The 55,691-nt window shown below is 67.1% G+C and carries 56 protein-coding genes and 1 pseudogene (2 of these 57 only partly in view); 21 read left to right on the top strand and 36 right to left on the bottom strand.

The annotated features are described in order from the left end of the window. The 4 genes from AC3B6C_RS20685 to AC3B6C_RS20670 all read right to left on the bottom strand — a co-directional run. On the bottom strand, nt 1–485 hold the 5' portion of the coding sequence (locus AC3B6C_RS20685; RefSeq protein WP_488373964.1) for a helix-turn-helix domain-containing protein. Its footprint begins 460 nt before the window's first position; only the first 485 of its 945 coding nucleotides appear in the window; its start codon is at nt 483–485; its stop codon lies off the left edge, out of view. A gap of 71 nt (nt 486–556) precedes the next feature. Then, on the bottom strand, nt 557–2,308 hold the full coding sequence (locus tag AC3B6C_RS20680) for an alpha/beta hydrolase (RefSeq protein ID WP_488373963.1): 1,752 nt from the start codon (nt 2,306–2,308) through the stop codon (nt 557–559). 103 nt (nt 2,309–2,411) lie between these two features. Then, a complete protein-coding gene (locus AC3B6C_RS20675; protein WP_488373960.1) occupies nt 2,412–3,224 on the bottom strand; it encodes an ABC transporter permease in 813 nt (270 codons plus the stop codon). Continuing rightward, nucleotides 3,221–4,144, bottom strand: coding sequence for an ABC transporter ATP-binding protein (locus AC3B6C_RS20670; RefSeq protein ID WP_488357894.1), 924 nt, complete (start codon nt 4,142–4,144; stop codon nt 3,221–3,223). Before AC3B6C_RS20670 ends, AC3B6C_RS20675 begins: the two co-directional genes overlap by 4 nt. 150 nt (nt 4,145–4,294) lie before the next feature. Here AC3B6C_RS20670 and AC3B6C_RS20665 point away from each other — a divergent pair, with 150 nt between their 5' ends. Further along, the gene (locus AC3B6C_RS20665) at nt 4,295–5,428 is read left to right on the top strand and encodes a sensor histidine kinase (RefSeq protein WP_488373959.1); all 1,134 of its coding nucleotides are present in this window, start codon (nt 4,295–4,297) and stop codon (nt 5,426–5,428) included. Beyond that, nucleotides 5,425–6,075, top strand: a complete 651-nt coding sequence (locus AC3B6C_RS20660; RefSeq protein ID WP_014926956.1) for a response regulator — start codon at nt 5,425–5,427, stop codon at nt 6,073–6,075. The genes AC3B6C_RS20665 and AC3B6C_RS20660 overlap by 4 nt, the downstream gene beginning before the upstream one ends. A gap of 77 nt (nt 6,076–6,152) precedes the next feature. Here AC3B6C_RS20660 and AC3B6C_RS20655 read toward each other — a convergent pair whose 3' ends face one another. Further along, nucleotides 6,153–7,238 carry an NAD(P)H-dependent amine dehydrogenase family protein gene (locus AC3B6C_RS20655; RefSeq protein ID WP_488373957.1) on the bottom strand — a complete coding sequence of 362 codons (1,086 nt, stop codon included), beginning with the start codon at nt 7,236–7,238 and terminating at the stop codon, nt 6,153–6,155. 135 nt (nt 7,239–7,373) lie between these two features. Here AC3B6C_RS20655 and AC3B6C_RS20650 point away from each other — a divergent pair, with 135 nt between their 5' ends. Next, a complete protein-coding gene (locus AC3B6C_RS20650; protein ID WP_044506750.1) occupies nt 7,374–8,108 on the top strand; it encodes a glucose 1-dehydrogenase in 735 nt (244 codons plus the stop codon). On the opposite strand, the gene AC3B6C_RS20645 is transcribed toward AC3B6C_RS20650, so the two are convergent. Next, complete coding sequence (locus AC3B6C_RS20645; protein ID WP_488373956.1) at nt 8,083–9,069, bottom strand: arsenic resistance protein; 987 nt, start codon at nt 9,067–9,069, stop codon at nt 8,083–8,085. The genes AC3B6C_RS20650 and AC3B6C_RS20645 overlap by 26 nt on opposite strands. Nucleotides 9,070–9,120: 51 nt before the next feature. On the opposite strand from AC3B6C_RS20645, the gene AC3B6C_RS20640 reads away from it, so the two are divergent. Continuing rightward, entirely contained in the window at nt 9,121–9,831 is a 711-nt protein-coding gene (locus AC3B6C_RS20640) for a CPBP family intramembrane glutamic endopeptidase (RefSeq protein ID WP_488373955.1), read from the top strand. A gap of 27 nt (nt 9,832–9,858) precedes the next feature. Here AC3B6C_RS20640 and upp read toward each other — a convergent pair whose 3' ends face one another. From upp to AC3B6C_RS20615, 5 genes are all read right to left on the bottom strand, one after another. Beyond that, nucleotides 9,859–10,488, bottom strand: a complete 630-nt coding sequence (upp, locus tag AC3B6C_RS20635) for a uracil phosphoribosyltransferase (protein ID WP_010842472.1) — start codon at nt 10,486–10,488, stop codon at nt 9,859–9,861. Nucleotides 10,489–10,552: 64 nt separating this feature from the next. Further along, nucleotides 10,553–11,797: a DUF1688 family protein gene (locus tag AC3B6C_RS20630; protein WP_488373954.1), complete on the bottom strand. Its 1,245-nt coding sequence runs from the start codon at nt 11,795–11,797 to the stop codon at nt 10,553–10,555. Then, on the bottom strand, nt 11,797–13,044 hold the full coding sequence (locus tag AC3B6C_RS20625) for a GTP cyclohydrolase II (protein WP_010842474.1): 1,248 nt from the start codon (nt 13,042–13,044) through the stop codon (nt 11,797–11,799). The genes AC3B6C_RS20630 and AC3B6C_RS20625 overlap by 1 nt, the downstream gene beginning before the upstream one ends. Nucleotides 13,045–13,216: 172 nt before the next feature. Next, nucleotides 13,217–15,460: a catalase/peroxidase HPI gene (gene katG, locus AC3B6C_RS20620; protein WP_488373953.1), complete on the bottom strand. Its 2,244-nt coding sequence runs from the start codon at nt 15,458–15,460 to the stop codon at nt 13,217–13,219. A gap of 82 nt (nt 15,461–15,542) precedes the next feature. Beyond that, the gene (locus AC3B6C_RS20615; RefSeq protein WP_035717319.1) at nt 15,543–15,968 is read right to left on the bottom strand and encodes a Fur family transcriptional regulator; all 426 of its coding nucleotides are present in this window, start codon (nt 15,966–15,968) and stop codon (nt 15,543–15,545) included. 128 nt (nt 15,969–16,096) lie between these two features. On the opposite strand from AC3B6C_RS20615, the gene AC3B6C_RS20610 reads away from it, so the two are divergent. Further along, nucleotides 16,097–16,990 carry a hypothetical protein gene (locus AC3B6C_RS20610; protein ID WP_035717321.1) on the top strand — a complete coding sequence of 298 codons (894 nt, stop codon included), beginning with the start codon at nt 16,097–16,099 and terminating at the stop codon, nt 16,988–16,990. A 38-nt stretch (nt 16,991–17,028) separates the two neighbouring features. Here AC3B6C_RS20610 and AC3B6C_RS20605 read toward each other — a convergent pair whose 3' ends face one another. Then, nucleotides 17,029–17,442, bottom strand: coding sequence for a hypothetical protein (locus tag AC3B6C_RS20605; protein ID WP_488373952.1), 414 nt, complete (start codon nt 17,440–17,442; stop codon nt 17,029–17,031). Between the two features lie 72 nt (nt 17,443–17,514). Then, nucleotides 17,515–18,075, bottom strand: a complete 561-nt coding sequence (locus AC3B6C_RS20600; RefSeq protein ID WP_488373951.1) for a DUF4334 domain-containing protein — start codon at nt 18,073–18,075, stop codon at nt 17,515–17,517. Between the two features lie 121 nt (nt 18,076–18,196). Here AC3B6C_RS20600 and AC3B6C_RS20595 point away from each other — a divergent pair, with 121 nt between their 5' ends. Both AC3B6C_RS20595 and AC3B6C_RS20590 read left to right on the top strand, forming a co-directional pair. Next, entirely contained in the window at nt 18,197–18,628 is a 432-nt protein-coding gene (locus AC3B6C_RS20595; RefSeq protein ID WP_010842479.1) for a PPOX class F420-dependent oxidoreductase, read from the top strand. A 65-nt stretch (nt 18,629–18,693) separates the two neighbouring features. After that, nucleotides 18,694–19,131, top strand: coding sequence for a VOC family protein (locus tag AC3B6C_RS20590; RefSeq protein ID WP_488373950.1), 438 nt, complete (start codon nt 18,694–18,696; stop codon nt 19,129–19,131). Between the two features lie 23 nt (nt 19,132–19,154). On the opposite strand, the gene AC3B6C_RS20585 is transcribed toward AC3B6C_RS20590, so the two are convergent. Then, nucleotides 19,155–20,798 carry an alkaline phosphatase D family protein gene (locus AC3B6C_RS20585; RefSeq protein ID WP_488357889.1) on the bottom strand — a complete coding sequence of 548 codons (1,644 nt, stop codon included), beginning with the start codon at nt 20,796–20,798 and terminating at the stop codon, nt 19,155–19,157. Between the two features lie 158 nt (nt 20,799–20,956). Here AC3B6C_RS20585 and AC3B6C_RS20580 point away from each other — a divergent pair, with 158 nt between their 5' ends. Both AC3B6C_RS20580 and AC3B6C_RS20575 read left to right on the top strand, forming a co-directional pair. Then, nucleotides 20,957–21,256: a putative quinol monooxygenase gene (locus AC3B6C_RS20580; protein WP_488373949.1), complete on the top strand. Its 300-nt coding sequence runs from the start codon at nt 20,957–20,959 to the stop codon at nt 21,254–21,256. A gap of 56 nt (nt 21,257–21,312) precedes the next feature. Further along, entirely contained in the window at nt 21,313–21,996 is a 684-nt protein-coding gene (locus AC3B6C_RS20575) for a DNA alkylation repair protein (protein WP_488373948.1), read from the top strand. Between the two features lie 70 nt (nt 21,997–22,066). On the opposite strand, the gene gdhA is transcribed toward AC3B6C_RS20575, so the two are convergent. The 3 genes from gdhA to AC3B6C_RS20560 all read right to left on the bottom strand — a co-directional run bounded on the left by gdhA (nt 22,067) and on the right by AC3B6C_RS20560 (nt 25,480). Then, on the bottom strand, nt 22,067–23,428 hold the full coding sequence (gene gdhA, locus AC3B6C_RS20570) for an NADP-specific glutamate dehydrogenase (protein ID WP_488373947.1): 1,362 nt from the start codon (nt 23,426–23,428) through the stop codon (nt 22,067–22,069). A gap of 185 nt (nt 23,429–23,613) precedes the next feature. Beyond that, nucleotides 23,614–23,994 carry a hypothetical protein gene (locus AC3B6C_RS20565; protein WP_488373946.1) on the bottom strand — a complete coding sequence of 127 codons (381 nt, stop codon included), beginning with the start codon at nt 23,992–23,994 and terminating at the stop codon, nt 23,614–23,616. A gap of 490 nt (nt 23,995–24,484) precedes the next feature. Next, complete coding sequence (locus tag AC3B6C_RS20560) at nt 24,485–25,480, bottom strand: alpha/beta hydrolase (protein ID WP_014926937.1); 996 nt, start codon at nt 25,478–25,480, stop codon at nt 24,485–24,487. A 249-nt stretch (nt 25,481–25,729) separates the two neighbouring features. Between AC3B6C_RS20560 and AC3B6C_RS20555 the strand changes: the two genes are divergently transcribed. Beyond that, a complete protein-coding gene (locus AC3B6C_RS20555; protein ID WP_488373945.1) occupies nt 25,730–27,106 on the top strand; it encodes an NAD-dependent succinate-semialdehyde dehydrogenase in 1,377 nt (458 codons plus the stop codon). Nucleotides 27,107–27,196: 90 nt separating this feature from the next. Here AC3B6C_RS20555 and AC3B6C_RS20550 read toward each other — a convergent pair whose 3' ends face one another. The 3 genes from AC3B6C_RS20550 to AC3B6C_RS20540 form a co-directional block, all read right to left on the bottom strand. Beyond that, entirely contained in the window at nt 27,197–27,943 is a 747-nt protein-coding gene (locus tag AC3B6C_RS20550; RefSeq protein ID WP_488373944.1) for an MBL fold metallo-hydrolase, read from the bottom strand. Nucleotides 27,944–28,133: 190 nt separating this feature from the next. Beyond that, complete coding sequence (locus AC3B6C_RS20545; RefSeq protein ID WP_488373943.1) at nt 28,134–28,643, bottom strand: putative immunity protein; 510 nt, start codon at nt 28,641–28,643, stop codon at nt 28,134–28,136. Between the two features lie 23 nt (nt 28,644–28,666). Next, entirely contained in the window at nt 28,667–29,140 is a 474-nt protein-coding gene (locus tag AC3B6C_RS20540) for a winged helix-turn-helix transcriptional regulator (RefSeq protein WP_488357880.1), read from the bottom strand. A gap of 126 nt (nt 29,141–29,266) precedes the next feature. Between AC3B6C_RS20540 and AC3B6C_RS20535 the strand changes: the two genes are divergently transcribed. Continuing rightward, on the top strand, nt 29,267–30,442 hold the full coding sequence (locus AC3B6C_RS20535; protein WP_488357879.1) for a thiolase family protein: 1,176 nt from the start codon (nt 29,267–29,269) through the stop codon (nt 30,440–30,442). Nucleotides 30,443–30,621: 179 nt separating this feature from the next. Then, complete coding sequence (locus AC3B6C_RS20530) at nt 30,622–31,902, top strand: low temperature requirement protein A (RefSeq protein WP_488373942.1); 1,281 nt, start codon at nt 30,622–30,624, stop codon at nt 31,900–31,902. A gap of 54 nt (nt 31,903–31,956) precedes the next feature. Here AC3B6C_RS20530 and AC3B6C_RS20525 read toward each other — a convergent pair whose 3' ends face one another. The 5 genes from AC3B6C_RS20525 to AC3B6C_RS20505 all read right to left on the bottom strand — a co-directional run bounded on the left by AC3B6C_RS20525 (nt 31,957) and on the right by AC3B6C_RS20505 (nt 38,522). Then, nucleotides 31,957–33,585, bottom strand: coding sequence for an APC family permease (locus tag AC3B6C_RS20525; protein WP_014926930.1), 1,629 nt, complete (start codon nt 33,583–33,585; stop codon nt 31,957–31,959). 166 nt (nt 33,586–33,751) lie between these two features. Beyond that, complete coding sequence (locus AC3B6C_RS20520; RefSeq protein ID WP_488373941.1) at nt 33,752–35,047, bottom strand: NtaA/DmoA family FMN-dependent monooxygenase; 1,296 nt, start codon at nt 35,045–35,047, stop codon at nt 33,752–33,754. A 58-nt stretch (nt 35,048–35,105) separates the two neighbouring features. Then, on the bottom strand, nt 35,106–36,008 hold the full coding sequence (locus AC3B6C_RS20515; RefSeq protein ID WP_488373940.1) for a N5,N10-methylene tetrahydromethanopterin reductase: 903 nt from the start codon (nt 36,006–36,008) through the stop codon (nt 35,106–35,108). 2 nt (nt 36,009–36,010) lie between these two features. After that, the gene (locus AC3B6C_RS20510) at nt 36,011–37,261 is read right to left on the bottom strand and encodes an acyl-CoA dehydrogenase family protein (protein WP_014926927.1); all 1,251 of its coding nucleotides are present in this window, start codon (nt 37,259–37,261) and stop codon (nt 36,011–36,013) included. A gap of 61 nt (nt 37,262–37,322) precedes the next feature. Further along, nucleotides 37,323–38,522 carry a GNAT family N-acetyltransferase gene (locus AC3B6C_RS20505; RefSeq protein WP_488373939.1) on the bottom strand — a complete coding sequence of 400 codons (1,200 nt, stop codon included), beginning with the start codon at nt 38,520–38,522 and terminating at the stop codon, nt 37,323–37,325. 248 nt (nt 38,523–38,770) lie between these two features. On the opposite strand from AC3B6C_RS20505, the gene AC3B6C_RS20500 reads away from it, so the two are divergent. The 4 genes from AC3B6C_RS20500 to AC3B6C_RS20485 are packed head-to-tail and all read left to right on the top strand — an operon-like array spanning nt 38,771 to nt 44,049. Continuing rightward, nucleotides 38,771–40,363 carry an ABC transporter substrate-binding protein gene (locus tag AC3B6C_RS20500; protein ID WP_488373938.1) on the top strand — a complete coding sequence of 531 codons (1,593 nt, stop codon included), beginning with the start codon at nt 38,771–38,773 and terminating at the stop codon, nt 40,361–40,363. Then, nucleotides 40,363–41,439 (top strand): ABC transporter permease, encoded by a 1,077-nt coding sequence (locus AC3B6C_RS20495; protein ID WP_010842500.1) that lies wholly within the window; start codon nt 40,363–40,365, stop codon nt 41,437–41,439. The genes AC3B6C_RS20500 and AC3B6C_RS20495 overlap by 1 nt, the downstream gene beginning before the upstream one ends. A gap of 1 nt (nt 41,440) precedes the next feature. Next, nucleotides 41,441–42,343, top strand: coding sequence for an ABC transporter permease (locus AC3B6C_RS20490; protein WP_488373937.1), 903 nt, complete (start codon nt 41,441–41,443; stop codon nt 42,341–42,343). Beyond that, nucleotides 42,340–44,049, top strand: coding sequence for an ATP-binding cassette domain-containing protein (locus AC3B6C_RS20485; protein WP_488373936.1), 1,710 nt, complete (start codon nt 42,340–42,342; stop codon nt 44,047–44,049). Before AC3B6C_RS20490 ends, AC3B6C_RS20485 begins: the two co-directional genes overlap by 4 nt. A gap of 56 nt (nt 44,050–44,105) precedes the next feature. On the opposite strand, the gene AC3B6C_RS20480 is transcribed toward AC3B6C_RS20485, so the two are convergent. After that, a complete protein-coding gene (locus tag AC3B6C_RS20480) occupies nt 44,106–46,232 on the bottom strand; it encodes an MMPL family transporter (protein WP_488373935.1) in 2,127 nt (708 codons plus the stop codon). A 108-nt stretch (nt 46,233–46,340) separates the two neighbouring features. Between AC3B6C_RS20480 and AC3B6C_RS20475 the strand changes: the two genes are divergently transcribed. Next, on the top strand, nt 46,341–46,781 hold the full coding sequence (locus tag AC3B6C_RS20475) for a MarR family winged helix-turn-helix transcriptional regulator (protein ID WP_035717329.1): 441 nt from the start codon (nt 46,341–46,343) through the stop codon (nt 46,779–46,781). Between the two features lie 13 nt (nt 46,782–46,794). Here the strand turns inward: AC3B6C_RS20475 and AC3B6C_RS20470 are convergent, their stop codons facing one another. Continuing rightward, nucleotides 46,795–47,088, bottom strand: coding sequence for a hypothetical protein (locus tag AC3B6C_RS20470; protein WP_488373934.1), 294 nt, complete (start codon nt 47,086–47,088; stop codon nt 46,795–46,797). A gap of 194 nt (nt 47,089–47,282) precedes the next feature. Here AC3B6C_RS20470 and AC3B6C_RS20465 point away from each other — a divergent pair, with 194 nt between their 5' ends. Beyond that, nucleotides 47,283–47,723, top strand: coding sequence for a GNAT family N-acetyltransferase (locus tag AC3B6C_RS20465; RefSeq protein ID WP_488357872.1), 441 nt, complete (start codon nt 47,283–47,285; stop codon nt 47,721–47,723). Between the two features lie 78 nt (nt 47,724–47,801). Here the strand turns inward: AC3B6C_RS20465 and AC3B6C_RS20460 are convergent, their stop codons facing one another. The 4 genes from AC3B6C_RS20460 to AC3B6C_RS20445 all read right to left on the bottom strand — a co-directional run bounded on the left by AC3B6C_RS20460 (nt 47,802) and on the right by AC3B6C_RS20445 (nt 50,824). Further along, nucleotides 47,802–48,332 (bottom strand): hypothetical protein, encoded by a 531-nt coding sequence (locus AC3B6C_RS20460; protein ID WP_488373933.1) that lies wholly within the window; start codon nt 48,330–48,332, stop codon nt 47,802–47,804. Nucleotides 48,333–48,436: 104 nt separating this feature from the next. Then, nucleotides 48,437–49,276: a PE-PPE domain-containing protein gene (locus AC3B6C_RS20455; RefSeq protein ID WP_488373932.1), complete on the bottom strand. Its 840-nt coding sequence runs from the start codon at nt 49,274–49,276 to the stop codon at nt 48,437–48,439. Nucleotides 49,277–49,487: 211 nt separating this feature from the next. Continuing rightward, on the bottom strand, nt 49,488–50,297 hold the full coding sequence (locus tag AC3B6C_RS20450) for an SDR family NAD(P)-dependent oxidoreductase (RefSeq protein WP_488376328.1): 810 nt from the start codon (nt 50,295–50,297) through the stop codon (nt 49,488–49,490). A gap of 149 nt (nt 50,298–50,446) precedes the next feature. Continuing rightward, nucleotides 50,447–50,824 carry a hypothetical protein gene (locus AC3B6C_RS20445; RefSeq protein ID WP_488373931.1) on the bottom strand — a complete coding sequence of 126 codons (378 nt, stop codon included), beginning with the start codon at nt 50,822–50,824 and terminating at the stop codon, nt 50,447–50,449. 163 nt (nt 50,825–50,987) lie between these two features. Here AC3B6C_RS20445 and AC3B6C_RS20440 point away from each other — a divergent pair, with 163 nt between their 5' ends. Then, entirely contained in the window at nt 50,988–51,875 is an 888-nt protein-coding gene (locus AC3B6C_RS20440) for a DUF5996 family protein (RefSeq protein ID WP_488373930.1), read from the top strand. A 153-nt stretch (nt 51,876–52,028) separates the two neighbouring features. Here AC3B6C_RS20440 and AC3B6C_RS20435 read toward each other — a convergent pair whose 3' ends face one another. From AC3B6C_RS20435 to AC3B6C_RS20415, 5 genes and pseudogenes are all read right to left on the bottom strand, one after another. Beyond that, nucleotides 52,029–52,469 (bottom strand): SRPBCC family protein, encoded by a 441-nt coding sequence (locus AC3B6C_RS20435; RefSeq protein ID WP_488373929.1) that lies wholly within the window; start codon nt 52,467–52,469, stop codon nt 52,029–52,031. 171 nt (nt 52,470–52,640) lie between these two features. Further along, nucleotides 52,641–53,117: a DoxX family protein gene (locus AC3B6C_RS20430; RefSeq protein ID WP_488373928.1), complete on the bottom strand. Its 477-nt coding sequence runs from the start codon at nt 53,115–53,117 to the stop codon at nt 52,641–52,643. Between the two features lie 236 nt (nt 53,118–53,353). Then, nucleotides 53,354–53,662, bottom strand: a complete 309-nt coding sequence (locus AC3B6C_RS20425; protein ID WP_010842515.1) for a hypothetical protein — start codon at nt 53,660–53,662, stop codon at nt 53,354–53,356. A 28-nt stretch (nt 53,663–53,690) separates the two neighbouring features. Next, nucleotides 53,691–54,221: a hypothetical protein gene (locus AC3B6C_RS20420; protein ID WP_488373927.1), complete on the bottom strand. Its 531-nt coding sequence runs from the start codon at nt 54,219–54,221 to the stop codon at nt 53,691–53,693. Between the two features lie 167 nt (nt 54,222–54,388). Then, nucleotides 54,389–54,664 (bottom strand): annotated as a pseudogene (locus AC3B6C_RS20415) (hypothetical protein); the annotation flags it as partial. Nucleotides 54,665–54,942: 278 nt separating this feature from the next. Between AC3B6C_RS20415 and AC3B6C_RS20410 the strand changes: the two are divergent. Together AC3B6C_RS20410 and AC3B6C_RS20405 are read left to right on the top strand one after the other, a co-directional pair. Beyond that, entirely contained in the window at nt 54,943–55,329 is a 387-nt protein-coding gene (locus tag AC3B6C_RS20410; RefSeq protein ID WP_488373926.1) for an SRPBCC family protein, read from the top strand. A 301-nt stretch (nt 55,330–55,630) separates the two neighbouring features. Further along, nucleotides 55,631–55,691, top strand: partial view of a DUF4436 family protein gene (locus AC3B6C_RS20405; RefSeq protein ID WP_488373925.1) — the start only. Its footprint extends 716 nt past the window's final position; 61 of the gene's 777 nt are visible here — the first part of the coding sequence; it begins with the start codon at nt 55,631–55,633; its stop codon lies off the right edge, out of view.

Below are 55,691 nucleotides of genomic sequence, written 5' to 3'. Positions count from 1 at the left end.
GCGGCGTCGAGAATCGCCTCGATGTCGTCGAGGTCATGACGGACCATGAGCATCACCACGTTGCCCGCATCCTCGGTGGTGGGTGAACCGCTGTCGATGTAGAGCGCGGTGGGTGAGTGGAAGTGGATGCCGTTCGGCGCGGGCAGCCAGTGGCTGTGCTCGCCCACCGCGCCCATCCGGCCGGGACTGTGCCCGAAGGCCCGGCTGAACGCGCGCGCGAATCCGTCCACCGACGAGTACCCGGACTCGAAGGCCACGTCGGTCACCGACTGGCCTCGCTGCAACAACCACGCCGCACGTTCGAGGAGGACGCGGCGTCGCAGGGCCACCGGTGCCTCGCCGGCACCGCGCCGCACCTGCCGCGTGAAATGGAACGGTGACGCGTAGGCACCCGACGCCATGTCGTCGAGCGACGTGTTGTCCTCGGACAGCACCGCATCGAGCAGTTGCCGAAGGCGGTCGCGGTCGGCCGGTGAAGTGCTCACCCTCTGAGTATGGAACGGCGGGGACCCGGCGCGCCCGACCGAAATTGCTCCGCTCGACCGGCGGGCGATTGTCAGTCCCTGGTCAGCAGCGGGATCAGTCTCTCGGTCTTGGCCTCGGTCCAGCCCGGTGGCTGCAGGATCTTGGCCCAGGCCGCGGGGATCGCGGAGAGGTAGTTGTGTCCGTGGCCGTCGGGCACCCCGACCGAGACCGCCATGTCCGCGCTGACCTGGAGGAATGTCACGAACGGAATCCAGCGCATCGCCGACAGCACATCGCGGCCGGGATCCTCCTGGAGCCAGTCGGGTTCACGCAGGATCAATCGGGGGTTCCACCACGAGATCGGGTCGGAGGCGTGCTGCAGGTACACCGCGCGACCCGACGGAGACACCCACTCGGTGGTCGGCTCGTCGAGGTCCGGAGCGTCGGCGATGAATCGGACCTGCCGACCGTCGTCGAAGGTGGGCAGGACTTCCGGGGTCCCCTCGTCGCGCGACCCGGTCGTGTCCACCCACAGCTTGTTGTTGAAGGTCGGGCCGCTGAACAACGCGCCGTCGGTGCGCGCGCTGAGTGCCGGGATGGTCCCGAACGCCGACTCGGCCGCGAAGGAGCCGAGGCTCTCGCCGAAGACGACGAGTTTCGGGCGCTGGGCCTCGGGAACTTCGCGCACCCGTTCCGAGACCGCTTCGAAGAGTGCCTGCCCCGCCTGACGGGCGCGTTCCTTGTCGACGAGGAACGACAGCCAGCTCGGCAGGTAGGAGTACTGCATGCTGACCGTCGCGGTGTCGCCGTTGTACATGTACTCCAGGGAGTCCACGGTGGCCTGGTTGATCCAGCCGGTTCCGGTGGTGGACGCGACCGCGATGAGCTTGCGCTGCAACCCACCGGCGCGGACGAGCTCCTCGGCGGCCAGTTCGGCATTGGCCCGCAGGTCCTTGCCCGATCCGAGTCCGACGTAGGCGCGGATCGGTTCGATCGCCGGCGCGCCGTTGAACTCGCTCAACTCGGCCACCGTCGGCGACACCGAGACGAAGATGCGGCCTTGGCGCCCAAGCGAATCCCACGTCACCAGCGAGCCCGGACCACCCGAACGCAGCGGCGTCGTCGGCGGATTCGAATCCGCGGTGGTCTCGTCGTTGACCGCGGCGAAGGACGAGTTCAGCGCGGACATCCCGTAGTTCGCGACCACGCCGTTGAGGACCAGCACCGTGACGATGATCGCGATGGTCGCCGCGGCGAAGGCCGAGATGCGGGGAGGCGCAACACGATTGATCTTCCGGACGAGCCAGGCGACACCGTCGCCCCAAGCCTGGCCGATGGTCATCAACAGTGCGAAGACCACGACGGCGATGAGCACGATCTGCGGGTAGGCCGTCCACGACAGCAGATCGACCCCCATCATCGTCCGGATCTGGTCCTGCCATCGCTGGAAGGCGACGAGCATGACCACGGTTCCGGCGATGGCCGCCAGGCCCAGCGCCGCCCAGAGCCGACGCATCGGCGCCGGCCAGGGGGCGTCCCGGGAGATCATGTAGCGGATCAGCCACGAGACACCGACACCGAGGGCGTACCCGACGGCGGCCGAGGCCCCGCTCACGATGCCCTGGAACAGCGGACCGCGGGGTAGGAGCGACGGTGTCACCGACAGCCACAGGAAGACGAGCGCGACCGTCAGCCCTACGCAGGAGTACCGGTGGAGCCGTCGCCGCCACCACGACGGCTTCGGTTCGTCGGCCGGGCCGGATGCCGCCGCGTGCCCCGGGACCGGCGGTTCGTCCGGTTCCGGAGCGGCGGGTGGCTGCGAGGTGGGTGCGGTGGACGACACGTGGGTTCCTCTTTCTCGAGAACCCGGAAACCGTAACACCGATCGTCGGTGTGGGAGCGGCGCTTACGGCGACCGTGACCGTCGTGCCGCCGGGCGGCGTCCGTTACTTCACCTCGGACCTCAGGATTCGCAGGACACCGATGCCGAGGGGTAGTCCGATCCAGATGACGGCCGAGACCAGCATCCGCGCCCATTCGCCTCCGGTTGCCCAGTCGGCCTCCTGGAACGGCACGTTCGTCAGTCCGGTGTCGACCCATTGCCCGAGATTGTCCTTGAACCACGGAACCAGCTGGCTCACCACGGTGAGTGCGTTGGGCAGGGCGAAGTACGCGACGATCGCGCCCGGGGTGTTCAGGATCAGGGCGGCGAACCCGAACCCGAGAAGCAACCCGAAGGTTTGCGACACAAACGAGTTGACGAAGCCTGCGAGGGTGAGATCCCAGGAGCCGGCGGGATCGGCGAACGCCAGACCGGCGATCCCGTTGCCGATGACACCGAGCACGAGCGCGACCGCGACCGCCGCGATGGCGGTGAGCAGCGCCGCGACCAGCTTCGCACCGACGATGCGCTGCCGCCGCGGCTCGAGCGTGAACGTCGTCAGCGCGGTGCGCTGGCTCCACTCGCCGGTCACGAGCAGGATCGCCAGGATCGGCAGGATGATGGCCGTGGGGATGTTCATCATCCCGAAGAACTGTCCGAGGTTCAGGTTCTCGGGGGTGTTGCGGTTGGCGATGAGCATCGCGACGACGACGACAGCCGCGATCACGCCGATCGAGGCGGTCAGCCAGAAGCCGGCGCGGGTGTCGACGAGCTTGCGCAGTTCGACCCGGACGAGTCGGGAGAACGGGATTCCGGGGCGGTCGACGTCGATCACGTCGGCCGGCGGTAGCGGTGTGCCGAAGTCGGCGACGGTCATCGGGCTGCTCCTTCGAGTGTGGTGTGTTCGCGCTGGGTTTCGGCGGTGAGCTGCAGGAACATCGCTTCGAGCTGAGCTCCGTCAGCAGGACGCAGCTCGGTGAGGACGACGCCGACGGCGGTCGCGACGCGGCCGACGTCGACCGGCTCGGCATCGACATCGAGGCCACCGGAAGCGTTGCGCTGCACCGTGATCCCGGAGGCCGTCAGCGCGTCGCCGAGTGTTGCGTCGTCGAGTGACCGGACGCGCGTGCCGGCGCCGGCGAGTAGCTCGTCCTTGGTGCCCTGCGCGACGATCCGGCCGTTGCCGATCACGACGATGTCATCGGCGACGATCTCGATCTCGTGCAGCAGATGCGACGACAGCAGCACCGTCCCGCCGCGATCGGCATATCCGCGCAGCAGGGTTCGCATCCAGTGGATCCCGGCCGGGTCGAGTCCGTTGGCCGGTTCGTCGAGGATGAGGATCTTCGGATCGCCCAGCAGGGCCGCGGCGATGCCGAGCCGTTGGCGCATACCGAGTGAATAGTTGCGGACCCGCCGTCCGGCCTCCTCCGGGGTCAGGCTCACCAGTTCGAGCATCTCGTCGACGCGGTCGCGTCCGATGCCCATGGTCATGGCCGACAGTCGCAGCACCTCCGCGCCGGTTCGGCCGGCATGTTGGGCCGAGGCGTCCAGGAGGATGCCGACCTGTGTCGCCGGATTCGGGATCATCCGGTAGTCGACGCCGTACAGATGTGCCACTCCGGAAGTCGGCGGCGTCAGTCCGGCGATGATCCGCATCGTCGTCGACTTCCCGGCTCCGTTGGGACCGAGGAATCCGGTCACCTGCCCGGGCCGGCAGGTGAAGGACACGTCGTCGACCGCGACGTAGTCGCCGTATCGCTTCGTCAGATTCTTCACAGTGATCATGGCGTCCATCGTGTCCTTCGCAGGTGACGATCACATCGGGCATCCGGACACCGTCGTATCGGCCGAAAGTCGTAGGGGTCGGCACCCATCGGTCGGACGCGATCGACGACGCCGCACGACTACGGTGACGGTGTGCGTCCTGAGCAGTACCAACCCCCGATGACGTGGACCGGCCGACTGTGGCGGCTCGCGGTGATGCTCTGCATCTCGGTCGGCGCCTTCGCCACGCGCGCGTCGTACCTCTGGGACGAGGCCCGGTGGTGGTTCATCACCGACCTCGCGCTCGGGGTGCTCTCCTACATCGTCATCTGGTGGCGCCGAAGCCATCCCGTACCGGTCACGACCTTCACGAACCTCGTGACGATCATGTCGTCGTCGTCGCTCGGACCGGGGATTCTCGCCATGGTGTCCCTGTCCACCCGGCGACGGTGGCGCGAGATCATCCCGCAGGCCGTGTTGTCCGTCGGCGCGGGGATCATCGCCCTCGAGTTCTTCGCCACGCCCACCGAGGCGAGCGATCCGGTCATCGTCCAGTACACGGTCACGGTGGTCGCGACGGCGGCAATGGTTGCGTGGGGTCTCTACATCGGTTCGCGCCGTGAGCTTCTCGCTAGCTGGCGGGCGCGCGCGCTCGCCTCGGAGGCCGAGCAGCAGGCGAAGGTCATGCAGGCACGATCGCTGGAACGGGCACGGATCGCGCGGGAGATGCACGACATCCTCGCTCACCGCATCTCGGCGATGAGTATGTCGGCGGGTGCGCTGGCCTACCGTTCGGACCTGTCCGGCGAGCAGATCCGTGAGACGGCGCAGACCATCCAGGAGACCTCACACCTGGCGCTGACCGAACTGCGGGAGGTGCTCGGGGTTCTGCGCGAAGGCCCCGGTGACGCCACTCCGGAGGAACCGCAAGGTGTTCCGGACCTGTCCGCGCTCATCGAGGAGGCGCGCCGGCTGGGTATGCGGGTGGAGAGCCGCTGCGACATCGACGTGACCTCACTGAGTCCGTCGATCTCGCGGACGTTGTACCGGTGTGTGCAGGAGGCCTTGACCAACGCGCGCCGCCACTCGCCGAGCGCGCCGGTGACCATGCACATCCGCGGCGGTCCGGATCACGGAGTGGATCTGCTCGTCGAGAATCCGCTACCGCTGTCGATGGGTTCGAGTCGTCCCACACCCGGGTTCGGCCTCGTGGGTGTGGCCGAGCGGGTCGAGTTGCACGGCGGCCGACAGTCGGTGACGGTCAGCGAGGACAAGCGCTTCCTGTTGCACGTGTGGCTACCGTGGCAGTCATGACCGCCCGCATCATGATCGTCGACGACGACCCGCTCGTCCGCTCGGGACTCCGGCTTCTCCTCGGCGGCGACTCGGGTCTGGACATCGTCGCCGAGGCGAGCAACGGGCAGGAGGCCCTCGACACCCATGGCGCCGGACCCGTGGACCTCGTCCTGATGGATCTACGGATGCCGATCCTCGACGGGATCGCGGCAACCGGCCGCTTCAAAGCCCTGTCCTCGGCGCCTGCGGTCATCGTCCTCACGACCTTCGACGCCGACGACTACGTGGTCCGCGCACTGGCGATGGGCGCGGACGGGTTCCTTCTGAAGGACACTCCACCCGACGACATCGTCGCCGCCATCCATGACGTGCTCGACGGCCGGCCGGCCCTGAGTCCCTCCGTGACCGCCGCCCTGATCAAGCAGGTCGTGAGCACCGGTGGCCATCGTGCATCTTCTGCGGCGGGGCGCGTCGACCAGCTCACGGCGCGCGAGCGGGACGTGGCCGTCGAACTGGCCCGCGGCGCGTCCAACGCCGAGATCGCCGAACGCCTCTACATGAGTCTCGCCACGGTCAAGGCGCACATCTCGCACATCTTCACCAAGCTCGATGCGAGCAACCGTGTCCAGGTCGCGATCCTCATGCACGACGCCGGGATGGTCTGAGCGCGAAGGCATGCCGAGGTCTCCCCGGCGGTGGAGCGTCAACCTGCCGGTTGACGTCCTACCCGCCGGTTGACCTCTTACCTGCCGGTTGAGCCTGTCGAAACCCCAGGACCCGTCACGAGGGGGAGGTCGAGCGTGGTGCGGAGTCCCGCGGGTCCGTCGACGACCGCCGGGATCGCGTTCACGATCCGGCCTGCGGCGGCGACGATGGCGGCGTGATTGTGGTCGCCCTTGCGGCTCGTCGGACAGATGTCGACGGTGTACGACGGTTCGCCGGTGATCTCGACGCGATAGCACCCGCCCGGCTGGGCGGGTTGGGCCCAGTCCGGCCGGAGGTCGCCCCGAAGCCGCGTCACGTGCTCGATGACGATCACCGGTTCACCGGCCACCTTGCCGATGATCTCGAACCGCACGGCGGCGCGGGTGCCCGCGGCGATGTGCCCGGCCGCGATGTCGAAATCTTCGGGCGCGGGCTCGCTTTCGAAGACCTCGTCGATCTCGTCGACCGTGACGCCGAGACCGGCGGCCAGTTGCCGGATCGTCGTCCCCCACGCCAGACCCAGCACACCCGGGAGGAACAGCATGGGTGTCTGGTCGAGCGGTTTGCCGAAGCCCATGACGTCGAACATCACCGTCGCCCCGTCGTAGGTCGCGTAGTCGGCGATCTCCATGCAGCGCACCTGTTCGATCCGCTGGCAGGTTCCCGCGAACACGAACGGGATGAGGTCGTTGGCGAAGCCGGGATCGACGCCCGTGACGAACAGGCTGGCCCCGCTGCCCGCGGTGGTCTCGTCGATCTTGGCGATGGCCTTCGCGGGCATCACGCCCCACGGGTACTGGAGCGTGTTGGGCGAGGAACCGACGACGTCGATGCCCGCGGCCAGTACGCGCACCACGTCGTCGAACGCTTCGACGGGCCGGGTGTCGCCCATCGCGCAGTACACGACGCAGTCCGGCTCGGTCGCTATCGCCTCGTCGAGGTCGCCCACCGCCAGGACTCCGGTGGGCGCCTCCACTCCGGCCAGCGTCGCGGCGTCGACTCCGACCTTCTCCGGTGTTGACACGGACACCGCCGTGAGTTCGAACCGCGGGTCCTCGATCAGTTGGGTGAGGCACAACCGGCCGACGTTGCCGGTTCCGACGAGAGCTACCCGGATGGACATGACGTGGAACTCCTTGCGCTCGGTAGTCGCCGGTCGGGCGTGGTGTACACCTGTCCGGACGTTTGTCTGTTCAGTAGACCATTTCTCGGTGGAACCTGTTCTATTTTCGATCTCATCGCGGTAGCGTTGCGCCCCATGGGACGCGTAGACGACAAGGTTGCAGTGATCACCGGCGGTTCGCGGGGGATGGGAGCCGAACACGCCCGGGCCCTCGTCGCGGAGGGCGCGAAGGTGGTGATCGGCGACATCCTCGACGACGAGGGCAAGGCGCTGGCCGCCGAACTGGGGGACGCGGCACGCTACGTCCACCTCGACGTCACCTCACCCGAGGACTGGCAGAGCGCCGTGTCGACCGCGGTCGACGAGTTCGGCAAGGTCAACGTCCTGGTGAACAACGCAGGCATCGTGAACGGCTCGACGATCCAGAAGTTCCGGCTCGACAAATGGAAGCAGATCCTGGATGTGAACCTCACGGGCACGTTCCTCGGTATCCAGGCGGTCGCCGATCTGATGATCGATGCGGGCGGCGGGTCGATCATCAACGTCTCGTCGGTGGAGGGTCTGCGTGGCAGTCCCTGGGCGCACGGTTACGTCGCAAGCAAGTGGGGAGTGCGCGGTCTGGCGAAATCGGTTGCGCTCGAACTGGCTCCGCACAACGTGCGGGTGAACTCCATCCACCCGGGTCTCATCCGGACGCCGATGACCGAGGGTATTCCCGACGACATGGTGACCGTGCCGATGGGCCGGGCCGCGGAGTCGCGCGAGGTGTCGACCTTTGTGGTGTTCCTGGCCAGCGACGAGTCGTCGTACGCGACCGGCGCCGAATTCGTGATGGATGGTGGCCTCAGCGCCGACGTGCCACACAAGTGAACGCCCACACGAGAACGACCATCCCGAGCAGTTCGACGAGCGTCTGGGTGATCACCGTCGCGGCGGCCAGTTCCGCTCCGACCGGCAGGGCCAGCGCGAGCGGTAGGACGACGAGCGAGTTGCGGGTGGCACCGGAGAAGACGACCGCGGTCGAGGGTTCCGGGGCGAGCCGGAACGAGCGCGTCACCCCGAACCCGATCGCGACCATGATCACCAGGAACGCGGCGAAGACCGGGATGACGCCGGCGATCTCGGCGAAGCGTGAACCGACAAGGGGCACCTGAGAACTCACCGCGACGAAGAGAACGGCCATCATCAGCGGGACCATGGTGGTGGCGGCTCCGGCCGAGGTTCGGCGGCCCGCTTCGGACCGGTCCGCCCACGCCTGGGTGGCCCACGCCAGCGCGAGCGGGCACACGATGAGGATCAGGAACGCCCAGAGGAAAGGCTCCGGCTCGATCACCGACCGCCCGTCGCGGAGCAGTACCAGCAGGTAGAGCGGTGTCATCAGCATCTGGGCGATGAGCAGCAGTGGCGTGGCCGCGAGCAGTCGACGGGCGTCACCGCCGCCGAGTCCGGCGAACACGACGACGTAGTCGACGCACGGGCACAGCAGCACCAACAGAGCACCGAGCCGTATCGCGTCGTCGGTGGGCAGGGCGAGGGACAGCACCGCGGTCAGCAGCGGGGCGAGGACGAAGTTCAGGAGCAACACCGCCGCCATGAACCGGCGGTCGCGCCACGAAGCCAGCAGGTCCGACAGGCGGATCTGCAAGAAGGTGACGTAGAGCAGCGCTGCGAGCAGTGGCGTGATCGCCGCCTCGAGCAACTCGGCAGGACCGGGAACCATCACACCGGCGACCAGCCCGGTGAGGATCGCGCCGAGATACAGCACCACCTGATGGCGTTCGAGGCGGTCGACGACGGTCGCGGATCCGGGCACCGCATCATTCTGCGACACCGCGGTCTCGTTCACCGGCACCGCAGGGACGCGGTGGGGCAGACTCGACGGGTGATCACCCCCTCCCGGCGCACCGACGTCGCGCTGTTGATCGTGGTGGTCGCGCTTCTCGTCGCGGGGAACGTGGGCGCGCATCTCACCGAAGATGCGGTGTCGGTGGCGATCGTCCCCGTGGCCGCCGTCGTGGCCGTGGTCATCGCTCGTCTCGCCGGCCTCGGCTGGCGGGACCTCGGCCTGAGCCGCGCGGAGCTGCGCGCTGGGATCCCGGTTGCCGTGGCAGCGGTCCTCGTGGTCGCCGCCGTGGTGTCCACGGCGGTCGCGATCCCGGCCACGCGTGAGTTCTTCCTGTCCGACCGGTACGACGACACCTCCGAGGCCCTTCTCGCGGCATTCGTGATCATTCCGCTGCAGACGGTTCTCCCGGAGGAGGTCTTGTTCCGCGGTGTGCTGCAAGGGGTTCTGGGCCGGTTGTTCGCCCCGTTGACGACGCTGGTCGTCGGTGCGATCGCCTTCGGCCTCTGGCACATCCTGTCCTCGACGGGGCTCACCGCGGGCAACGAAGGACTGAGCGGCATCTTGGGCGCCGGGACGGTGGCGCAGATCGTCGGCATCGCCGGAGCCGTGCTCGCGACCGCGGTCGCGGGTTTCGTGCTGGGCTGGCTCCGGCAGCGCACCACGAGCCTGCTCGCGCCCATCGCGCTCCACTGGGCCCTGAACGCGACCGGGGCGATCGGTGCCGCCGTGGCCTGGCAGGTGTCCTAGACGGGCATCACCCGCGGATCGTCGGCCTCACGCGGTCCCGAAGATGCGGTCGCCCGCATCGCCGAGCCCGGGGCGGATGAAGCCGTTGTCGTCGAGTTCCCGATCGACCGCTGCGGTGTAGATCGGCACGTCGGGGTGCGAGCGGTGCAGTACCTCGATGCCCTCCGGGCAGGCGAGCAGGCAGACGAACTTGATGGATTTCGGACCGTACTCCTTGATGCGGTCGATGGCGGCGACGGCCGAATGGCCGGTCGCCAGCAGTGGATCGACGATCACGACGTCACGTTCGGACAGCTCCGACGGCATCTTGAAGTAGTACTCGACGACGACCATGGTCTTCGGGTCACGGTAGAGACCGATGTGGCCGACGCGCGCGCCCGGGACCACCGTCAGCATGCCGTCGGCGATGCCCGCACCGGCACGCAGGACGGCGGCGAACACCAGCTTCTTGCCGTCGATGACTCGCGCGGTGGTGGTCTCGAGCGGCGTGTCGATGGTGATCTCGTGCATCGGGATGTCGCGCAGGACGTCGTACGCCATCAGGATCGAGATCTCGTCGAGGAGGCGGCGGAAGTCGTTGGTCGACGTTTCCTTGCGACGCATCAGCGTCAGCTTGTGTTGCACCAGCGGATGGTCGATGACGGCGACGCTGCCCATGAATACCTCTCGGTCGAGTGTGTGAAGCGATGTGTGGATCGGGTCGTGGTCTGGACGCCGGTGCTCAGAACACGGTGCCGGTGCTGCGTATCGACAAGGGCGGCAGACCATCTCGAATCCGGTTCGCCAGAACACGACCGGCCGCCCATGTCCCGCCCTCGAGCACGCAGGCCAGCGGCATGGTGGTCGTATCCGCGCCGAGCCGCTTGCGCACGAGGTCGGCGATCTCGTCGATCAGGGCGACGGTGAGCGCACGCCATTCGACGACGAGCTCGTCGCCGACCTCCCACTCGCGATCCGCCCAGCCCTCGTCGCGGAGCTCGAGTACCCCGGAGTCGATCAGAAGTCCGCCGTTGCGATACTCGGGGAGACCGGTCAGCTCGTCGAGTCCGGTCACCCGGACACCGGACCACCGGAACGGCTCCAGCAGTGAGTAGGTCAGCCACTGCGACAGTTTGTGGAACGGCACCCAGCCTGCTGTCAGACCCGGACCGACGACGGCGTCGTGATGCCAGCAGTCACCCAGTGGATTGGCGTCGATCGCGTTGTCCGACGGCCAGATCGGGCCCAGGTATTCGAGGATGCCACTCAGGATGTCCACCGCGGACACCTCCGAGCGCCCACCGCGGGTGAGGTGGTCGAACAGGCCGCCGGGCCGCGCGTCCGGACCGAAGATCTCGGGCCGGCGGGACAGGGTCTCACCCAGTCGGCGCAGCAGATCGACTCGTCCGGGGAGGCCGGTGAGCGGATTGTCGGGACCTGTCTGGAAGGCGGCGCCGAGAGTGTCGGCACTGATCCGGCTCAGACCGCCGGCGTCGACCCGCAGGGGATCGGTCGGGTCACTCGAGAACAGCCCGTCACAGAAGGCCACCCAGCTCGCGACGCCGAGTCCCTCCGAACGCGTGAGGACGAGATCGCTCGACTGCTCGCGGTAGGACCAATCGGGCCCGGCCCCGGCGTCGAGCAGGACACTGACGAGCACGACGTCGACGAGGGCGCGGGTCCGCTCGGCCGAACCGGCCGCGGGCAAGGCGGCATCGATCGCGCCGAGGCGGTCGACGCCGCCGGCCTCGAAGTGTCGCCATCGACTGTGAAAAGGTATGTCCCCGTCGGGATATCGTGACAGCGTCGTCTCCGCGACGAGGTCGGCCGCCGCGTCCAGTGCCTCGTCGCGAACCACGAACCACGACGACTCGCCGGACCGCGCTCGTTCCAGGAGCTGCCGCGATCGGCTCCGGATGGTGGCGGTGGACCGAAGCATCCGACCGGCCTGGGAAGCCGACAACTCCACGTCCGGCGCACCGGCCATCAGAGCGCCCGACCCTTGACCTGTCGCAACTGTTCGGCGTCCGGGACAGGTCCGGGGGTGAAGTAGCCGGCAGCCATTTTCGCGTCGATCTCGACCCGGGCGTCGGCGGGGATCAGTTCGTCGGGGATGTTCACGCGTTCGCCGACCTCGATGCCCGAGCCGGTGATGGCGTCGTATTTCATGTTCGACATCGACACCAGGTGGTGGATCCTGGTGATGCCGAACCAGTGCAGGACGTCGGGCATGAGCTCTTGGAACCGCATGTCCTGAACGCCCGCAACGCATTCGGTGCGTGCGAAGTACTGATCGGCGGTGTCGCCGCCGAGCTGACGTTTGCGGGCGTTGTAGACGAGGAACTTGGTGACCTCGCCGAGCGCGCGTCCCTCCTTGCGGGAGTAGGCGACCAGGCCGACGCCGCCGCGCTGGGTCCCGCGGATGCACTCCTCGATCGCGTGCGTCAGATACGGGCGGCACGTGCAGATGTCGGAGCCGAAGACGTCGGAACCGTTGCACTCGTCGTGGACGCGTGCGGTGAGTTCCACCGACGAATCGGCGAGGTCGCGGGGGTCGCCGAAGATGTAGACCGTCTGGCCGCCGATGGGTGGCAGGAACACCTCCAGGTCCGAGCGGGTCACGAGTTCGGGGTACATGCCGCCGGTCTCCTCGAACAACACCCGACGCAGCTCGGCTTCGGAGCATCCGAAGCGATCGGCGACGCCGGGCAGATGCCACACCGGCTCCACGGCCGCCTTCGTGACCAGCGCGGCGCCACTGGGCAGCAGGACCTCGCCGTCGGGGATGAGACGACCTTTCTCGATCGCCTCGGCGATCTCGGGGAGGATGACGTGCGCCTTGGTCACCGCGATGGTGGGCCGGATGTCGTAACCGCGCCCGATCTCGTCGGGGAAACTCTCGGCGACCGTGGCACCCCAGGGATCCATCGAGACGATGGCGCGCGGGTCACCCCACTGCGGGTACGGTCCGATGTGGTCGGTGGGCGAGGTGTTGGTGAGGTCGGCCCGGTGCTCGCGCGCCAGGGCGCCGGCGGCGACGGCCAGGGCGCGGTACACGCTGTAGGACCCGCTGTGGGTGCCGATGACATTGCGATGCCCACGCGTGCCCGTGGTCCCGATGACGGGACCGCGCTCGGCCGCGGTGGCGGCCCCCCAGTGGATGGACGGCGCGTCGATCCCGCCGCTGTGGGAGGTCAGTCGGATGTGGCCCAGGGACCTGTGTTCGCCGGACATCGTCATCGTCCTCACTTCTGTCGAGACGGTCACCCGCCACTTCAGGGAAAGCGCCAGCATAGTTGCGGATGCCCGTGTGTGCCGGGTGATGCCGAACGCCGTGGCGGCGGCACCCGCCGAGGGTGCCGCCGCCACGTTCTGACCGTCGTGGTGACGAGGTGCGCCGCCTCGATCAGAGGTCGAACCGGTCCAGGTTCATCACCTTGTCCCAGGCCGCGACGAAGTCGTTCACGAACTTCTCGGCGGCGTCGTCGGTCGCGTAGACCTCGGCGAGAGCGCGCAGCTGGGAGTTCGACGTAAACGCCAGATCGGCGCGGGTACCGGTCCAGACCTGCGCACCGGTGGAGCGATCCCGACCGATGTAGACGTTCTCCGCATCCGAGGCCGACCAGGCCGTCGACATGTCGAGCAGGTTGACGAAGAAATCGTTCGTGAGGATGCCGGGACGATCGGTCAGAACACCCGCAGATGAGCCGCCGAAGTTGTTGCCCAGCACTCGGAGTCCGCCCACCAGCACCGTCATCTCGGGTGCGCTGAGGGTCAACAGCGCTGCATTGTCGACGAGGGTGAACTCGGCCGGGAGATCACTGCCCTCGGCCATGTAGTTGCGGAACCCGTCGGCTCTGGGCTCGAGGTACGCGAAGGACTCGACGTCGGTCTCCTCCTGGGAGGCGTCGGTGCGGCCCGGGGTGAACGGCACGGTGATGTCCACGCCCGCGTCCCGCGCGGCCTTCTCGACGGCCGCCGCACCGCCGAGCACCACCAGGTCGGCGAAGGAGATCGTCGCTCCGGCCTCACCGGTGAACGAGTCCCGGATGCCTTCGAGGGTGTCGATCACGGCCGCCAGCTCGGTGGGCTCGTTCACCTCCCACTCCGACTGCGGTTGCAACCGGATGCGGCCGCCGTTGGCGCCGCCGCGCTTGTCGCTGCCGCGGAAACTCGACGCCGCCGCCCAGGCGGTCTTGACGAGTTGCGCGACAGTCAATCCCGAGTCGAGCAGCATCCCCTTCAGGATCGCCACGTCGGCTTCGGACACGACCGGTCCCGCATGCGCCGGGACATTGTCCTGCCAGAGGTAGGTCTCGGTCGGGACCAGCGGCCCGCGATAACGGACGGCGGGCCCCATGTCGCGGTGCAGGAGCTTGAACCAGGCCTTGGCGAACTCATCGGCCAGTTCCTCGGGGTGGTCCAGCCAGCGCCGGGTGATCTGCTCGAAACCGGGGTCGTACCGCATCGCGAGGTCCGTGGTCAGCATCGACGGATGAGTCCTGTCGTCGCCGAACGCCTTCGGGACGGTGCCTGCTCCGGCTCCGTCTTTCGGGCGCCACTGGTTGGCCCCGGCCGGACTCTTGTAGAGCTCCCACTCATAGCCGTAGAGCGTCTCGAGAAATGCGTTGTCCCAGGTGGTCGGAGTGGGATTCCAGATCACCTCGAGTCCGCTGGTGATCGCATCCGCACCCTTGCCGGAGCCGTGTGAGCTGACCCAGCCGAGGCCGGCGTCCTCGACGGCGGCGGCCTCCGGTTCGGGACCCACCAGCCCGGCGTCACCGGCACCGTGGGTCTTGCCGAAGGTGTGGCCGCCGACGATCAGTGCGACGGTCTCGACGTCGTTCATCGCCATACGCGCAAACGTCTCGCGGATGTCCACCGCGGATGCGAGGATGTCCGGATTGCCGTTCGGCCCTTCCGGATTCACATAGATCAAGCCCATCTGCACTGCGGCAAGGGGTTTCTCGAGTTCGCGGTTGCCCGAGTACCGGTGATCGGCGAGCCACTCGAGTTCGGGTCCCCAGTACACCTCGTCGGGCTCCCACTCGTCGACGCGACCGAATGCGAAGCCCGTGGTGGCGAATCCCATCGACTCCAGCGCGACGTTTCCGGCGAAGACCAGCAGGTCGGCCCAGGACAGGGCCTTGCCGTACTTCTTCTTGATCGGCCACAGCAGGCGGCGCGCCTTGTCCAGGTTGGCGTTGTCCGGCCAGCTGTTGAGCGGGGCGAATCGTTGCATTCCGGCGCCGGCGCCACCGCGTCCGTCCTCCACGCGGTAGGTGCCCGCGGCGTGCCAGGACATGCGGACGAACAGACCGCCGTAGTGTCCGAAGTCGGCGGGCCACCAGTCCTGGGAAGCGGTCATGAGCGCTGTCAGATCCGCGCGCAGAGCCTCGACGTCGAGGGTCTCGAGGGCCGAGTCGTAGTCGAAGTCGGCGTCCATCGGATTCGCGACATCCGGATTGTGCTGGAGGACTTTCAGATTCAATTGATTCGGCCACCAGTCGCGGTTGCCGCCGCCCTGGGTCGGCGGCTTGAGCCTACCGTGTGCGACCGGGCATCCGCCGGTCGCGGGCTCGGTGTTCGCCTCGGCGATCGGGGGGTGTTCCCGCGCGTCGGAGACGGACGTGGGGTCGTGCTGGGCCATCTGGGGTTTCCTTTCGGGCACGGAGAGAACTGCGATCGCCGGGTCGGCGATCGCAGAGTGGGTGCGATGTCGGTCGTCGGGGTTATCGGTCGGGGATGCAGTCGGGGCAGTAGCCCCAGTAGATGACCTCGGCTTCGTCGATGACGAAACCTCGGTCGTCGGACGGGGTCAGGCACGGGGCTTCGCCGATTGCGCAGTCGACGTCACCGATGGACCCGCATGTACGGCATATCACGTGGTGGTGGTTGTCCCCGACCCGTGACTCATATCGAGACACGTGGCCCGACGGTTGGATACGTCGGATCAGGCCGGCCGAAGTCAACACGCCCAGAACGTCATACACCGTCTGTTGCGAGACCTCGGGCAGCCGTGCGCGAGTCGAACGCAGCACCTCGTCGGTGTCGGCGTGGGGGTGGGCCCGGACGGCCTGCATCACCGCGATGCGCGGGCGAGTGACCCGCAGTCCGGCCGCCCGAAGGTGGCGGGTGCAGTCGTCGTCGGTGAGCATGACGCCCATCGTGCCCGCTTTTCTGGAACCATTCAAGTTTATGTGGGGAAAGTGAGGTACCGATCACCCCCGAAGTCGTAGGATCGGCTCATGCCGACAGCGACGCCGACTCGTTCGCGGGTGAGCTGATGACCCGTTACGACGAGATCGTCGACGAGCTCTACGGTCTCGCGCCCGGCGCGTTCGTGACCCGCCGGAATGAACTGGCTCGTGAGGTGAAGGCGGATGGCGACCGCGAACTCGCCGGTCGGATCGAAAAGCTGCGGCGACCCACGCAATCGGCCTGGGCCATCAACCAGTGGGTGCGCGCGTACCCCGACGACAGTGCGCTCATCGCCGAGTTGGCGTCGGAATTGACTGCGGCGCAGCGCCGATCGGCGGTCGACAAGATGCGTGCGCTGTCCCGGCGCCGCCAGGAACTGATCAGCTCGTCGGTGACCGCGGTCGCGAGGGCAGCGGCTGACCGTCAGGTGAGGCTGGCGGACGGTGCCGTTCGAGAGGTCACGCAGACACTGCGCGCCGCGGTGGCCGACCAGGAGGTACTCGCGCAGGTGTTGCGGGGCAATCTCACCGCGTCTGCCGAGTACAGCGGCTTCGGACCCGCCGGCGTGTTCGTGGTGCCGGAGCCGTCACCGGAACGGGGCGAGGACGAGCCGGAGGTCGACGATGCGGGAGGTACGGCCGACGACCCCGATGAGCCGACCCCGTCGGACGACTCCGACAGCGAACGCGAACGCCGTGAGCTCGAGGCCCGGCTGGCCGACGCGGAGGCGGGGGAGCGGGCTGCGCGATCCGACCTCGACGATGCCTCGAAGACGGTCGACGGTGTGTCGTCGGAAGTGGACGAGATCGTCGGCCGGGCTCAGGAACTGCGGGCTGAGCTGGCGCGCTGCGAGGAGTCGCTGCGTTTTGCGCGCCAACGTCTGTCGACCGCCGAGCACGGCAGGGCCGAGGCCCGGATCGCGCTCCGCGAGGCGGTCGCGGCGACCAACGAGATCCGCGCGGCGCTGGCCGAACTCTGAGGGCACCGCGCGCCACGCGGATGGTCGGCGCCTGAGGGTCAGCGCGTCAAGTGGAAGCGCAGCAACTCGGAGGTGCCGTTGAGCGCACGACCCCAGTAGCCGCCGCGGCCGTCGGCGCGGAGCTCGTCACGCACGAATCCGACGGGGGTTCCCGAGTAGTCCACGACGATGACGGGCGCGCCGTCCTGCACCGAGCGGCCCGGGTACATCGCACCGGGGAACGCCCATCCTATGGCTGTGTCGTTGACGACCCGCGAGCCCGTGAAGTTCTTGCCGAACCACACCGTGTCGGCGATGGGGGCACTGGTGACATCGCCGCGGTAGTACCCGGTCGGCATGGGCGGGGCGGCCAGCGCGGTGCCGGGCGCGACGAGCGTGATCACCCCAGCGATCAGAACCGCGGCGGCCGGCGCGGCACAGTGACGGAGATGGGATGTGAGTGCGGTGTCCATCTGTCGATTGAACGCCCGTGCAATCCCGTTGACCTGGGATCGGCCACGCCGATGCCGAACCGATAGCGAGGGTCAGTGGCCGACGAGGCGCAGTGAGTCGTCGCGCCGGAGCACGAAGAAGTACGGCTTCGGCGAACCCTTGAGATCCATGGCGCCCAGGACGGCGTCGTCGGAGATCCGGCGGAAGACGTCGTTGATCGGCAGCTGGTCGTAGACCATCGTGGCCGTGTCCGTGCCGCGGTACCGGGTGGTGCGCAGACGGGCACGCGCTCGTCGGGTGCCGCTGAGGAGACGGGTCGCCGCGATCGGCGTCGCGAACGACAGCGATCTGACCCCGGGTGCCTTCTCGGCGATCCCGAGTCCGCCGAACGCGATCGCCGGGTTCATCGGCCACAGAGCCGAACCGTCGCGGGTCGGGAAGAGGAGCGGATGCACGGTCTCGGCGTCGACGAACTGTTTGCCCCACCAGCCGCTTGCGGCCAGGAATCCGTCCAGCGGGTGCCCGGTGGGCACTTCGGCGCCACGCCAGGTGCCGATCATGAAATCGGGCTCGACCGCGGCGGAGGAGTCGAACAGATCGAGTGCCTCGGTGGACGTCGTCGGCGTGGTGGTCAGGAGCTCGCGCACATGCATGCCGTCGATCGTACGTGCAAAGACACAGGATCTGAAGAATGTCGCAACAGCGCACCGCCGCGCCCCCCGGAGGTGTTCGGCGTTCCGGAATAGCCGGCACGTTCGCCGGGTTGCCGCAGGCATGACCGACTCTGCGTACGACCCTCGTGACCTTCTCGCCGAAGGCGGGCTCGGTGTCCTGGCCACGATCAAGGCATCGGGACTTCCTCAGCTGTCGCCCGTGACGCCCTTCTACGACCGCGACGCCGAGACCATCTATGTCTCGATGACCGAGGGGCGGGCCAAGACGGCGAACCTCCGGCGCGATCCACGCGCAGCCCTCGAGATCACCGGCCCCGATCGCTACACCTGGGCGACGGCGGAGGGCACCGTGACACTGATAGGTCCGGGTACCGAACCGGACGGGCCCGAGGTCGAGGCCCTCGTGGACTACTACCGCCGAGCTGCCGGCGAGCACCCGGACTGGGATGAGTACCGCAGGGTGATGGTCGCCGACCGTCGTGTCCTGATGGTCATGGCGGTGGACCGGGTGTACGGCGAACGTCTTCGCTGAGATGTCGGGCGCCGCGTTGTCGAATGAGGACGCGCGCTGTCCTCATGGTGGCGCACAGTGGAGGCATGGCAACTGAATTTCAGGTGACGTTCGATTGTGGTGATCCGGCATCGCTGTCGGAGTTCTGGACCGAGGTGCTCGGCTATCGGCTCCAGGACCCACCACCCGGTTTCGACAGCTGGGATGCCGCGCTCGATGCGTTCGGTGTCCCGCCGGAACGCCGGAACGACGCGTCGGGGGTGATCGATCCGGACGGACGCGGGCCCCGGCTGTTCTTCCAGCGCGTCCCCGAGGGCAAGGCGGCCAAGAACCGGGTCCACCTCGACGTCCGTGCCGCACCCGGTCTGCGCGGGGACGAGCGGATGAACGCTCTCGAGGCTGAGGCGGACCGCCTCGTCGGACTCGGCGCGACCCGGGTCGAACGGCACGATCCGGCCCCACCGCTCGGCGAGGGGCACATCGTCCTGCAGGACCCCGAGGGCAACGAGTTCTGCCTGGACTAGGGATTTCGTAGCGACACTGCGCGCTATGTGCGTTCTCTTGCTACGAGATCCGGGGTCAGGGAGATGTTTCCGGCCCTACCCAGCGTCCCGTCGAGGTCGGGTTGCTCGAAGGTGACCTCGGCGGAACGCCCCTCCACCGAGAGCGTCGCGATGGTGTTGCCGAACAGCGGGCCGAGAGAGTTGCGCCAGGCGACCGGCAGATCGGGCGACCCACCGCGACGGGCCCAGCGTCGGACGATCGAGGCGAGCCGATTGGACCATCCCAGCCGGAACACCACCTTGATGTACGGCGGGATCGCGTTGTGCACGGGCGAGCACACCAGCTGGTGGACGTCGGCGGTGGTCGCGTCCGAGAAGGTCGCACGCGCCGCGTAGCTGTGGTGGACGTCGCCGGACAGTACGCTGACCGTCGCCGGCCCCGGATCGCGGGTCGCGACCCGCCGGATCATGTCACTGAGCCGGACGAAGGAGTCGAAGAAGGCAGGCCAGTGCTCGAGGTCCGCGCCCTGCCGGATCTTCTCGGCGAGTTGCCCTCGACGCCCCGACCGCCGGGCGCCGATCTCGTTGAGGGTCTCCGCATCGCCGACGACGGGCGGCAGCAACCACGGCAGCGATGAACCGAGGACGAGGTGGTCGAGCCCCTCCAGATCGTCGTCGACCTGGCTCTCGACCCAATCGAATTCGACGTCGCTCAACATCTTTCGCGTCCCCCCGGAGAGGATGCGGCCGTTGCGGGAGTCGATCATGACGAGCCGCGTGTTGCCCAGGTCCCATCGGAAGCTGAACCGGATGCCCTTGGTCCCGTCGGTTTCGTGGTCGGCGCGATCCGCGACACCGATCAGGTGGGGCCAACAGTCACCGTCGATCTCGCGCACGCGGCGGTAGTCCTCGGACTCGGCCAGTTCGGCGGGGGAGAGGTTGCCGAGGTGCTGATACACCCAGTACGACGCCAGGCCGGCGCGGATACGGTCCTGCCACCACGGCTTCTCCCGCATCTGACGACGCCAGGTGTCGGAGGTGTTCCAGTCATCACGGATGTCGTGATCGTCGAAGATCATGGCCGTGGGCACGGTGGAGAGGATCCATCGGATCTCGGGGTCACCCCAGGTGTGCCGATAGAGACCCTCGTACTCCTCGAAGTCGACGACTTCGTCCGACGGTCCGGCGGTGGACGTCCGATTCGATTCCAGCGACTCCTTCACCTGCGGGGTCAGTTCGTCGGCGTACACCTGGTCACCGAGCAGGATGAGCGTGTCCGGCCACTCGTCGACCGGGAGATGACGCATCCGGATGGCGTAGCAGTCCAACGCGTCGAGTCCGAGTTTCTGGTCGAGCTTCGGGTCCTCGGCACGTGGATACCGGCAGGACCCGAACACGAATCGGTGCCGGTCCGCGGTGTCCGGTCCCCGGGTTCGGATGACGCTGGGCGGGAACTCCATGTCGGGAAGCGGCCACTCGAGGGCGCCGTTGACGCGGACCTGGTACTCGGTGATCGTGTCGGGCACCAGGCCGGTGACCTCGACCAACGCATAGTGATGACCGGACACCTCGAATGTCCGGGTGCCGCAACCGAGCACCTCGACCTCGCCCGGTTCGTCGGTTTGCACCCAGACCAGCGCGGAGGTCTCGTCGACGTGCCGGAGGATCGGACCCAGAACCAAAGCCATTCGATCAGAGTAGGCCGTCGCGCGCGCTCGTGCGCCCGCGTCGATCGGCGCGATGAGTTCGTCCGGGAGAGCCGGTCTGTACTCGTGTTGCCGCTGCACGCGGGGGACACGGTCACGCCGGCAGGACGGCGCACCGAGAATCGACGGAGGAGGAACCCATGGTGATCGTTGCCGGCAGTCTTCGAGTGGACCCGCGCGGGCGGGCCGACTACCTCGCCGGATGCGAGGAGGTCATCGGTGCGGCCCGTCGGGCTCCGGGGTGTCGCGACTTCGCGATCAGCGCCGACACGACGGACCCGGGCCGTGTCAACATCTTCGAGCGATGGGACTCGCAGTCGGCAGTCGACGCCTTCCGGGGTGACGGGGTCGGCGACGAGCAGGCGCAGGCGATCCTCTCGGCGGCAGTCGCCGAATACGATGTCGCCGACATCCGGATCCTCGCCGGCGTTCCGGACTGACGACCGTGCGCCGGTCGTCGTCGTACGCTGTGTGCGCGCCACGCGAGGGGAGAGAGATGACCGGCAGTACCGACGTCCACCAGAGTCTCGCCGAGGTCCTCGATGAGCTACGGACACTCGATGACCCGAAGATCCGGGCGGTGAACGAGCGGCACGGGGACGATCACGGGGTCAATCTCACGAAGCTCAGGGCCCTCGCGAAGCGACTTAAGGTACAGCCCGACCTCTCCGCGGCGCTGTGGGCGACCGAGGACACGGCGGCGCGGTTGCTCGCTTTGCTGATCTGCCGCCCGAAGTCGTTCGACGCGGCAGCGCTCGACACGATGGTCCGCGAGGCCGACCGGCCGAAGGTGCACGATTGGCTCGTCAACTATGTCGTCAAGAAGAATCCGCATGCCGAGGAACTGCGGACGGCGTGGCTGGGCGATGCCGATCCCGTTGTCGCGGCAGCGGGCTGGGCCCTGACCTCCGATCGGGTGGCCAGGCGCCCCGGTGATCTCGACCTCGCGGTCCTGCTCGACGTCATCGAGTCGGAGATGACACAGGCGCCGCCTCGTCTGCAGTGGGCGATGAACACGTGCCTGGCGACCATCGGCATCGAGAATCCCGAGTTCCGTACCCGTGCAATCGACATCGGCGAGCGGTTGAAGGTGCTCGAGGACTATCCGACGTCACCTGGGTGCACGTCGCCGTATGCGCCGGTGTGGATAGCCGAGATGGTCCGACGCCGCGAGGTCTGATCGGAGATCATCCGGCTTCGACCTACTTGAAGGTCAAGTGTCCGTGCATCTCCGGCGTCGCGGCTTCGGGTCAGATGAGACCCAGTGCGAGCATCGCATCGGCGACCTGGGTGAACGCCGCGATGTTGGCGCCGGTCGCGTAGTTGCCGGGCACCCCGTACAAGTCCGCCGTGTGCAGGCAGTGATCGTGGATCGACGTCATGATCTCCGACAGCCGCTCCTCGGTGTGGCTGAACGACCACGAATCCCGGGAAGCGTTCTGCTGCATCTCGAGTGCGCTCGTGGCCACTCCGCCCGCATTCGCGGCCTTGCCCGGCGCGAAGCTGACGCCCGCCTCGGCGAAGATGCGCACCGCCTCGGGCGTGCTGGGCATGTTCGCGCCCTCGGCCACGATGCGGCACCCGTTCTTCGCCAGTTCGGTGGCGTCGACCCCGTTCAGTTCGTTCTGCGTCGCGCAGGGAATGGCGATGTCGGTGGGCACACTCCACAACGAGCCGGAGCCGATGCACCGGGCGGACCCGCGGCGAGCGTCGACATAGTCCGAGATCCGGCCACGCCGAACGCTTTTGATGTCCTTGAGCAGTTCCAGGTCGATACCGGCCTCGTCGACGACATGACCTCCCGAGTCCGAGCAGGCGATCACGCGGCCACCGAGTTGCTGCACCTTCTCGATGGCGTGGATCGCGACATTGCCCGAGCCCGAGACGACCACGGTCTTGCCGGCGAGATCGTCGCCGACGGCGGCGAGCATGTCACGGACGAAGAACACGACGCCGTACCCGGTCGCCTCGGTGCGGACCTGCGAGCCGCCCCACGCGAGTCCTTTGCCGGTGAGGACGCCGGACTCGTAACGGTTGGTGATGCGCTTGTACTGGCCGAAGAGATAACCGATCTCACGACCACCGACGCCCGTGTCGCCGGCGGGCACGTCGGTGTACTCGCCGATGTGGCGGTACAGCTCGGTCATGAACGACTGGCAGAAGCGCATGACCTCCCCGTCGGAGCGCCCCTTGGGATCGAAGTCGGCGCCGCCTTTGCCGCCGCCGATCGGGAGTCCCGTCAGAGCGTTCTTGAAGATCTGCTCGAACCCGAGGAACTTGACGACGCCCAGGTAGACGCTCGGGTGAAAACGCAAGCCCCCCTTGTACGGTCCCAGAGCGGAGTTGAACTCGACACGGAAACCGCGGTTGATCTGCACCTGGCCCTGGTCGTCGACCCACGGCACCCGAAAGATGATCTGGCGCTCGGGCTCGGTCAGCCTCTTGATGATCCCCGCGTCCGCGTAATGAGGGTGCTTCGCCAAGACCGGACCCAGACTGTCGAAGACCTCCCGGACGGCCTGGTGGAACTCGGCTTCCCCGGGATTTCGCGCAACGACCTGCGCGTACAGATCACTGATCTTCTCGTCGAGCACGGCCACGATGGCGACCACTTCCTTATCGATACGTGTGGGACGGCGACGTGGGTGAGCACGTCGCCACCCGCACCCTATCGATCGACAGAAATTCCACCACAGACCGGTCCGTCTGACGAACATCACGGGTGCATCCGCGACGGGGAGATCAGGATGGACTCGCCCTGACGACGAGGGGGATCGCGCTCACCGCGACGCACGTATCACGATGGCGCGAGAACAGGTCGTCGTATCTCGAGCGACGGGTGCCGAGTCGCGATCTCACGCCGGGACGTCGGGTCGGCGCCGGTGGTGAGCGTCAGAATCCAGGGCACCGATTCGGTGTCGTCTGACACCCATGGATCCAACTCGAGGTGGGCCAGGATGTCGCGTGACAGGCTCTCGAGTTTCGCGACGGTCAGGCGACCGGACGAGTCCGCGAATCCGAAGCACACATCTCGACCCTCCGGGACCCCGAACACGTCCACGTCGTTCTCGCGGTGCCACTGCCTGCGCAGCAGCAACGAGTCCGACTCTTCGACGACAACCGAGCATCTGGTGGGGTGAGAAAAAGCGTCCTGGGCGCGTGTCGACGCGCGATCCACGAATTCTCTCACCCGACTCGGAGACCCGCATACGCGTATCCGGCACTCCATCACAACCGCCTTCACGGCCACTCTTCCTTTCACTGCTGCCGGTCATCTCCGACCGGTGCCATGGACTCTAGCCGAGAAAAAAATAAAAGCCAGTTCGACGGTTTCGGTTTGTCTGATAGCGACGAAATCGCCTGTACGCCAGTAGGTGACGGTCACGGCAAAGGTGAACGCGCGGCGAGGCTGGACTTTTGTTTTTTCCGGGCTATGGTCACGGAGGTGGTAGGTCAGAGCCGTCGTGGTCGACAATCGATGGAGGAAAAATGGCAGAAAAGAATTCGAGTTCCAAGAAACGCCGCCAAGAACTCAAGGAGCGCCGTGAGCGGAAACGCGCACTCGAGGACACCTCAATTGTTCGGAGGAGGAAAAGTGCCCGCTGACGCGGTTGATCCCTGAGGAGCGAGCAGTTCCTTCGAGGAGCGGTGAACGGCCGATCGCGGCGTCAGCGCGGGCCGTTCAGCGCCCGCGCGATGGTCGGCCAGGCACGATGCAGGTCCTGGTTCCAATAACCCCATGAGTGCAGTCCGGCGCGGAAGTCATACGTTATGTCGACTCCTGCGCGGTCCGCGCGACGTTTGAAGCTCTCGGTGCATCGGGCGACGATGCCCTCGAGGACGCCGCCGACGGGCGACGCGAGACCGGCAATTCCGAGTGCCGGGTCGGGGAGCCCGTTGCCGACCGCCACGTACACGGGCTTGCCGCGCAGCGCGGACACGTGATCGGCAGGATTGTGGGCATCCCAGGTGTCGTGGTCGAGCGGCCCCCACATGTTCTCCGGATTTCCGCCCCTCGTGCTGACCGATGTGGCGGTCGCCTGCCGGAACTCGGGTGATCCCTGATCGAGGCACCCGCTGAACGCGACGGCGCCCCGGTAGAGATCGGGGTTGCGCACCGCGATGGACATCGCGCCCAGCGCTCCCATCGACAGCCCGCCGATCACGTTGCGTCCGTCGCCCCGAAAGCGCCGATCGACCAGTGGCGGGAGTTCGTCGGTGAGAAAGGTCTCCCACATGTTCCGCCCCAGCACCGGGTCGAGCCGGCGCCAGTCGGTGTAGTACGAGCCCGTACCCCCGATCGGCAGAACCACGTTGACCTTCTTGTCGGCGACGAAGCGCGCAATGTCGGTCTGGAACGTCCATCCACTCTGGGTGTAGTTGGTGTAGACCCCACCGTCGATTCCGTCGAGTAGATACAGCGTCGGGCGCGGTCCGGTCCGGTCGCGGGGAACAAGCACACTCACTCGGACCGGCCGCTTCATCGCTGCCGAGTACACGGTCATAGTCGTGCGTGTCGCAGTCTCCGGGGAGACCGCGAGGATGCGAGCCGAATCGCCGAGCTTCGGTGGAGTCGCCGCGGCCGGCTGCCCTGTCGAGAGGCTCGCGACGATCGCGATGAGGAAAGCACAACCGAGCCCCGCGGCTCGCCGCCAGTGTGACACTCTTCGATCCCCCTCGGACGCTTCCCGATCACGAGTCGCGACCCACCCCCAGGTCGACGTCCGGCATCCGCCGCGTGTCGGTCGATCACGGGTCCGAACTCGGACCGCCGCCATAGTAGAACAGGTTGGTGACCGTCGTGGGAGCAGAGCGCGCCGACGGTCGGGGTTTTGGGCCGTGGGACGCGGGTACCCGACTGGTCCCGGGCTGTGGACAGTCGGGATGCAACGACAGAGGAAGGTAGGTGCTCCGTGAGCACATATGTCACCGCGAATCCGACCACGGGTGTGACCGACCGGGAATTCCCCGGACTGAAGGACGACGAGGTGGCCGGCGTTGCCGAACGGTCGCTGGCTGCCTACCAGGACTGGCGTTCGACCGAGGCGTCCGAGCGTGCCGCGATACTGTCGCGAACCGCGGATCTGTACGAGAAGCGAGCCGATGAACTCGCGGCCGTCATCACGACCGAGATGGGCAAACCGGCCAAGGAAGCTGCCGGTGAGGTTCAGCTGGCCGCCGACATCTATCGCTGGTACGCCGAGCACGGACCCGATCTTCTGGAGACCGAAGCCCTCGATCCACAGGGAGCGGACGCGTCGATCGTGCAGGTGACGCCGATCGGGCCGCTCGTCGGCGTCATGCCATGGAACTATCCGTACTATCAGGTCGCTCGATTCGTCGCGCCGAACCTGTTGGCGGGCAACACCGTCATCCTCAAGCACGCATCGATCTGCGCCGCGTCGTCGGCTCTGATGGCGGAGATCCTGCACGACGCGGGTGTGCCCGCCGACGCGTACATCAACGTGTACGCGAGCAGTGATCAAATCGCAGAATTGCTGGCCCACAACGCGATACGCGGTGTGTCTCTCACCGGAAGCGAAAAGGCCGGCGCCGCCGTGGCGAAGGTGGCGGCGGAGAACCTGAAGAAGTCCGTGCTCGAGCTCGGGGGGTCGGACCCGTACATCCTCCTCGATTCCGCCGATATGGAACGCACGACGAAGATCGCGGCTCGGGCACGATTGTCGAATGCCGGTCAGGCGTGCAATTCACCGAAGCGCTTCATCGTGCTCGAGGAGTTGTACGACGATTTCGTCGACGGGGTGGTGAAGCAGTTCGAGTCGACCGCGGTCGGTGATCCGGCGGACGAATCCACCCAGATGGGGCCGTTGTCATCTCTCTCGGCGCGCGACACCGTGGCCGAGCAGGTCGAGACCGCGGTGAAACAAGGTGCCACGCTGCGCACGGGTGGGAAGCCCTTGCAGCGGGACGGCGCCTTCTTCGAGCCCACCGTCCTGACCGACATCACCCCGGACATGGATGCGTACTCCGAGGAGATCTTCGGTCCGGTCGCCATGATCTACAAGGTCGCCTCCGCCGAGGACGCCGTGGCGCTCGCCAACGATGTCGAGTTCGGCCTGAGCGGTTCGGTGTGGAGCGGCGACATCGGCAAGGCCGAACAGGTGGCCGACCGGCTCGAGGTCGGGATGGCCTATGTCAACGAGCACGGCACCACCTTGCCCGGGCTCCCGTTCGGCGGGGTCAAGCGTTCGGGTTACGGCCGCGAACTCGGACGCTGGGGCATGGGCGAATTCGTCAACACGAAGCTCCGTCGGACAGCCTCCGCATAGATCGGATCACCCGACGACGAGCGGGTCTCCACGACGTGGAGGGCGGGCCGACGTGAGAAGCGTCGGCCCGCCCTGCTGTCTTCGGCTGGGTCAGCCGCTGGTCTCACGCGCGCGGGCGACGGCGACGGCCACCCCGTGGTGCCACGGGACGCCATGGCCGGGCAGGAGCGATTTCGCCTCTGTTGCCGCCAGCGCGTCGAGCGATGTGCGATTGCGATCGAGGTCGGCGGTTGCAGACCCGGCGATCATGCGCGGGCCGGTCGCTGCGGTGTACGGATCGAGCGTCACCAGGGCGTCGCCGGCGATGACCGCGTCGCGGGACGGAAAGTGGAGTGACACATGGCCGTAGGTGTGCCCTGGGGTGGGGACCACCTGCGCGCCGCCGGGGAGCACCGCGTCGTCGCCGAAGGTCGTCACGTCCATGTGGTCGACGCCGCGCACGGTGAGCGCGCCCGCCGCTGCCATGCGCCCGAGCAGCGGGAGGGCACGCGGATGACGAAGGGGCACCCCGAATCTGGTGGCGTTCTGATGTGCGTAGCGGTAGGGATGCGATGCCAGCCACGCGTCGTCACGATGGACGTGGACAGGGATCCGCCACTCACGCGCCAGGCGTCGCGCGGTGCCGACATGGTCGAAATGGCCATGGGTGATGATCAGATCGGAGACCGCGTCGGTGTCCCGGCCGAGTTCGCGGACGGCTTTGCGGAGCGGCTCGTACGACCGGGGGAGTCCGCAGTCGACGAGCACCAGCCGGTCACCGTCCTCGACCAGATACTGATTCGTGTGCGCGTGTTCGAGCCAATGGATGCCGGGGACGACGTCGCGATGCAAGGTCATGCTCGGGCGCATACCCGGCGGGGGCAGCGGCAAACCGTGGTACGACCTCGGAAGTTTGGACAAGACCGGGGGTTTTCTGTAATCACCCCGGCCTCTGGCTCGACATGCGGGTTACAGCACCGCGCGAGCGTGAGTCCGACACTATCAGGCCTACCGCGGCGGAAGCCAATCGTGGACCGCGGTGCCGGAATCAGCCGTCGGAGAACACCGACCAGCACAGGTCATTTCGTGCGCGCTGGTCGGCGAGCACCAGGTCGCGCAGTTGGTCCGGGAGTTGTGCACGCTGCCAGGCGCATTCGCGCCTGCCGGCGTCATCGCTGCCGTGTTCGGCGCGTACCGCCTTGATCGCATACGCCGCAGCGCCCAGATCATGCGAGGCAACGTGTGCGGTCACCGCTGCCTGTCCGGCGGCGTATGCGGCGAATCGTGGAGCGCCACGGAGGTCACGAGCGGCACCCATGGCGTGTCCGCCCGCGGCTCGCGACTCCATCATCGCCAGCTCACCCCTGGTCCACGCGCGGACCGCGGCGATGGCGTCGCGGGGTCGCGTGTCCTCGGGTCGCGCCGACTCGAACAGGGGGAGGACGTGCTCGGCGCACGCCGCGGCCCAGAGTGCCAGCAAGTGATGGTCGGCGTCGGTGAGTGTCCCGCCACGGCGGATGGTGACCAAGCGGGGATCGAACACCTTGGGGAGAATCATCCCGACCGTTCCTGTCGCGCGAGTCAGCGCCGGCGCCGGGCGACGCGCAGCTCGACATCCTCGGGTGCGAGCACCGCGGTGGGCTCGGCGACGACCCCGACACGCACGGGGACATGCTCCTTGTCGGTCACGGTGAGCGGCGCGCCGTCGGGCTGCAGATGGTCGTTGCCCCATTGCATCAACGACATCACCACGGGAAACAGGTCGCGGCCCTTGTCGGTGAGTTGATACTCGAACCGTTCACGCTGCCCGGCTTCGCGGTAGGGCACCTTGGTGAAGATCCCCGCCTCGGTGAGTTCTCTCAGGCGGGCCGACGCGACCGCATCGGTGATCCCGACCCGGCGACTGAACTGATCGAACCTGGTGGCGCCGTAGAAGGCCTCCCTCAGGATGAGGATCGCCGACCGGGTCCCCACCAGGTCGATCGCCTTCGCGATCGAGCAACCGGTGGCCTCCCAGCTGTCGCGCTCGGCCAGCGGTCCCTTCAGGTGCATCATGGCTCCACCCTACCCTGACTTGACAGAACCATAGCCAGGGCGTAGATCTGACTATGGCAGACAAAAGTCAGCCGGATATCCGGGTCGGCTGGAGTTTCCGACCCGCGAACTGATGGAGGATCAGTCATGAGATCTGCGGTCATCGTCGACGCTGTTCGCACGCCCATCGGCAAGGGCAAGCCCACCGGCGCCCTCCATGACGTCCATCCCGTCGACCTGCTGGCGCACAGCCTGCGCGCGGTCGTGGATCGCTCGGGCGTCGACCCCGAACTCGTCGACGACGTTATCACCGGAGTGGTCAGCCAGGTGGGCGAGCAGAGTTTCAACCTCGCGCGCCGCGCCCTCCTGGCCGCGGGCTATCCCGAGTCGGTGCCGGGCGTGTCCGTCGATCGCCAATGCGGCAGCGGCCAGCAGGCCATCGCATTCGCTGCACAGGGCATCATCGCGGGTACCTACGACGTCGCGGTCGCCGCGGGAGTCGAGTCGATGTCCCGGGTTCCGATGGGTTCGGCCGCGGCCGGTACCGGCGATCTGAACGGGCGGGCTTTCGACGAGCGATACCCGGAGGGGCTCGTGGGTCAGGGGATCTCGGCCGAACTGATCGCCGCCCGCTGGGACATCTCGCGGCGCGAGATCGACGAATTCTCCCTGCGGTCCCATGATCTGGCCGCCACGGCCACCAAGAACGGACTCTTCGACAACGAACTCGCGGCCCTCGCCGGACTGACGTCGGACGAGGGGATCCGCCTCGGGGGCAGTCTCGACGATCTGGCGCGACTGCGGCCCGCCTATTACGACGAGGCGATCGCACGCCGATTCCCGGAGATCGACTGGAAGATCACCGCGGCGAGCGCGAGTCAGATCAGCGACGGGTCGTCCGCGGTACTACTCATGAGCGAGGAGAAGGCCGCCGAGCTCGGCGTGCGTGCCCGAGCCCGGGTACACACCATCGCGGTCGCGGGTGACGATCCGCTGCTGATGTTGACCGGCATCATCCCGGCAACCCGAAAGGCATTGTCGCGCAGCGGGCTGCGCATCGAGGACATCGACCTGTTCGAGGTCAACGAGGCGTTCGCGCCGGTGGTGCTGGCATGGTCGAGGGAGTTCGGCGTGGACTTGGACAAGGTCAATGTCAACGGCGGCGCGATCGCGGTCGGTCATCCGCTGGGCGCCAGTGGCGCGCGCCTCGCGACCACCGGGCTCAATGCCCTCGAGCAGCGTGGAGGTCGCTACCTCCTCCAGACGATGTGTGAGGCGGGCGGACTGGCGAACGCCACGATCTACGAACGACTCGCCTCCTAGGTCGCGATGTCCGGACCCCACCGGGGCTGGGGCGGCCACTGTTCGAGGTTGCCCCTGTCGTTTGGGTGTCGCGACGGTGGGGTACCGGAGTGCACCGACGAGGCGTCGCTCGAATGCGTCGACGCCCGTAGGGCAGGACGGGTAGCGGACGAGCCCGCCAGGCCGAGGATGGGACGCCGATGATGGGTGAGAGTACGCAGTCGCCGCCGGACGGTGCGCACGACGACGCTGCCGGCGTCGACGACGTGACTGATGTACGGGACCGCGAGGACAGCAGCGGTGCGGGCCAGCGGGCCCCGCTCGTCGAACCCCCACGGTTGCGCGTGGAGGAGGACCGGGCGGCCACCAGGCTCGAGTTGTTCTTCGATCTCGCCTATGTCCTCGTCATCCACCAGTTGGCGATCTCGCTCACCGACAGCATGGGCTGGCGGGGCGTGGGTGTGTTCGCCGGGTTGTTCGTGGTCACGTGGTGGTCGTGGGTGACCACGACGCTGTACGCCAACCGCTTCGACACCAACGATGTGTTCTACCGGGTCCTGAAACTGGCCGCGACATTCGCGGTCGCGGTGATGGCCGCGGGTGCCGCGACCGCGGTCGGCGGCGACGGTACCGTGGCGTTCGGGGTGGGTTACATCACGACCCGGGTCATCCTGGCAGCGTTGTATTTCCGGGCTTGGCGACACATCATCGAGGTGCGCGTCACGGTCGACATCTATCTCGCGGCCACCATCGTGAGTGGGCTGATCTGGACGGTCTCGCTGTTCATGCCGTCACCGGTCACCTACATCCTGTGGGCGGTGGGCATTCTCGTAGAGGCGGTGGCGCCCTTCGCCGCGACGCGCTGGGGCCCGGACGTACCGCTACACCTCGAACACCTTCCGGAACGCTTCGGGCTGTTCGTCATCCTCGTTCTCGGCGAGTCGATCTCGGCCATCGTGCTCGGCATGAAGGACAGCCACTGGGCATGGTCGTCGACCGCCGTGGCAGCCCTGGGGTTCACGATCGCCGCCTCCGTCTGGTGGATGTACTTCGACATCGGCGGGGCCGAGGCCAAGGTCGAGATCCAAGACGACGACAGTGCGGTGGGCAGCGGACGGGCCGACGGGTACATCTACGGTCATCTGCCGCTCACCCTGGGTGCCGCTCTCGTGGGGGTGGGTATCGAACAGTATGTGCTCCACCCGATCGGTGAGTTGGAGTCTGCCGGGCGATGGATCCTGTGCGGCGGTATCGCTCTTTTCACTGTGGGGGTCTGCTCGATCCTCGGGTGGAGCTCGGGCAACTGGAAGACCGTGGTCCCCTGGCCCGCGTTGGTCATCCCGGTGGTGCTCGTCGTGGGCGCCGTCGACAACGCTCTTCCGTATGCGTCGGCGGTTGTCCTCGCCGTCGGTGCCGTCATCACCGTGGCGACCGGGGTCGTCCGGCGGCGGCGGAGCCCCGTCGAGACGACCGAGACCTGACCCCCGGCCGACCTCGGGACGGCGCCCGGGTCCCCGGGTCGGCCGGACTCGACATCAGTGACGCGCTGCCGCGTCGAAGTGGTCTGTATCGGGGCGCCGGTGATCGTCTGTGGTGGAGTCGCTGTCGGCGCGAAGGACCTCGACGATGCCGAGGTCGGCGAGCCGGGCGTGCTCCTCGACCGACAGCGTCTGAATGCTACCGATGCGGCGCGCCACATCGGGGCGTGCGCGGCGCAGGTACAGGTACCAGCCGACCGCGACGGCCAGGATGGCCGCATACACCAGCGGCAGGACATTGAACGGCCACTCGGGCTGCGGGTAGACGTTGTTGAGGATGACGTAGCCGAGACCGAGCGCGGCGAGACCGGAGACGATGGCACGCACCGGTGTGAGGGCCTTGATCCGATACAGCCAGATCGGCGTCGCGATGACCACGAGAAGGTAGCTGATCAGAAAGCCCCAGTTGGCCACGTAGGCGCCGTAGACATCGAAGACCAGCCGCCCGGCCGAGCTGAACGTCGCGACGACGGCGAACACCAGCGCCACCGCGCCGACGAGGAGAATGCCGACCCACGGCGTGCGATAGCGCGGGTGCGCCTGCGCGAGCACCTTCGGGAGGGCTCCCTCGTGGGCGAGGGTGAACAGTGACCGGGCGGCCGAGGTGGTGACAGCCGTGACGAAGACGATGAACGCGATGGCCACCGCCGCACTCACGACCGGGTTGATCCACGCCACCCCGGTGTCGTCGGCGAGCTGGGGCAGGACGGCCTTGTCCCCGTCGAAACCGTCGAAGTGCAGCACCTGGGGGTAGGTGGCCAGCAGGTAGAGCACCCCGATGATGAGCACGACGCGCAACAGTGCCCGGGCGATCGTGCGGTGCGCATCGCGTGCCTCGGCGCCGAGCGATGCCACGCTCTCGAATCCCGCATAGGCACCCACGGCGGTTACTGCCGCGACGAATGTCGAACTGTCACCCAGATTGGAGAGGCTCAATTGCTCGGCGTCGAACCGGAACCCGTAGGCGACATACGACGCGATGATGATGACGGCGATGGACACCAGTGCCAGCACCTCGAATGCGAGTTCGTACCTCGCCGCGAGGGTCGCTCCGCGAAGTGGCAGGTAGATGCCGACTCCGACGACGATGACGACGAGAAGCAGCTTGAACCACGTTGCCTCGCTGCCCAATCCGATCTCGAACAGGAACGCGTCGACGTACAGGACGCCGCCGAGGGTGCCGGTGGTGGCGAAACCGATGTACCCCAGCAGCAGGCTGGTGCCCGCGACGAACGCGAATCCCGGGCCGAGACCGTTACCGGTGTAGGTGCCCAGGGAACCGCTCGACACCGTGCGGCGGGCCTGGAAACCGATCGTGCCGGCGATCAGCAGAGCGATCACCAGCCCGACGATCGCCGCCCAGGCCGCCCCTTTACCGGCCGCCGTGTACAACGCGAACGGTACGACGGCAATCGCGACGCTCGGTGCCGCCGCGGCGAGACCCTGGGCGAACACGCCCCAGGTGCCCAGCGCGTCCTTCTCCAGTCCTGTGGTTTCCGCGGACGTCAGGTTGCGTCCACCGAGGGACAGCGTCGTCGGCGATGGTGCCGGCGAATCCGGGCCCGTCGGAGAAGGCCGGGACGTGCCGGCATCGGTGGTCGGTGGGGTCTCCGCGGATGCGGTCATGACTCCCTGCTTTCTCGAATCGCGATCCCGTCGGAAAACGCTGGCGCGCAGCTGTTTCGATGATTGTCGCGAGGTGATAACGGTCGGGACCGAGTATGCGCGGATTCGGTCGCCGAGAAACTCGTTGCGCTCGCTGCGGTTCTTTCTCCTCGGGTTCGGCGAGAAGTCAGAGCGCCCAGACAGGAGTCGGTGACGCCGCCCGCAGATGCTCACGCAGGGTGTGGGTCTCGTACTCGTGCCGGAACAATCCGCGGCGGCGCAGAATCGGCACGAGCTCGTCCACGATCACGTCCAGGCCGTCGACGAGGACATCCGGCTGCAGATTGAAGCCGTCGATCGCGCCGGAATGGAACCAGTCCTCGATGTGATCGGCCAGCTGGTCCGGCGTCCCGACGAAACCGGCATGTCCGGAACCGGTGTAGCGCGTCTGTGTGAGATATTCCCGCACCGTCGGGTTCGTCCGCCTGATCTGGGCCACGATCGATTCCCGGAAACCCACACTGCCGGTGAAGGTCTGGAGGTCCACCGGGGCGGCCAGCACGTCTTCGGGGAACGGTTCGTCGAGTTCGAGCTTGGCGGCGTCATAGCCGATGGCCTGCGACAGCCATCCGAGCGAGTACGACGCGGGGCCGCGGTCGTGCAGCTCGTCGCTTCGCCGACGAGCCTCCTCTTCCGTGCTCCCCAGGGACAGCAGCAATCCCGGGAGGATCTTGACGTCGTCGGGGGAGCGACCCGCGGCACGGGCCAGCCCCTTGACCAGCCGGTAGTGTTCGATTGCCTTGTCCCGTGTCAGTTCGGCGGCGAACACTCCTTCGGCCACCCGTCCCGCCAGTGCGCGGCCCTTGGCCGAGCCGCCGGCCTGGAAGAGTACCGGATGGCCCTGCCGGGAGGGCGGCACGCGAAGCTGCGCATCCACCGAGAAGAAGTCGCCCCGATGGTGCACCTCCTGTCCGGTCACAGCCGAATCCCACAGCGCGCGAACGACGTCGACGAACTCGGCGGCACGTTCGTACCGGTCGTCGCGGAGCGGGACGTCGGGCAGGCCGAAGTTGCGGGCCGGCGCCGTGCCACGGCTGGTGACGATGTTCCATGCGGCGCGGCCACCCGACGCGTGGTCGAGGGACAACAGCCGTTCGGCGAGTTCGACGGGGTCGTTGAACGTCGTCGAGGCCGTCGACACCAGTCCCACGTTCTCGGTGACCCCGGCGACATAACCCCAGTTCACCGTCGGCTCGAGGTGCGCGGGGTTGGCGTCGTGGGCGGGATCGCCGAGGGCCGGGACGTCGGCCAGGAACAAGGCGTCGAGGGTGCCGCGCTCGGCGGCCGCCCCGATCCGCCGCCAGTACGCGGGGTCGACGAAGGACAAGGCGTCGAGTTCCGGCGACTGCCACGCGGCGGGTAGGTAGCCGAGGACCAGCACGTTGATCCCGAGGATGACGTGTCCGTCGCGGCGCTCGGTCATGGGTACTCCTGAGGATTGTGTCGGGGTGCCGGCGTCGGACCGGGCTCGTCGGTGGCGACTACAGCCACGGATGGGGCTGGGGTACAGCGAAAGCCGGCCGACCGCGGTCGCGCGGGGGTGCCGGCAGGGAGAGGGCCGCGCGCAGGGGCTGCGACCGTTCGGTGGCACGAGCACCGTCGGCCAACCACCGGCGCGCGGTGGACAGCAACTCGGCGAGGTCTGTGTCGGCGCGGGACGCGAGGACGACGCCCGTCGCGTCGCCGGGGAGTGGCTCACCTGGTTCCACGACGCGGACCGGGCCGTTTCCGCCGATCACGAGGTCGACCGCGTCGTCCGCCTCGGGGTCGTCGTGCTCTCCGGCGGCGTACCACCCGATGACGGACGGGCCGTGCGGCGGCTCCGGGACCGTCAGTGGGCCGGCGATCCGGAAGACGCCCTCGACGTCGACGTGTTCGATCTCGTCCGAGCGTACGAAGATCCCCGACTCGCGGTCGCCCACCACCGAGTCCAGTGGCCAGCTACGTTCCAAGGCCCGCACCGCTCGGGCCGCGGCGACCGCGCGACCCGCCGGGGACGTGTCTGCGGCTACCCCGCCGGTGGACACCGACCACGGGTCCCCGGACGCGCCCGCGTGATCTTCGGGTCCGAAGACCACCCCGCTCCGTCCGGTCGACAGGTGACCGAGGGATGCAACGCGACGGGCGAGGTTGTACGGGTGATCACGACGAGGCGGTGCGGGAACGAGGACTCGCGCAGCCACGGTGCGCGCCAGAAGGACTGCCGCGGCAGCACTCCCGTCGACGATGACCTCAGTGGGACCGGAACGGCCGTCGAGCCGGTCGATCCCGAGGATGGAGAACGCCAGCGGAAGGTCGTCCCACTCGGCCCTCAGCTGCGGATCGTCGAGCAGCCGCAGAACCGCCGTGCCGGTCAGCCCGAGTGCGAGGTAGGGCTCGGCCATCGTCAGTTGCCCTGTCCACCGCGACCGGCGGCGAAGAGGTCGGGCACCGGATCGGCGCCGTTCACCACCCAGTCCCCGAGGATGCGTGCCTTGTATACACGCGGATTGTGCGATGCGAGGGTCCGCGCATTGCGCCAATGTCGGTCGAGCAACGTGGTGGTCGAGACGCCGGATGCCCCGAGTGCGTCGAACACGGTGGTCGTGGCGTCCAGCGCGGCGTCGATGATCACCAGCTGAGCCTGGTCGGTGGCCACCTGGGAAGTCCGGACTCGCAGTGCGCGCTCGTCGGCGTCGCCGGCAGCGTGAGCGATGGCGAGGCGATCCAACTCGCGTGCGGTCTGCCGCAGAGCCGCCTCCGCGGCGAATGCATGCGCCGACACGCTGCCGATGACCTGCAGCAGCTGGGGATCCGAGGCAGGCACCGGGTCGAGACCATGGGGGTAGTTGCGCCCGCGCGAGCGCAGGGCGATCACGCCGTCGCGCAAGGCCGCACGGATGATCCCGGTCAGGACCGCGAGTATCGCGACCTGGTAGAAGTGCCCCTGGTACACGAACCGCTCGGCGACCGGGAAGACGTTCCCGTCCTCGGCCGGCACGTCGATGTAGTTCGCGCTGCCGCTCGCGGTGGTCTGTTGCCCGAAACCGGTCCAGTCGTCGACGAGTTCGACGCCGGGGTGGTCGCGGCGGACGAGGGCGGTGAGCAGTGCTCCGTCGTCGGTCCGGCCGATGACGTCGAGCCAGTCGGCGAACAGGCTGCCGGTCGCGTAGAACTTCGCCCCGGTCACGCGGTACTGATCGCCGTCGGGCCGGATGGTCGTGGCCATCGCGGCGAGGGTGCCGTTGTTGGCCTCCGTCCAACCGCCGCCCACGAACTCGCCGGCCAGGAATCTGTCGATCCACCGGTCGTTGGCGGCCGATTGCGGTGCGTTGAGCCGGTCCTCGACGAACGCGAGGTGGTTGCGCCAGACGTGGGCCACGTTGGCGTCGGCCTCGGCCAGTGAGGCGAGGAGCGCGAAGGTCTGCTCGAGCGATGCGCCCAGTCCGCCCTGCTCGACGGGGATACGGATCCGGCCCAGGCCCGCGGCCTTGAGCCACGACACCTGGTCGTGGGCGAATTCGCGGTGGCGCTCGCGGTCGATGTTGCCCGCGGCGATGCGTTCGAAGATCGGGGTGAAGCGTTCGTCCAGTTCGGTGTCGGTTGCCGTTGCGGGCTGCAGGTACACCGGCGCGGTCGGCGCCACGGTGTCGGTCATGTGCTCACTGCTTTCTTGTCGGGAGTCTGTCGGGGAACGGGTTCCGGTATCGGCATCGGCCTCAGAACGAGGTTCCGGAGAAGGGCAGCCGGTCGGTGCCGAACAGCACGTCGAGACGACGGATCGCGTCGTCTCGGTGCACGGTGACCCGGCCGACCGCGGCGAGTTGACGCCAGCGGGTGCCGCCGAGGTAGGTGGCGCCGAGCGCGGACACGTCGACCGTGACATCCGGCCGGGCGTCGGTGCGCCGCACAGATTTCGAGCCGATCTCGTAGATGCCGGAGTTGGACGGCAGTTGCGGATCGACGACAGCGACGCACACCGGGTCCTCCTCGGCGTATGCCCGTGCACCGAGCGCCGCCTCGACGTCGATGAGTCGGAGCCAGGTCTCGTCGCGTTCCGGCCCGAGCGTCAGGGACCGGCGGTCGTCGACCGCGACCACGATCGGATCGTCAAGTGGGACAGCCGCGATGTCGATGACGTCCACGAGGTCGAGCGAGAGCAGGTGCCGCCACAGGCCGGCCCGTGCCGAGTCGTTCGCGGCGACGAAGTCGGTGACCGTGATCGTCCGTTCGCTGCTCTCGAACCAGTGGTCGGAGCCCTCGGGGCGGTAGATGACGAAGCCGTCGTCCAGGTCTCCGGTGCGGTGCACCGCTACGTGGACGGAGGCCGGATCACCCGCACGACGCAGACGCTGGAGTTCCCACCACGGCTCGGGGAGACCGATCGAGCCCGGCGACTCGACGAGCCCGGCGATATCTCGCAGCCGGCTGGTGGTCACCGCGTCGTCGACGAGGACGATCCGGCCTCCCTCCGGATGTGTGGGTCGGAGACGGGCACGCCGGGCATCCACCCGCACCGAGCGGGCGCTGCTCGCCACTCCGTAGCCGAAGCGCTCGTAGATGACCGCCTCCGACGCGCGCAGCGTCGCGACGATCTCTCCACGGCGTGCGAGGTCGTCGAACTGCGCTGCGAGCAGCCGTCTGAGCACGCCGCGGCGCCGGTGCGTCGGCAGCACGCCGACGTGCGTCACGGCGGCGTGGGGTACCCGGGTGCCGCCGGGGACCACGAGATACCCGCTGTAGGAGTCGGTTCCGCCGATCACCCGGCCCTCGTCGAGCGCGCCGATGTACCGCCCGGGGTCGGTGATCGTGGCGGCGTCGAGAGTCAACGGCGGTAGTCCCACCATGGAGCGGAAGAAGGCGCCGAGCGCCGACCGCACTTCCTCTGGCGTCGACAGGTTCCGGATCTCGAGGGTCACTCGCCCGAGTATCGGCGTGCGGGCGATGGAAATCGACTGTTTCGCGCGCCGAGATTCGATTGTCCAGATTGGGAATCATAGTGTGTGGCAACCGAATATGAGACGCCAACCAGGCTCATATTCCTTCTGCCCGACATCGGATCGCGTTGAATCGAAGACATGCCGAAGAACGCGCCCGCCCCGTAGCGTCGTCCCCCGACGTGCGCTGGCGATCGCGGCGCACCCCTTCGAGGAACGGCCACAGCACCATGCTCATCGAACGGATCCGTCGTCGCGGCGTCATCGTCGCCGCCCTGACACTGTCGGTCGCCGTCATCGCGACCGCCTGCGGAGGAGGAGGTGATTCGATCTCCTCGAAAAACCCCACCGACACCTTGGTGGTCGGTCTCTACACGGAACCGACGGCGATCGACCCGCAGCGCGAGTACTTCTGGGAGACCTTCCGCGCGTCACGGAACATCTACGAGCCGCTGGTGCAGGAGGTGCTGTCGAGCGACCAGGGCGTCACGGAGTTGGCACCGGGGCTCGCGACCGCGTGGCGACACACTCCCGACGCCACCACCTGGACATTCGACCTCCGACGCGGAGTGAAGTTCCACGACGGAACGGACTTCGACGCTGCCGCACTCGACTTCAACGTCAAGCGGTTCACCGACCCCGGCTTCGAGTTCTACGACGAGAAGAGTGCCGCGATGCTCAAGGCGCGCTTCAACGACCTCGAGAGCACCCGCATCGTCGACGATCACACCTACGAGTTCACGTTCAACCGCCCGTACCTGGGCTTTCCCCGTCTGCTCGCCCAGTCCATCGGTTCGCCGCTGATCTTCAGTCCCGCGGCCCTGAGGCAGTACGGCAACGACGGCCTGTCCGAGCATCCGACCGGCACGGGGCCGTATCGATTCGTCGAGCGCAAGATCAACGACCACATCACTCTCGATCGCTTCGACGGCTACTGGGGTGAGTCTCCCGCGCTCAAGCGCCTGGTGTTCCGCACCATCCCCAACAACCAGAGCAGGCTCGCCGCGTTCCAGAGTGGCGAGATCGACATCCTCACCCGAGTGCAGCCGACCGATGTCGAGTTGCTCGAACGGCAGGGCGCGGTGGTGCCGAAGGGGACCGGGGCGCAACTGGACTACGTGTCGTTCCTGTTCGGCAACAAGTGGGCGCAGAATCCCTCGGTGCGCGAGGCGGTCTCGCTCGCCATCGACCGGCAGGGTCTCGCCGACAACATCTACTCCGGTCACGCCCAGCCGTTGTGGTCGTTCCTCAATCCCGGCAACGAGGCATACGACGCGAACCTCCGGAACTACTCCTACGATCCCGAGCGTGCGCGAGCGGTGCTCACCGAGGCCGGCGTCGGGAACGGTCAGGTGTCGTTCAACATCATCGCCGACCTCGCGGGTCAGCCCGAGGCAGAGGCCATCTCGGCGAACTTGAAGGCCGTCGGGATCAACGCGCCGGTAGTCGCGCTCGAGCGCGGCAACTACTCGTCGCGCATCTCCAACCCGCAGCCCGACGACGGCTTCCATCTCGGCGAGTACGGCGGCACCTACCCGGAGTGGGCCCTCGAGGGATTCAACTCGACCGTTGTCGCCAATGGCGGTGAGCGCTACGTCGACTACCCGGCGATCACCCGTGCTCTCGGCGCCGCGCGGTACACAGCCGATCCTGCTGTCCGGATCGCGAACTGGCAGAACGCCGACAAGGTCATCGCCGCCGATCACGCGGTGATCCCCACGGTGAACTTCACCCGCTACTACGCGATCTCGCCGCAGGTCCGCGGATTCGTCTGGCCGAACACGAACTGGTACGACCTCGGTCCGGTGTCGAAGGAGGGCTGATGTCGACGACCCTGTTCACGAACGAGACCGTCGCCCGGCCCGGACCGCCTCCGCCGCAGCCCGGAGAGCCGGTGGAGGAGCGGCCGGTCCGGTTGGCCACGATCCGTCGCGCGGCCCGAAGACACCGTCTCGCGCTCCGGATCTCGGGCCGCGTCCTCCTCCTCGTGCCGGTGCTGTTCGTCATCTCGATCCTGGTCTTCGTCCTCGGGAAGGCCAGTCCGGGTGATCCCGTCAAAGCGAGCCTGCACGGCGTGCTCTCGCCCGACGCGGTGGCCGACCTCCAGAAGGCCTTCGGACTGAACGACCCCGTGGTGGTCCAGTACCTCACGTGGCTGTCGAGTCTGTTCACCGACGGCGGTGGACGCTCGATCATCAACGGCTCGACAGTGTTCGACACCTTGGGTACGGCGTTCGGCAACACCCTCGTCCTCACCGCGGCCGCGGCGCTCGTGTTCGTGGTCTTCGGCGTGTTCATCGGGACGGTGGCTGCACTCAACCACAACCGGTTCGTCGACCGGGCGATCATGCTGCTCGTGCAGGTCGGCTCCAACCTGTCGGTGTACTGGTTCGGGCTGCTGCTGATCTGGCTGTTCGCCCTGGAGTGGAAGGTGCTGCCCGCCACCGGCATGCGTGACGCCTCGGGCGACGGGGGAGCCGGCGACCTGTTCCATCACCTCATCCTCCCGGCGTTCTCCGCCGCGCTCATCTCCATGCTGATCCTGGCGCGCTTCGCCCGTGCCGGGGTCATCGAGAGCATGGAGTCGGACTACATCCGGACACTGCGCAGCCAGGGCATGCCGCGACGGCGGATCCTCGTCAAGCACGTGGGGCGCAATGTCGCGCCGATCATCGTCACCACCACCGGTCTCGAGGTCGGGACACTCCTCAGCGGTGCGGTGTTCGTCGAGTTCGTCTTCAGCTGGCCCGGTGTCGGCACCGACCTGATGAACGCCATCAGTGCGCACGACTATCCCGTCATCCAGGGCGGCGTCATGTTGGTCACCGTGGTGTTCGTCCTCGTCAACCTCGTCACCGATGTCGTCGGCGACCTACTCGATCCGCGCCTGAGGAGCTGACGTGACCCTGTCCGAGGAATCAGTCGACCGCACGGTCGACGCCGGCGTCCCGGTCCCTCGACGTCGGCCGCGGCGCCCGGCGTGGACCCATCACCGGCAACTCGTCGTCGCGGTGTCGGTGCTGGCGGCGGTCATCGTCGTATCGGTGCTGGCGCCGTGGATCGGGCCCCACGACCCCACCGTCGGCGATCCGGCGTCGCGGTACCTGACACCGGGCACCGAGGGTCATCTGTTCGGTACCGACGAGCAGGGTCGCGACATCTTGAGCCGCCTCATCTGGGGTGGTCGGGCGACGATCGGGCCGACCGCGATCGCCACCTCGGTCGCGGTCCTGATCGGGTCGGTGATCGGCCTGCTCACCGGATGGTCGCGATCGTGGCTGTCCTCGGCGGTCATGCGCATCACCGACATCCTGTTCGCCTTCCCCGTCGTCATCGTCGCGTTCGCACTGGCCGAGGTGATCGGGATGGGGGTCTGGGTGGTGGCCTCGGCGGTCGTCTTCGCAGCCGTCCCGTACGTCACGCGTATCGTGCACGCCGAGACGCGTCGGCAGCGTGAACTCGAATACGTCGACGCCGCAGTCGGTCTGGGAGCGTCGTCGTGGACGGTCCTGCGGTCGGAGATCCTGCCGAACGTCGGCGCGACCATCATCGTCTACTGGACCAGTCTGATCGGGATCCTGATCGTGTTGGCTTCGAGTCTCAGTGCACTCGGCATCGGCGTGCAGCCGCCGACCCCGGACTGGGGCCGGATGGTGGCCGAAGGCGCCAAGGTCCTGATCTCGGGAAGCCCGTTCGTGGCGATCGTCCCGGGTATCGCGATCCTCGTCGTCGGTCTGGCGTTCAACTGGCTCGGCGACGGATTACGTGACGTACTCGACCCGCGATGGAGTCCTCGACCATGACCGCCACCCACCACGATGTCGCCGCCCGCGCCACGGAGCCCGGTGCTTCGCTACTGCGCATCGATCACCTGTCAGTTCGCTTTCCCCACCGCGACGGCGGTGTGGACGCGGTCACCGACCTGAGTCTCGACTTGCCCGCCGACCATGTCCTGGCCCTCGTCGGGGAGTCGGGTTCGGGTAAGAGCGTCACCGCGTCCGCGATAGCCGGTCTGCTGCCGGCGAGTGCTCGGCCCGAGGTGACCGGATCGATCTCACTGGACGGGCGGCAGATCGTCGGTGCGCCGGAACGTGAACTGAACACACTGCGAGGCAAGAGAATCGGGACGATCTTCCAGAATCCGGCGACCTCGTTCGACCCGTCGTTCCCGATCGGCAACCAGCTGATCGAGTTGATCAGACTGCACCGTCGGTCGAGTAGGGCGGACGCCCGCGAGCTGGCCGCGGAGTGGCTGGCGCGCGTGGGTATCCACGACGCAGCACGTGTCCTGGGCAGTTATCCGCACCAGCTCAGCGGTGGGATGCGGCAGCGGGTCATGATCGCCGCAGCCTGCCTGCCCGAGCCCGATCTGCTGATCGCCGATGAGCCGACGACCGCACTCGACCCGACCCTGTCGGTCCACATCCTGGACCTCATCGACGGCCTGCGCCGGGAGCTCGGCATGGCGGTACTGCTGGTGACCCACGACTTCGGCGTCGTCGCACGCCTGAGTGACTCGGTCGCGGTTCTCCGGCACGGCCGTCTCGTGGAGTACGGCGCCACGGCCGAGTTGCTCACAGATCCGCGACACCAGTACACGCGGCGGCTCATCTCGGCGGTTCCCGAACTCTCCGCCGACGCGCACCTCGGCGAGCGTGAGACATCCAGGCCCGCCACCGCCCCGGCCGCGGTGATCTCCGGGGTGTCGAAGGTGTTCCCCGCGACCGGCGGGCGAAGCGAGGATTTCGCGGCGCTGGACGACGTGACGATTCGGGTGGACCGCGGACGCACACTCGGGCTGATCGGCGAATCCGGGTCCGGGAAGTCCACGCTCGCCCGCATTCTCGCCGGGATCGAACCGGCCTCCCGGGGATCGGCGACCATCCACCGCGACGGAGTCGAGATCGAGATCTCGCGACTGCGGGATGCCGAACGCGCACGGCACGTGCAACTGGTGTTCCAGGATCACGGGAGTGCGCTGAATCCGCGGATCCGGGTGAGCGGACAGATCTCGCGGCCCATCAGCCGGCTCGGGGTGGCTTCTGGTCCGGCAGCGCGTCGGCGTGCCGACGAACTCCTCGATCTCGTCGGACTCGATCCCTCGGTCATCGGCGACCGATACCCGCACCAGCTGTCCGGCGGGCAACGCCAGCGGGTCGGCATCGCCCGGGCGCTCGGGGTCGAGCCGGCCCTGGTGATCCTGGACGAACCGACGTCGGCTCTGGACGTCACGACTCAGGACGAGATCCTCGAACTCCTCGCGGACCTGCGGTCGACGACATCGGTCGACTACGTGCTCATCGCTCACGACCTCGCCGTCGTACAGGCATTTGCCGACGATGTCGTGGTTCTGGACGGGGGACGGGTTGTCGACCGGTTCGAGGCGCGTGACTTCCGTGCTCCGGACCGCGATCCCGTCACACGACGTCTCGTCGACGCGGTGCTGTCGCCGAGACCGCGGTCGCCGCGGCCGGCTGTTCGTGTGGACAAGGTGCTGCCGGTCCGCTGATCGCTGGACCGGCAGCACCGACCGCCGACGGGAACTCGCCCCGCTGTCGGGGTGCCCTACGGGCCCACCAGCTCCTTGTCTTCCGGCACGTCCTCTTTCTTGGCCAGCGCACTCGGCCACCACACCGGTCGGCCGATGTCGTAGACGAGCGCGGGGACCAGGAGCGTCCGCACGATCAGTGCGTCGAGGAGAACGCCGAAGGCGACGATGAACGCGATCTGCGCCAGGAAGATCAGCGGAATGACTGCCAGCGCCGAGAACGTCGCGGCCAGGACCACACCTGCGGAGGTGATGACTCCGCCGGTCACGGTGAGTCCACGGAGAACACCTCGGCGCGTGCCGATCTGGAGTGCCTCCTCACGGACGCGGGTCATCAGGAAGATGTTGTAGTCGATGCCCAGCGCCACCAGGAACACGAACGCGAACAGCGGTACGACCGGATCTGCGCCGGGGAACCCGAGGATGTGGTTGAACACGATCGACGAGATTCCCAACGTCGCGGCGAAGCTCAGGATCACGGTGGCCATCAGGAGGATCGGGGCCACGATCGCGCGGAGGAGCGCACACAGGATGAGCAGCACCACGATGCTGACGATCGGGATGATCAGATTCCGGTCGTGGATGGCCGTCGTCTTGGTGTCGAGGTCGACCGCTGTGGGGCCACCGACGAGCGCGTCGGCGCCGTTCACGTTCCCGACCGCGTCGCGAAGTTGCTCGATGGTCTCCTCGGCGGCCAGTGAATCCGCCGGGTCGGTCAAGGTCGCCTGAAGTGCGACCCGTCCGTCGACGGTCTTGGGCGCGCCCCCCGGGTCGGTGACCGGAACGACCTCGGCGACGCCCTCGACGTTCGCTGCGGCGGACTGAACCTGTTGCCACGAGGCGCCGTCGGCGATGATGACCGCGGGCGAACCGTCCCCGGCGTCGAAGTGGGCGGTGAGTACCTCTTGGCCCTCTTGTGACTCCACCGGCACGAGGAAGGTGTCGGACTGCGCGACGCCGTCGGCCTTGAACTGGGGGAGGAACAGCGCGAAGAGGACCAGAAGCAGCGTGGTGGCCACCCAGAAGCGGCGGGGGTGTCGCCCGATCCGGTTCGCCAGGGCGCCCCAGAAACGATGGTTGCTGCTGTCGTCTCGCTGCGCCGAGTCGGGATCGAGGACCGGACGCTTCGGCCAGAATGCGGTGCGTCCCAGCAGGGTCAGAGCCGCGGGAAGGAATGTCATCGAGGCCAGGAAGGATGCCGCGATACCGATGGCCGCTACCGGGCCGAGTCCGCGGTTGGAATTCAGGTCCGACAGCAGCAGGCACAGGACGCCGGCGATGACCGTGCCCGCGGAGGCCGCGACCGGCTCGAGAGTGGCGCGCCACGCGGCCTTCATCGCGTCGTACTTGTCGTCGGTCACGCGTAGTTCTTCTCGATAGCGGGACACCAGTAGCAGGGCGTAGTCCGTCGCCGCACCGAACACCAGGATGAAGAGGATGCCCTGGCTCTGACCGTTGAGGGTCAGCACGTCGTTCGAGGCGAGCACGTAGACCAGCAGGCTCGCCAGTCCGAGCGCGAACACGGCGGACACGATGACGACGAACGGCAGAATGGGACTGCGGTACACCACGATCAGGATCAGGATCACGACCGCAACGGCTACCAGGAGCAGCAGCCCGTCGATTCCGCCGAATGCGATGGTGAGATCGCCGGCGGTGCCCGCGGGCCCGGTCACGTACACCGACAGCCCCTCGGGCGGGCCGTTCGCGAGTTCCGCACGCAGCGCCTCGATGCTCTCCGATACCTCGCCCGAGGAGTCCACGGGCACGATCATCTGGATGGCCTGACCGTCCTGCGAGCGGATCGGCGGCGACGTTCGTTCAGAGATCCCGTCGGTGCCGGCCACCGTGGCCACGGCGTCGGACACGAACGCGAGGTCGGCGTCGGTGATGCCGCTTGTACGTTCGGCGACGACCACCGCCGGGATCTCAGAGGAGTCGACGAAGTCGGCTTCGAGTCGGGAGACCTCGGTGGCCTCGGCGGATGCGGGTAGGAACGAGGTGTTGTCGTTGGCCTGCACGTCGCCGAGTTTCCCGGCGAACGGCCCGCCGACGGAGCCCAGGGCCAGCCATCCGATGACCAACAGGGCTGGCAGAATCCATCGCAGGCGACTGACTCGCCGAGAAGGGGTGGGTGGGTTCACGGGGCTTCCGTTCGTTGGTTGCGGCGGGCCGGGGACAGCACCATGATGTTCAGCAGGCTGAACAATTGCAAGTCTGTGCGGTGTGACAACGAGAATCGGCAGGACACGATGGACGACGGGATGGACGGGTGGCCGACCGGCCGGCTGCTGTCGGCGGCGGCGAGACTTGTCGAGCATGCCTGGGAGGCCGTGCTGCGGGAGTATCACATCTCCAGCGCCGGACTCGTCGTACTGCACGTGGTGAGCACCGGGCCGGCCACCCAGCGCGAGATCGCCAAGAAGGCGAGGGTGACCGACCAGACGGCGAGCCGCACCATCGAACGACTGGAACGCATGGGTTATGTGCAACGCCAGATCGACCCCGACGACGAGCGCCGCAAGCACGTGAGCTCGACGCCGGCCGGGACCGAGGTCTATCACGCTCTGCTCGAGCGCGAGCGAACCGATCCGGCACTGATCGCGTCCATCGGTGAATCCGAACCGGAGCTCCGCCGGTTGCTACTCGAATTGATTCGCGTGCAACAGGATCGGGGCGCGGGTTCACCATGACGCGGGGCTGGGCTCAGCCGGCGTCGCGGGCGGCTTCGAGTCCGGCGACGAGCGCGTCGACCTTGGCGCGGTTGTCGGCAGACGTCATCAGGCCGACGAACGGCGGACGCGAGAAGGTGAGAGTGACCTGGAGGAGTTGTTCGCGTTCGCCGCCGAACAGCTTCTTCCGCCGGTCGATCTCCGTGATCTCCGCGGAGACGAACGTGGCCGCCGGCAACCGGGTCTTCGATGTGCCACCCCGGAGTTTTTCGAACCAGTCCCCGTCGAGCACGACCGTTTCATTCGACAGACCATGGATCTCGAGCACCTGTTACCCCTCGTCCCTGCGGATGTGTCGTCATCACGATATCCGGCGCGACCGTCGACGCCGAGGTTTGCGGGAGATCGTATTACGTTGTCCTGCGACGGCGGTGCCCGCTACAGTGCCGACCGTGCTTCATCGACCTCTTCGGCGCCCCTTGGCTCACCGGCAGAAACGCGTTCGGGGACATCGTGGCTGAGGTGAGACTACGACCGTGCGAGCCGGCCGACACCGACCGTCTCGTGGCCGTGTGGCGTTCGGCGGTCGAAGCGACGCATCATTTTCTGACTCCCGCGGACATCGACGGCTTTGCGGATCGACTCGCGCGGGACTTCTTCCCGGCGGTGGAGCTGGTCGTCGCGGAGGTCGACGGGGTCGTCGTGGGCTTCAGTGGAACCGCCGACAACCGGCTCGAGATGTTGTTTGTCGACTCGGCCGCCCACGGGCGGGGCGTCGGCACGGCGCTGCTCGATCATGCGGTCGAACATGCGGGCATCGACGAGCTCGACGTCAACGAACAGAATCCGGGTGCGGTGGAGTTCTATCGCCGCAGAGGATTCGAACAGGTGGGACGCTCGCCTCTCGATTCCGACGGCCGGCCGTTCCCGCTGCTGCACCTTCGTCGCCCCGGGATTTCGTAGCAATAGTCGGCGCCATATCCCCACTGTCACTACAAGATCGGGCGGCTCACCATCGGATACGGTCAAGGCCCGCCGGCGTCAGGAGTCGTGACGCCGGTCCTTCTTGGTCTGACGGCGCGCACCGGCCGCGATGGTCGACGCCTCGTACTTCTTCCGGCCCGGCGAATCGCGCGTGTCGTCCGTACGGATTCGTCCCGACGAGTTCACCTTGCCCTTACCGTCGCTCGCGTTCTTGCGCGGTTTGCCGCCCTTGCCCGACACTGGTTCATCGTTACGCGCGCGTGCCAGTCTTTCGGCCTTCAACTCGAGCGAGGCGTCGCGGGAGACCCGAGCCAGTCGCCGACTCACTCGACTCAGCGCGTCCTCGAACACCTCGGCTTTCGCGGCGTTCCGGACATTCGCCGCCTTGGCGCTGCCACGGCCGCCCTTGGCCTTGACCTTCTCCGCTCCCGCTCGGCGATACAAGGTGACGTGTTTGTTGCGTGCGCGGCGGACGCGGGAATGGAGGTCGATCAGCCCGTCCTCGTCGAGCCCGGCCATCTGGGACTTCTTGGTCTCACGGACGAGAAGATAGTCGCTCTCGGACAGAGAATTCAGAGTCTTCTTCATGCCGGTCCTCGCTCACCACATCGTCCGATTGTGCACTGATGATAGATCTCGGCGTCTGTTTCGACGTCGGTTTCCACCTGATCCACGCGAGATGGTTGCCGGGGTCAGGTGCCCGAGGGTGCTGGTGGAGCCCCCATCGGCCGGTCGTAGGCCTTCTCGACCTCTGGGCGAAGTCGGGCGTCCTCGACCGCCTTTCGGGCGGCGGTTGTCCACATCTGCGTGACCATCGGCAGGTAGTAGGTGGCCGGCGACCCGAGGATGTAGGTGACGTTGCCTTCGACGAAGGTCTTGTTGGCCGGATCGTCGAGCCCGATCATGCTGTAGTCGTTGTGGACGGGTCGGCCTTCGCCCTGTCCGCCAACAGAGTTCGACGCGCTGTGGTTGCGACGAGCAGCGTCGGTCATCAGATCACGATTGGGTGCGTCGGCCCAGTAGTCGTACTGTCTCGCAACGACCTTGACGGTGTACCGGGTGTCATCGGGGAAGTTGTTCCCGCCATAGTCGGCCCGGCATCCGCCTTGATTGGCGCAGCCGTTGTACTTCGATTCGAGATCACCGGTCAGCACGAACATCACTGTGGCGGGGTCGATGTCGCTGGTCGGTCCGTATGTGCGTAGCCAGTCGTCTTGAACTTGCGCACCCTGACTGTGGCCCACCACGATCTTCCGCCCTGGGATCTCGTGCAGCATCTCGTTGAGCTTGTCTCGTCCGCGGTGGGTGTTCGTCGCGCCCGGGAAGTTGTTGTACGGCACGTTCACAACGTGATTCGGTGCTGCGAACAGCTCCCCGCGGAGCCAGTTCATCGGTAGCGACCGAAACGCCGGGTCCAGTGTCAGGACCGTGGCACCTCCAGGGCCCGGTGCCGCGCCGGCGACGACCGGCGACCATTGTCCGATCCCAATTGCCAGTATCAGGACCAGAATTACCCGCATATGTCGTTTCATCGTCTATTCGCCGCCTTGAGGTCTCACCACTGTCTATCACACCGAGAATTGACACCGGAACAAATGAAAATAGGGACGGCGGTCCGTATGAGCGCAATTCGCTGTCGTCGTGATTCCAATAGGCCTGATCGGTCCACGATGACTCTTCCGGCTTCATGCCGGGCAGCAGCTTGGCTGCCGCAGAAGCGGATGAGAGGCTGTCCGCAGCTGGTCAGGTGATCGATGCGATCGCCTTGTCGGCGGCCCTCGGTGCGAAGTAGTCGATGACCGGCAGCAGTGTACGTACGGCAGCCGGGGCCACGGAGGTCGGACGGTGGGTGATCGCGCGGACGATCCACCGGCCGGCCTCGTCAACGCTGAGCGCCGGAATGTTGTCGTATTCCGCTGTGGGCGAGATCATCTCGGTTCGTACTAGTGGAAAGTAGACGTTCGTCGCCCGAACGTGTGGGTGAGGGTTCTCCGCGTTGAGGCTCCGGCCGAAGATGGCCAGTGCGCTCTTCGACGCAGCGTAGGCCGAGAACCTGGGAAAGGTGTTGGCCATGATTCCCCACGTGCACACGTTGACGATGTGTCCTGACCGACGGTCGATCATGTCCGGCAGCAGGCCGAGAGACAGTTGGACGGGGGCGAGGTAGTTGAGACGGATGGTGCGCTGGTAGTCGTGCAACCGGTCGGTGGAGTCGAGGATGGTTCGTCGGATCGAATGGCCCGCGTTGTTGACCAGTACGTCGACCGGTTCCTGTCGGAGTTCGTCGATCAATTCAGCGGTCGAGGCCTCGTCGGAAAGGTCGCAGAGTCTGTAGTCGCAGCCGGTCTCGTCGGACAGCTCGCTCAGTTCTTGCCGACGTCGTGCCACGGCCACCACATGCGCGCCGCGTGCGGCGAGCTGTCGTACGGATTCCCGTCCGATCCCCGCCGAGGCGCCGGTCACGACGACGGTGAGTCCACGGACACTGCGTCCTTCGCCGGCGATGGCCTCGGAGACTGCCCGAGGTAGCAGCGTGCGGCGCTGCAGTGCCATACCGACGGTCCTGCCGAGAACTGCCGTCAGATCAGTTCTGATCCTGCTCACCGGGTCTCCTCTTCTGATCACGTCAATGCCGCCCACCGGGGGATCGTGTCGACGACCTGACAGCGGCCCCGACCGGTCGCCGAGCCGCCTCTGGCCGCTCAGTCTCCTCCGCCACCCGAGCTTCCGCCGGAGGAATCAGAACCGCCGTCGCCCGACCATCCGCCATCGAATCCGAACCAACCCGAGGACGAATCCGAGCTCTGGGCATGTCGACGCCGCTGCGTCGGCGTCGGACGCGGACCCTCCGGATTCCCGAGCCCCGACCGGTCGACCGACGTCGGTTGATCCCGTCCGAACTCGCGGATCGCCGTAGGCAGCACGAGAGCAAAGACAAACAGCACGGTGAGTACGACGATGATCAACCAGTCCGGTGCCCCGAGCAGTGCGGCAGCCATGGTGCTCCCGATCGCGACGAAGACCAGAATCGCTCCCAACGTGATACGCGGCAATGTGCCCTCCTCGGTGATGGCGCACACGTAGCGTGGCGCCTCTGATCCCGCCAGGTTAAGCGGTCCTTCGACCCTCCTGTTGCCGAACTCCACAGGTGGCAGGCGCCGCCGTGTAGCCATCACCGAGCCCCGACCTCGTGGGCATTCTGGGGCGCGCTCGTCGAGTTGACGCGTCCGGGATCATGGGGGCATGGAGACGCAATACGAGGCATGGCCCGCGCTACCGGTGGATTCGTGGATCGGTACTAGGGACACAGTGCAGTTGTGGACCCAGATCGTCGGCAAGACGCGCCTGGCTCTCGGTCCGGAGGTCAATCACTGGTGGGGAGTGCCGTTGTATGTCGACGCGCGAGGACTCACCACATCGCTGATGGCCGTCGGAGGCCGCGGTCTCGAGATCCGCTTCGACCTCCTGGACCACGAATTGCTCCTCTTGGTGACCGACGGAACCACTCGTCGAATGAAGCTCGAACCTCGGACGGTGGCCGACTTCTACACCGAGTACACGTCCCACCTCACCGATCTGGGTTTCGACATCGACATCGTCGCGACCCCCGTCGAATTGCCCGAGGCGACCCCGTTCGCCGAGGACACCGCCCACTCGTCGTACGACGCAGAGGCCGTGTCGAGGTTCTGGCGGTCGCTCGTCAGTGCTCATCGTGTGTTGTCGACGTTCCGCGGCGAGTTCCGGGGAAAGTCGTCACCAGTGCACTTCTTTTGGGGCGCTTTCGATCTGGCTGTCACGCGTTTCTCGGGACGCAGTGCGCCGCAACACCCCGGTGGGGTGCCGAATTGTCCCGACTGGGTGATGCACGAGGCTTACAGCGACGAGGTGTCGAGCGCGGGATATTGGCCAGGGGGCGCCGAGGAGGGCGCCTTCTACGCATACGCGTACCCGCATCCCGAGGGCTACGACACCCACCCTGCGGTCGAGGCCCCGGCCCGCTGGGATGCCGCGCTGGGGGAATACTTGCTGCCGTATCACCTCGTGCGCCAAGCCGAGGATCCGGACGCCATGGTTCTGAACTTCCTTCGGCAAACCCATCAGGCGGCGGCGGAGACCGCGGGCTGGGAGTAGGCGCGGGTTCGGGCAAGGAGGGTCGGGACCGGACACCCGGACTTCGTTTCGTCGACGCGACTTCGGTCGGGGTCGCGTCGACGAAACGAAGTCTGCCAGTCCGATGCCCGCAGCCCGCAGCCTCGGGTCAGGATCGAGACACCGGCGGGTCGGTCAGTCGGCCAGTAGCGAGTCCAGCGTCTCGAACGCCGCGCGCCAGCCGGCGGCGGCGTAGTCGTACTGCTCGTCCGTGAGGTTCCCGCCGGTCTGGCTGAACCGGAGTTCGGTACCGGCATCGACGGCGATGAAGTCCGCGGTGAGAAGTTCGCGCTCGTCACCGGGCTCGTCCGTCATCGTCAGCACGAGCTTGTTCGGTCGAGCAACCTCCACGTACTCACCACGCCAGTGGAATTCGGGCATTTCTTCCGCGACGATCATCGTTGCGGCCCAAGTGCCGCCGGATCGGGCGTCGAGCGCGACCGACTCGACGGGCACCTCGTTTGTGCTGCCGCCGAACCAGGTCGCGAAGAGCGCCGGTGTCGTCCACGCGTCGAACACCGCGTCAGGGGAAGCGCTGAAGATATAGGTGAGGGTCGCCCCGGTCGCGTCGGTCATCGTGAGCCTGCCTTCTGGTCGTCGATGTCTGTGGACATCGGTCTGCCTCGGTGCGGACGACGTTGTCCACACCGAGACAGACCCTCGCGACTGTCAGAATTCATCGGCGCGCGCGGTTGTAAGGCCGAGTGGAGGGCTTTGGTCGGGATCTATTGTCCTGCCGGTGTCCTACTATCGGACCATCGACGTTTCGGGTGGCTCCGAGATCGACTCTGTGTCTGTCTGATTCGCGGGGGTCGCGTTGCCGCGTAGACGATCGAGAACGGACTGCGCGGTCAGCTTGCCCGGGCCGATGACGACCAGGATCAGAAGCGCCCAGCAGAAGAGCGCCGAGGACTCACCGTCGTTCTGAATCGGCAGCAGCCCGTCGCCCTGGTGCTTCCAGAAGTAGGCCACCGCCATGCTTCCCGCACTGACGAACGCCGCAACCCGGGTTCCGACGCCGGTCATGATGAGCAGTCCGCCGACCACCTGGATCGCGGCGGCCCACCACGACGGCCACGCGCCGAACTCTGCTGTCGAGCCACCGTACGGTTCGATCGGCCACGCGAACAGCGTCGTCGTCCCGTGACAGAAGAAGAGGAAACCGACGACGATGCGGTAGACGCCGATCAGCCACGGACGAGCACTCTCAGTTAAGGCAAGCATTGCCTAACTATTGCACGGTCGTCTCGTTTCACGACTGCTTTAGCGACCCACATCACATGCGCTCGAACCATCAAGTTTAGCTGCGTGTGGTGAGGGGGCTGGGTTCTCTGCCGAAGGTCTTCGTTTCCCCGGTCGTCCTCGTTGCCGGACTTATGCTCGAAGCCGGTTCGGGCCGGTCGGTCGTCGCGCGGGGCTGAGGTCGAGTCCGCTCGCCGTCGGGCGGTGTCCCCGCATCGCTACTCCCGGAGATAGCCGGTCAGCGGGTCGATGTCGGAGAGGAACTCAGTGATCGACTCGCGATGTTCGGCAATGGTCGGAAGGGGGAGTGGAAGCGGCGCGGGCGGGAGCCCGTCCCCACTGTTCCATGCGACGCACGGAGCGCTGGAGTCGAAGCCGTACCCGGGATTCGGACCTGACACCCACCTGCTCGAATACCCTCCGTCAGCCCGGATACTCACCTGGAACAGCTCGCCGTTGACGACGAGATCGACCGGGCCGTCGGCTTGCGCCGGACGCCAGTCATCGGGATAGGTGTCGGCTTGCATCGGACGAGTCTCCTCTCAGTGGTCGGTCTCACCGTGTAGGCCGGAGGTCGGGGTTGTCTTTCGGTTGCAGGCGTGCGAGATCGCCGACTGACGCGACGACGTTGCTCGAGCGGCTGCGGGTCCACACTGCGTGACCCTCCACGGTGCGTACATCCATCGGCGGCCCGTCTCGAAACGCCGGCCACAGAACCCACAAGTCAGAAATCAGCTCGTCTTGCACGCGTCCCGCCGTCCAGCTGATCGCTTCCGCCTCAGCACAATCTGCGGGGGTCGGTTCGGGCGTCCACACCCAGATTCTTCCGTCGAGGTCGCGGATGTCGAATATGAGTGTGCCGTTGCCGTCGAGGTAAACGTTCCACAGGGCTGACTCGCAATCCCATGTGTAGGACTTCGTACCGGTCTGCATGTGCAGCATGTCGCGCCGCACTGTATCGATGGCGAGCCGCCATTGGGGTGGCAGCACCCCGGGCCCTCCGGTCACCGCGCCATCGAGCCATCGAGTCCAGCGCGCGACTGGCTCAAACCAGTCCTCGAACCACTCGTTCCCGTGCTCGTTCATCACTCGAACGCTAGAGACTCGATGTGCTCAACGCATCGCAATACTTCGCAGCAGGCGTCCGGGCGTAGGCGGCGTCAAGAGTGCTGGGCCGGCCCGTGCAATCGGCCCACCCGCAGACGACGGGATGGCGCTGTCGGTGATCCGTGGCGGGGCAGGTGACTCTGATCGATGGTCATTCGCGGCCAGGGCGGTTGCCGGAGGACTGCAGCCGATCCCAGTGTGGCCGCGACGAGGCCGGTGATCACTCCGATGAGTGCCACTCGACCGCTGTCGACGGCCGGGGTCCAGGTCGTGACGCCGCCGGTCACCGTATAGGCGCCGACGGCGACCGGCCGGCCGCGGAACCCGCGGCGCGACACCGGGATCATCGTGGTCTGCTCATCGATCGTGATCGGGTCGTCGAAATACGTGCCGCGACCGGCGGCGGGCTCGCTGACCGACATCAGGTCTCCTCGAGTTCGGTGCGGGGGATCGGGTGCCACCAGTATCGGATGCCGAGACCTCGTACGGGCGGGAATGCCATCCCCGGCGGGGGAGCGCACCACCTGCGTGGTGCGAGGCACCGGGGAGTCCGAGAAGCCAGCGCACGGTACAGCTCGCTCTGCGACGATGGTCTGGTGCTGCATCACATCCTCGGCGAGGTGGACCCCTCATGAACCACCTTGCCTCACCCACGTGGCTGAAGTCGGCTCTGCGCGTTCGCAGTACATGGCGTCGCGGGATGCCGACGGCCGAACTTCGGATGAACCTGGCCCCAGAGGCGGTGTGGGCGACGCTCGTCGATGTGCAGGACTGGCCGCGATGGGGTCCCACCGTCTCGGGTGCGCAGGCGGAAGGTGCCGGCGGGTTGACGCTTGGGACCACAGGGACCGTCACGACCATTGCCGGAGTTCCACTGCCGTTCGAGATCACCGAGTTCGTGGAACATCGATCCTGGGCGTGGAAGGTGGCAGGAGTGAACGCGACCCGTCACGAGGTGATCGCGGTGCCGGGTGGCTGCGTCCTCAGTTTCGGTGCGCCGGTGTGGGCGATCGGGTATTTGCCGGTGCTGGCTGTTGCCTTGCCACGCATCGAACGGATCGCCTCTGAAAAACTGAACAAACCGTGACATGAATCGACACGGGCACGAGTGATGGTTCGCGTCAGAATCCGCCCAGCGAAATCGCTCGATTCATCATCGTTCGCGAGATACTGGTCAGCGAGTTGCCGCGACATGACGGTGCATAGGTGCGTCGTTGGGCCGTTCCGATGACGAGAACCTCTCTTACTCAGCATGATCACCGATACACTCACGTCCAGCCGGCGCCTGCTCATGGCCGCCGAACGGTGGTGACGACGGAGGCCGGTGTATGGCGCAGAGCGGTAGACGACCGGGTTGGGTCAAGGGTCTGGCGATTGTCGTCGGAGTAGTGATTCTGTATGTCGCGGTGCTGGTGGCGTACGCCGCAGGCGGTGTCGGTGGCGACCCGG

This window comes from Gordonia sp. 11cp (genome assembly GCF_057767225.1).
The sequence above is the reverse complement of the archived record's forward strand: the minus strand, read 5'-3'. Positions and strand labels throughout refer to the sequence as shown.

Coding starts and splice junctions, on each gene's coding strand:
- AC3B6C_RS20675 (WP_488373960.1), bottom strand. CDS start 3,224: ATGACCGTCGCCGACTTCGGCACACCGCTACCGCCGGCCGACGTGATC.
- AC3B6C_RS20670 (WP_488357894.1), bottom strand. CDS start 4,144: ATGGACGCCATGATCACTGTGAAGAATCTGACGAAGCGATACGGCGAC.
- AC3B6C_RS20665 (WP_488373959.1), top strand. CDS start 4,295: ATGACGTGGACCGGCCGACTGTGGCGGCTCGCGGTGATGCTCTGCATC.
- AC3B6C_RS20660 (WP_014926956.1), top strand. CDS start 5,425: ATGACCGCCCGCATCATGATCGTCGACGACGACCCGCTCGTCCGCTCG.
- AC3B6C_RS20655 (WP_488373957.1), bottom strand. CDS start 7,238: ATGTCCATCCGGGTAGCTCTCGTCGGAACCGGCAACGTCGGCCGGTTG.
- AC3B6C_RS20650 (WP_044506750.1), top strand. CDS start 7,374: ATGGGACGCGTAGACGACAAGGTTGCAGTGATCACCGGCGGTTCGCGG.
- upp (WP_010842472.1), bottom strand. CDS start 10,488: ATGGGCAGCGTCGCCGTCATCGACCATCCGCTGGTGCAACACAAGCTG.
- AC3B6C_RS20630 (WP_488373954.1), bottom strand. CDS start 11,797: ATGGCCGGTGCGCCGGACGTGGAGTTGTCGGCTTCCCAGGCCGGTCGG.
- AC3B6C_RS20625 (WP_010842474.1), bottom strand. CDS start 13,044: ATGTCCGGCGAACACAGGTCCCTGGGCCACATCCGACTGACCTCCCAC.
- katG (WP_488373953.1), bottom strand. CDS start 15,460: ATGGCCCAGCACGACCCCACGTCCGTCTCCGACGCGCGGGAACACCCC.
- AC3B6C_RS20615 (WP_035717319.1), bottom strand. CDS start 15,968: ATGCTCACCGACGACGACTGCACCCGCCACCTTCGGGCGGCCGGACTG.
- AC3B6C_RS20610 (WP_035717321.1), top strand. CDS start 16,097: ATGACCCGTTACGACGAGATCGTCGACGAGCTCTACGGTCTCGCGCCC.
- AC3B6C_RS20605 (WP_488373952.1), bottom strand. CDS start 17,442: ATGGACACCGCACTCACATCCCATCTCCGTCACTGTGCCGCGCCGGCC.
- AC3B6C_RS20600 (WP_488373951.1), bottom strand. CDS start 18,075: ATGCATGTGCGCGAGCTCCTGACCACCACGCCGACGACGTCCACCGAG.
- AC3B6C_RS20595 (WP_010842479.1), top strand. CDS start 18,197: ATGACCGACTCTGCGTACGACCCTCGTGACCTTCTCGCCGAAGGCGGG.
- AC3B6C_RS20590 (WP_488373950.1), top strand. CDS start 18,694: ATGGCAACTGAATTTCAGGTGACGTTCGATTGTGGTGATCCGGCATCG.
- AC3B6C_RS20585 (WP_488357889.1), bottom strand. CDS start 20,798: ATGGCTTTGGTTCTGGGTCCGATCCTCCGGCACGTCGACGAGACCTCC.
- AC3B6C_RS20580 (WP_488373949.1), top strand. CDS start 20,957: ATGGTGATCGTTGCCGGCAGTCTTCGAGTGGACCCGCGCGGGCGGGCC.
- AC3B6C_RS20575 (WP_488373948.1), top strand. CDS start 21,313: ATGACCGGCAGTACCGACGTCCACCAGAGTCTCGCCGAGGTCCTCGAT.
- AC3B6C_RS20550 (WP_488373944.1), bottom strand. CDS start 27,943: ATGACCTTGCATCGCGACGTCGTCCCCGGCATCCATTGGCTCGAACAC.
- AC3B6C_RS20545 (WP_488373943.1), bottom strand. CDS start 28,643: ATGATTCTCCCCAAGGTGTTCGATCCCCGCTTGGTCACCATCCGCCGT.
- AC3B6C_RS20540 (WP_488357880.1), bottom strand. CDS start 29,140: ATGATGCACCTGAAGGGACCGCTGGCCGAGCGCGACAGCTGGGAGGCC.
- AC3B6C_RS20535 (WP_488357879.1), top strand. CDS start 29,267: ATGAGATCTGCGGTCATCGTCGACGCTGTTCGCACGCCCATCGGCAAG.
- AC3B6C_RS20530 (WP_488373942.1), top strand. CDS start 30,622: ATGATGGGTGAGAGTACGCAGTCGCCGCCGGACGGTGCGCACGACGAC.
- AC3B6C_RS20525 (WP_014926930.1), bottom strand. CDS start 33,585: ATGACCGCATCCGCGGAGACCCCACCGACCACCGATGCCGGCACGTCC.
- AC3B6C_RS20520 (WP_488373941.1), bottom strand. CDS start 35,047: ATGACCGAGCGCCGCGACGGACACGTCATCCTCGGGATCAACGTGCTG.
- AC3B6C_RS20515 (WP_488373940.1), bottom strand. CDS start 36,008: ATGGCCGAGCCCTACCTCGCACTCGGGCTGACCGGCACGGCGGTTCTG.
- AC3B6C_RS20510 (WP_014926927.1), bottom strand. CDS start 37,261: ATGACCGACACCGTGGCGCCGACCGCGCCGGTGTACCTGCAGCCCGCA.
- AC3B6C_RS20500 (WP_488373938.1), top strand. CDS start 38,771: ATGCTCATCGAACGGATCCGTCGTCGCGGCGTCATCGTCGCCGCCCTG.
- AC3B6C_RS20495 (WP_010842500.1), top strand. CDS start 40,363: ATGTCGACGACCCTGTTCACGAACGAGACCGTCGCCCGGCCCGGACCG.
- AC3B6C_RS20485 (WP_488373936.1), top strand. CDS start 42,340: ATGACCGCCACCCACCACGATGTCGCCGCCCGCGCCACGGAGCCCGGT.
- AC3B6C_RS20475 (WP_035717329.1), top strand. CDS start 46,341: ATGGACGACGGGATGGACGGGTGGCCGACCGGCCGGCTGCTGTCGGCG.
- AC3B6C_RS20460 (WP_488373933.1), bottom strand. CDS start 48,332: ATGAAGAAGACTCTGAATTCTCTGTCCGAGAGCGACTATCTTCTCGTC.
- AC3B6C_RS20455 (WP_488373932.1), bottom strand. CDS start 49,276: ATGAAACGACATATGCGGGTAATTCTGGTCCTGATACTGGCAATTGGG.
- AC3B6C_RS20450 (WP_488376328.1), bottom strand. CDS start 50,297: ATGGCACTGCAGCGCCGCACGCTGCTACCTCGGGCAGTCTCCGAGGCC.
- AC3B6C_RS20440 (WP_488373930.1), top strand. CDS start 50,988: ATGGAGACGCAATACGAGGCATGGCCCGCGCTACCGGTGGATTCGTGG.
- AC3B6C_RS20435 (WP_488373929.1), bottom strand. CDS start 52,469: ATGACCGACGCGACCGGGGCGACCCTCACCTATATCTTCAGCGCTTCC.
- AC3B6C_RS20430 (WP_488373928.1), bottom strand. CDS start 53,117: ATGCTTGCCTTAACTGAGAGTGCTCGTCCGTGGCTGATCGGCGTCTAC.
- AC3B6C_RS20425 (WP_010842515.1), bottom strand. CDS start 53,662: ATGCAAGCCGACACCTATCCCGATGACTGGCGTCCGGCGCAAGCCGAC.
- AC3B6C_RS20420 (WP_488373927.1), bottom strand. CDS start 54,221: ATGAACGAGCACGGGAACGAGTGGTTCGAGGACTGGTTTGAGCCAGTC.
- AC3B6C_RS20410 (WP_488373926.1), top strand. CDS start 54,943: ATGCCGACGGCCGAACTTCGGATGAACCTGGCCCCAGAGGCGGTGTGG.